At 35.2% G+C, this 57671-nt stretch carries 50 protein-coding genes, 1 tRNA gene and 1 riboswitch (2 of these 52 cut by a window edge); of the genes, 17 read left to right on the top strand and 34 right to left on the bottom strand.

The features are described 5' to 3' along the window. The 4 genes from GXW81_RS06535 to ruvX all read right to left on the bottom strand — a co-directional run. Window positions 1–193, bottom strand: the 5' end (the start) of a protein-coding gene (locus GXW81_RS06535) for an STM3941 family protein (protein WP_161531682.1). 338 nt of this gene lie to the left of the window's left edge; the window shows 193 of its 531 coding nt (coding positions 1–193); the start codon lies at window positions 191–193; the stop codon falls past the left edge of the window. 62 nt (window positions 194–255) lie between these two features. Further along, window positions 256–678 carry a DUF5606 domain-containing protein gene (locus GXW81_RS06530; RefSeq protein ID WP_161531681.1) on the bottom strand — a complete coding sequence of 141 codons (423 nt, stop codon included), beginning with the start codon at window positions 676–678 and terminating at the stop codon, window positions 256–258. A gap of 27 nt (window positions 679–705) precedes the next feature. Beyond that, window positions 706–1278, bottom strand: a complete 573-nt coding sequence (gene def / locus GXW81_RS06525; RefSeq protein WP_161531680.1) for a peptide deformylase — start codon at window positions 1276–1278, stop codon at window positions 706–708. Beyond that, the gene (gene ruvX / locus GXW81_RS06520; RefSeq protein ID WP_161531679.1) at window positions 1275–1688 is read right to left on the bottom strand and encodes a Holliday junction resolvase RuvX; all 414 of its coding nucleotides are present in this window, start codon (window positions 1686–1688) and stop codon (window positions 1275–1277) included. The genes def and ruvX overlap by 4 nt, the downstream gene beginning before the upstream one ends. A gap of 181 nt (window positions 1689–1869) precedes the next feature. On the opposite strand from ruvX, the gene mfd reads away from it, so the two are divergent. Then, entirely contained in the window at window positions 1870–5229 is a 3360-nt protein-coding gene (gene mfd, locus GXW81_RS06515; RefSeq protein WP_161531678.1) for a transcription-repair coupling factor, read from the top strand. A 56-nt stretch (window positions 5230–5285) separates the two neighbouring features. Here the strand turns inward: mfd and GXW81_RS06510 are convergent, their stop codons facing one another. The 3 genes from GXW81_RS06510 to GXW81_RS06500 all read right to left on the bottom strand — a co-directional run bounded on the left by GXW81_RS06510 (window position 5286) and on the right by GXW81_RS06500 (window position 7735). Next, window positions 5286–5945 (bottom strand): YceI family protein, encoded by a 660-nt coding sequence (locus GXW81_RS06510; protein ID WP_161531677.1) that lies wholly within the window; start codon window positions 5943–5945, stop codon window positions 5286–5288. 82 nt (window positions 5946–6027) lie between these two features. Continuing rightward, window positions 6028–7050: a cell wall metabolism sensor histidine kinase WalK gene (locus GXW81_RS06505; protein WP_161531676.1), complete on the bottom strand. Its 1023-nt coding sequence runs from the start codon at window positions 7048–7050 to the stop codon at window positions 6028–6030. Between the two features lie 7 nt (window positions 7051–7057). Further along, window positions 7058–7735, bottom strand: a complete 678-nt coding sequence (locus tag GXW81_RS06500; protein ID WP_064969447.1) for a response regulator transcription factor — start codon at window positions 7733–7735, stop codon at window positions 7058–7060. A 203-nt stretch (window positions 7736–7938) separates the two neighbouring features. Between GXW81_RS06500 and GXW81_RS06495 the strand changes: the two genes are divergently transcribed. Continuing rightward, window positions 7939–10551 carry a TonB-dependent receptor plug domain-containing protein gene (locus GXW81_RS06495; RefSeq protein ID WP_161531675.1) on the top strand — a complete coding sequence of 871 codons (2613 nt, stop codon included), beginning with the start codon at window positions 7939–7941 and terminating at the stop codon, window positions 10549–10551. A 25-nt stretch (window positions 10552–10576) separates the two neighbouring features. Next, window positions 10577–11794, top strand: coding sequence for a hypothetical protein (locus GXW81_RS06490; RefSeq protein ID WP_161531674.1), 1218 nt, complete (start codon window positions 10577–10579; stop codon window positions 11792–11794). A 78-nt stretch (window positions 11795–11872) separates the two neighbouring features. Here GXW81_RS06490 and GXW81_RS06485 read toward each other — a convergent pair whose 3' ends face one another. From GXW81_RS06485 to GXW81_RS06450, 8 genes are all read right to left on the bottom strand, one after another. Next, window positions 11873–12916: an FAD-binding oxidoreductase gene (locus GXW81_RS06485; protein ID WP_161531673.1), complete on the bottom strand. Its 1044-nt coding sequence runs from the start codon at window positions 12914–12916 to the stop codon at window positions 11873–11875. A gap of 87 nt (window positions 12917–13003) precedes the next feature. Then, window positions 13004–13918, bottom strand: coding sequence for a gliding motility protein GldN (gldN, locus tag GXW81_RS06480; RefSeq protein WP_161531672.1), 915 nt, complete (start codon window positions 13916–13918; stop codon window positions 13004–13006). 54 nt (window positions 13919–13972) lie between these two features. Then, on the bottom strand, window positions 13973–15532 hold the full coding sequence (gene gldM, locus GXW81_RS06475) for a gliding motility protein GldM (protein ID WP_161531671.1): 1560 nt from the start codon (window positions 15530–15532) through the stop codon (window positions 13973–13975). Between the two features lie 50 nt (window positions 15533–15582). Beyond that, window positions 15583–16269 (bottom strand): gliding motility protein GldL, encoded by a 687-nt coding sequence (gldL, locus tag GXW81_RS06470; protein ID WP_161531670.1) that lies wholly within the window; start codon window positions 16267–16269, stop codon window positions 15583–15585. 33 nt (window positions 16270–16302) lie between these two features. Further along, window positions 16303–17715, bottom strand: coding sequence for a gliding motility lipoprotein GldK (gene gldK, locus GXW81_RS06465; protein WP_161531669.1), 1413 nt, complete (start codon window positions 17713–17715; stop codon window positions 16303–16305). A 169-nt stretch (window positions 17716–17884) separates the two neighbouring features. Further along, window positions 17885–19738 (bottom strand): glutamine--fructose-6-phosphate transaminase (isomerizing), encoded by a 1854-nt coding sequence (gene glmS / locus GXW81_RS06460; protein ID WP_161531668.1) that lies wholly within the window; start codon window positions 19736–19738, stop codon window positions 17885–17887. 5 nt (window positions 19739–19743) lie between these two features. Next, window positions 19744–21249, bottom strand: a complete 1506-nt coding sequence (locus GXW81_RS06455; RefSeq protein ID WP_161531667.1) for a DUF4270 domain-containing protein — start codon at window positions 21247–21249, stop codon at window positions 19744–19746. Between the two features lie 26 nt (window positions 21250–21275). Then, entirely contained in the window at window positions 21276–22049 is a 774-nt protein-coding gene (locus tag GXW81_RS06450; RefSeq protein WP_161531666.1) for a glycogen/starch synthase, read from the bottom strand. A 114-nt stretch (window positions 22050–22163) separates the two neighbouring features. Between GXW81_RS06450 and panC the strand changes: the two genes are divergently transcribed. From panC to GXW81_RS06430, 4 genes are read left to right on the top strand one after another with little or no spacing between them, the layout of a single operon-like run. Further along, window positions 22164–23012, top strand: coding sequence for a pantoate--beta-alanine ligase (gene panC / locus GXW81_RS06445; protein ID WP_161531665.1), 849 nt, complete (start codon window positions 22164–22166; stop codon window positions 23010–23012). An 18-nt stretch (window positions 23013–23030) separates the two neighbouring features. Beyond that, entirely contained in the window at window positions 23031–23978 is a 948-nt protein-coding gene (locus tag GXW81_RS06440; RefSeq protein WP_161531664.1) for a type IX secretion system membrane protein PorP/SprF, read from the top strand. Between the two features lie 35 nt (window positions 23979–24013). Further along, complete coding sequence (hemW, locus tag GXW81_RS06435) at window positions 24014–25120, top strand: radical SAM family heme chaperone HemW (protein WP_260393566.1); 1107 nt, start codon at window positions 24014–24016, stop codon at window positions 25118–25120. Window positions 25121–25159: 39 nt separating this feature from the next. Then, window positions 25160–25666 (top strand): DUF4251 domain-containing protein, encoded by a 507-nt coding sequence (locus GXW81_RS06430; RefSeq protein WP_161531662.1) that lies wholly within the window; start codon window positions 25160–25162, stop codon window positions 25664–25666. A gap of 194 nt (window positions 25667–25860) precedes the next feature. On the opposite strand, the gene GXW81_RS06425 is transcribed toward GXW81_RS06430, so the two are convergent. The 3 genes from GXW81_RS06425 to trxB form a co-directional block, all read right to left on the bottom strand. Next, window positions 25861–25945: transfer RNA gene (locus GXW81_RS06425), tRNA-Ser, on the bottom strand. Between the two features lie 126 nt (window positions 25946–26071). After that, window positions 26072–26434: a fluoride efflux transporter CrcB gene (crcB, locus tag GXW81_RS06420; RefSeq protein ID WP_161531661.1), complete on the bottom strand. Its 363-nt coding sequence runs from the start codon at window positions 26432–26434 to the stop codon at window positions 26072–26074. A gap of 157 nt (window positions 26435–26591) precedes the next feature. Beyond that, the gene (trxB, locus tag GXW81_RS06415) at window positions 26592–27539 is read right to left on the bottom strand and encodes a thioredoxin-disulfide reductase (RefSeq protein ID WP_161531660.1); all 948 of its coding nucleotides are present in this window, start codon (window positions 27537–27539) and stop codon (window positions 26592–26594) included. A gap of 156 nt (window positions 27540–27695) precedes the next feature. Between trxB and GXW81_RS06410 the strand changes: the two genes are divergently transcribed. From GXW81_RS06410 to GXW81_RS06395, 4 genes are all read left to right on the top strand, one after another. Then, the gene (locus GXW81_RS06410) at window positions 27696–29198 is read left to right on the top strand and encodes a GH3 auxin-responsive promoter family protein (protein ID WP_161531659.1); all 1503 of its coding nucleotides are present in this window, start codon (window positions 27696–27698) and stop codon (window positions 29196–29198) included. Window positions 29199–29220: 22 nt separating this feature from the next. After that, a complete protein-coding gene (locus GXW81_RS06405; RefSeq protein WP_161531658.1) occupies window positions 29221–30453 on the top strand; it encodes an MFS transporter in 1233 nt (410 codons plus the stop codon). A gap of 646 nt (window positions 30454–31099) precedes the next feature. After that, the gene (locus GXW81_RS06400) at window positions 31100–32935 is read left to right on the top strand and encodes a hypothetical protein (RefSeq protein WP_161531657.1); all 1836 of its coding nucleotides are present in this window, start codon (window positions 31100–31102) and stop codon (window positions 32933–32935) included. Window positions 32936–32954: 19 nt separating this feature from the next. Further along, window positions 32955–33674, top strand: a complete 720-nt coding sequence (locus GXW81_RS06395) for a DNA-binding domain-containing protein (RefSeq protein WP_161531656.1) — start codon at window positions 32955–32957, stop codon at window positions 33672–33674. Between the two features lie 151 nt (window positions 33675–33825). Here GXW81_RS06395 and rlmH read toward each other — a convergent pair whose 3' ends face one another. Then, window positions 33826–34299, bottom strand: coding sequence for a 23S rRNA (pseudouridine(1915)-N(3))-methyltransferase RlmH (gene rlmH / locus GXW81_RS06390; RefSeq protein WP_079208392.1), 474 nt, complete (start codon window positions 34297–34299; stop codon window positions 33826–33828). Window positions 34300–34347: 48 nt separating this feature from the next. On the opposite strand from rlmH, the gene GXW81_RS06385 reads away from it, so the two are divergent. Next, a complete protein-coding gene (locus tag GXW81_RS06385; protein ID WP_161531655.1) occupies window positions 34348–35253 on the top strand; it encodes a YihY/virulence factor BrkB family protein in 906 nt (301 codons plus the stop codon). On the opposite strand, the gene GXW81_RS06380 is transcribed toward GXW81_RS06385, so the two are convergent. The 12 genes from GXW81_RS06380 to GXW81_RS06325 all read right to left on the bottom strand — a co-directional run bounded on the left by GXW81_RS06380 (window position 35254) and on the right by GXW81_RS06325 (window position 47428). Further along, window positions 35254–36300: a YncE family protein gene (locus GXW81_RS06380; RefSeq protein WP_161531654.1), complete on the bottom strand. Its 1047-nt coding sequence runs from the start codon at window positions 36298–36300 to the stop codon at window positions 35254–35256. A gap of 12 nt (window positions 36301–36312) precedes the next feature. Beyond that, window positions 36313–38139 carry a TonB-dependent siderophore receptor gene (locus GXW81_RS06375; protein ID WP_161531653.1) on the bottom strand — a complete coding sequence of 609 codons (1827 nt, stop codon included), beginning with the start codon at window positions 38137–38139 and terminating at the stop codon, window positions 36313–36315. 29 nt (window positions 38140–38168) lie between these two features. Further along, window positions 38169–38357, bottom strand: a riboswitch (cobalamin riboswitch). Window positions 38358–38407: 50 nt separating this feature from the next. Continuing rightward, window positions 38408–40264, bottom strand: a complete 1857-nt coding sequence (locus GXW81_RS06370; protein WP_161531652.1) for a monovalent cation:proton antiporter-2 (CPA2) family protein — start codon at window positions 40262–40264, stop codon at window positions 38408–38410. After that, window positions 40264–40794, bottom strand: a complete 531-nt coding sequence (locus tag GXW81_RS06365) for an NAD(P)H-dependent oxidoreductase (protein WP_161531651.1) — start codon at window positions 40792–40794, stop codon at window positions 40264–40266. The genes GXW81_RS06370 and GXW81_RS06365 overlap by 1 nt, the downstream gene beginning before the upstream one ends. A 62-nt stretch (window positions 40795–40856) precedes the next feature. Continuing rightward, a complete protein-coding gene (locus tag GXW81_RS06360) occupies window positions 40857–41432 on the bottom strand; it encodes a hypothetical protein (RefSeq protein WP_161531650.1) in 576 nt (191 codons plus the stop codon). A gap of 237 nt (window positions 41433–41669) precedes the next feature. Continuing rightward, complete coding sequence (locus tag GXW81_RS06355; RefSeq protein WP_161531649.1) at window positions 41670–42329, bottom strand: hypothetical protein; 660 nt, start codon at window positions 42327–42329, stop codon at window positions 41670–41672. Further along, window positions 42322–42816 (bottom strand): RNA polymerase sigma factor, encoded by a 495-nt coding sequence (locus tag GXW81_RS06350; RefSeq protein WP_004917778.1) that lies wholly within the window; start codon window positions 42814–42816, stop codon window positions 42322–42324. The genes GXW81_RS06355 and GXW81_RS06350 overlap by 8 nt, the downstream gene beginning before the upstream one ends. A 119-nt stretch (window positions 42817–42935) precedes the next feature. After that, a complete protein-coding gene (locus GXW81_RS06345; protein ID WP_161531648.1) occupies window positions 42936–44195 on the bottom strand; it encodes a nucleoside permease in 1260 nt (419 codons plus the stop codon). 12 nt (window positions 44196–44207) lie between these two features. Beyond that, entirely contained in the window at window positions 44208–44804 is a 597-nt protein-coding gene (locus tag GXW81_RS06340) for a bifunctional nuclease family protein (protein ID WP_161531647.1), read from the bottom strand. A gap of 73 nt (window positions 44805–44877) precedes the next feature. Then, complete coding sequence (locus GXW81_RS06335; protein WP_161531646.1) at window positions 44878–45822, bottom strand: electron transfer flavoprotein subunit alpha/FixB family protein; 945 nt, start codon at window positions 45820–45822, stop codon at window positions 44878–44880. 42 nt (window positions 45823–45864) lie between these two features. Then, the gene (locus tag GXW81_RS06330) at window positions 45865–46611 is read right to left on the bottom strand and encodes an electron transfer flavoprotein subunit beta/FixA family protein (RefSeq protein ID WP_109474893.1); all 747 of its coding nucleotides are present in this window, start codon (window positions 46609–46611) and stop codon (window positions 45865–45867) included. 97 nt (window positions 46612–46708) lie between these two features. After that, complete coding sequence (locus GXW81_RS06325) at window positions 46709–47428, bottom strand: SDR family oxidoreductase (protein WP_161531645.1); 720 nt, start codon at window positions 47426–47428, stop codon at window positions 46709–46711. Window positions 47429–47562: 134 nt separating this feature from the next. On the opposite strand from GXW81_RS06325, the gene GXW81_RS06320 reads away from it, so the two are divergent. The 5 genes from GXW81_RS06320 (at window position 47563) to GXW81_RS06300 (ending at window position 52708) form a co-directional block, all read left to right on the top strand. Then, entirely contained in the window at window positions 47563–48279 is a 717-nt protein-coding gene (locus GXW81_RS06320) for a DUF3822 family protein (RefSeq protein WP_161531644.1), read from the top strand. Between the two features lie 25 nt (window positions 48280–48304). Beyond that, the gene (locus GXW81_RS06315; RefSeq protein ID WP_161531643.1) at window positions 48305–48865 is read left to right on the top strand and encodes an RsmD family RNA methyltransferase; all 561 of its coding nucleotides are present in this window, start codon (window positions 48305–48307) and stop codon (window positions 48863–48865) included. Between the two features lie 147 nt (window positions 48866–49012). Continuing rightward, window positions 49013–49822, top strand: coding sequence for a 3-deoxy-8-phosphooctulonate synthase (kdsA, locus tag GXW81_RS06310; protein WP_161531642.1), 810 nt, complete (start codon window positions 49013–49015; stop codon window positions 49820–49822). Window positions 49823–49848: 26 nt separating this feature from the next. Beyond that, the gene (locus tag GXW81_RS06305; RefSeq protein ID WP_161531641.1) at window positions 49849–52026 is read left to right on the top strand and encodes a TonB-dependent siderophore receptor; all 2178 of its coding nucleotides are present in this window, start codon (window positions 49849–49851) and stop codon (window positions 52024–52026) included. A 28-nt stretch (window positions 52027–52054) separates the two neighbouring features. Then, window positions 52055–52708, top strand: coding sequence for a permease-like cell division protein FtsX (locus tag GXW81_RS06300; RefSeq protein WP_260393565.1), 654 nt, complete (start codon window positions 52055–52057; stop codon window positions 52706–52708). A gap of 153 nt (window positions 52709–52861) precedes the next feature. Here the strand turns inward: GXW81_RS06300 and uvrA are convergent, their stop codons facing one another. The 3 genes in view from uvrA to GXW81_RS06285 are tightly spaced (at most 47 nt apart) and all read right to left on the bottom strand, a layout consistent with a single transcriptional unit that may run on beyond the window. Continuing rightward, window positions 52862–55627 (bottom strand): excinuclease ABC subunit UvrA, encoded by a 2766-nt coding sequence (uvrA, locus tag GXW81_RS06295; RefSeq protein ID WP_161531640.1) that lies wholly within the window; start codon window positions 55625–55627, stop codon window positions 52862–52864. 47 nt (window positions 55628–55674) lie between these two features. Next, window positions 55675–57198 carry a phosphoethanolamine--lipid A transferase EptA gene (eptA, locus tag GXW81_RS06290; RefSeq protein WP_161531639.1) on the bottom strand — a complete coding sequence of 508 codons (1524 nt, stop codon included), beginning with the start codon at window positions 57196–57198 and terminating at the stop codon, window positions 55675–55677. Next, a protein-coding gene (locus GXW81_RS06285) for a phosphatase PAP2 family protein (RefSeq protein ID WP_185153015.1) crosses the window boundary here: on the bottom strand, window positions 57185–57671 show its 3' portion. It continues 341 nt past the right edge of the window; 487 of the gene's 828 nt are visible here — the last part of the coding sequence; its start codon lies off the right edge, out of view; its stop codon occupies window positions 57185–57187. The genes eptA and GXW81_RS06285 overlap by 14 nt, the downstream gene beginning before the upstream one ends.

The raw sequence follows: 57671 nt of genomic DNA, 5'->3' as shown, positions 1-57671 counted from the left end.
CATAAATACCTAAACCAAAAAATAAAAAAGACGCAACCCCAACAATCTTTAAAAATAGAGGATTAGATACTCTATAGCTAGTCATATTTTCCGCATTTAGAAAGATATCAATACCTAGTATTACAAAAATTAAAGACCCTATCAATAATAAAAATGCCTTCTTCCTATTTGAATAAAACTCCACTTTATTCATTTTAATAGATACTATTAAACAAAAAACTTTGCTAAGAGATTCAGCAAAGTTTTTGTGATTGTTTATTTTTCTTCTTCGTTAACTTCTTCTTTTATGAAGCTATCAGGCGTAATGTAACCTGCTTTTTGCAAAAGATTGTACCACTGAGCAAGTTTTCTAATGTCAGACACATACACTCGCTCTGTATCATAGGTTGGTAGAGATTTTAGCATAAATGCTCTAAGCTCTTCGTCTGAAGATTTGTGGTTGATAGTTTGCTCGTAATTTTCGTTTTTAGCGATGTTTTCAAACACTTCAAACAATGGCACTTCTCTATCAAAACTGAACATTGCAATGTTATCCAAAAGACTTACTTGGCTTGAGTTAGAAATACTTAGCTTCTTCTTAGTGGTAATATCTTCTACAATAAAACCATTTCTAAGTTGAGAAACTAATTTATAAAGCCCTGGTTTTCCTGAAATTGAAATAATTTTTTCTAAAAGCATATCTTCGTTTTTTATCTTTATTTTAATCTATTTAGGGAATCTCATTTTGTAGCTTACGCTTACCTCTCCTGTCGATATTTTGTTGAGTTTCCCTTTCACTAATTTCTTTTTGAGCACACTTAGTTTATCGGTAAACAAAATGCCCTCTATGTGGTCATACTCATGTTGTATAACTCTTGCTCTAATATCGGAGTAAGTTTCTGTGTGTTTTTTGAAATCCTCATCGTAATACTCTATTGTGATGGTGTCTTTCCTTTTAACATCTTCTCTTACTTCTGGTATAGAGAGGCAGCCTTCGTTAAACTTCCACTCCTCCCCTGTCTCCTCTAATATTTTGGCATTGATGAATACTTTTCTGAAATCTTTAAGCTCATTAGCTATATCTAGGTAGTCTTCGTCTTCTGCCAGTGGTCTCACATCTACAATAAAAAGTCTAATATCTAACCCTATTTGCGGTGCTGCAAGCCCTATCCCGTGAGCTCCTTCCATAGTTTCAAACATATTTTGGATAAGCTCCTTCAGATTAGGATAATCTGGGGTAATGTCTTGTCCTTTCTTCCTAAGTACAGGGTCGCCGTAGGCTCTTATTGGTAGTATCATCTCTTTTGGTCTAAAAAATTTTGTAAAATTATGGTGGCACTTACTTTATCTATAAGCCCTTTTTCTTGTCTTTGTTTTTTGTTTTTCCCGCTTTGACTGATGAAAAAAGAAGCCATCTTGGAGGTAAATCTTTCATCTAAACGGTGAACCTCTATCTCTGGAAATTGAACTTTAAACTTTTCTATAAACTCTAAGATAGAAGTTTCTACTTCAGAGACATTACCCTTTAAATCCACAGGGTAACCTACAACCACAGCTTCTACAACATTACTGCGGATATATTCGGATAAGAATGACAAAAGTTCCTCCGTTGGCACTGTGGCAAGCCCACTAGCAATGAGCTTCATATCATCTGTTGCCGCTATACCCGTACGTGCTTTACCGTAATCTATGGCTAATATCTGTCCCATAAAGAGGTGCAAATTTAATGATTTTTTAAACATAGACGGTATTTTAAACACATAAATCAAACTCTACTTCCCATTTCTAGGTAAATAAAATTTACTAACTTTGCGTTCGGCAACGCTTTAGAAAAACTCTGGAGCGTTATCTTTGTTTTTAGCACATCTTTATTATTATAGATTGAGTAATATGATTTTGTCCCCAATCCACGAAAGCCTTTTACCTTTCCTCCTAAAACATCAATTCGGAAGTTCTGTTTTGGAAGCTTTACCTCATCATCAGCACATTTCGGTGAAGGGAATGGCAGGTTCTAGCCCAAGTTTAATCTGTGCAGAACTATTCCTCACCCAAAACCAACCTATCCTCCTTATAGTAGATGATAAGGAAGATGCCCACTACACCACTACAGAACTAGAAGAACTACTCGGCGAAGATAAGGTACTCTATTTCCCTGCCACCCACCTAGAGCCTTACCAAACCGAAAAAACACAAAATGCCAATTTGGTATTAAGAACCGAAGTGCTTAATCAGCTCAATGCCAATCCAGAGCCAAAAGTCATTGTAGCCCATTATGCTGCCCTTTGTGAAAAGGTGCTTAAAAAGGAAGATTTTAAAGCCATTTCTCACCATATTAAGGTAGGCGACCAGCTAGATTTTGATTTTACAGGCGAACTACTAGAGCAGTTTAATTTTCACTTAACCGATTTTGTTTCTGAACCGGGAGAGTTTGCTGTAAGAGGCGGTATTGTAGATGTCTTCTCTTATGCCAATGATAAGCCTTATCGTATCACTTTTTTTGGCAACGAGGTAGAAAGCATCAAAACTTTTGATATTGAAACTCAACTATCCATAAGTAAGGTAGAAAGTCTGCAATTAGTTTCTAATATGAATTTTGCAGTGCAAGGCACCAAAGTTCCGTTCCTAGATTTACTGCCAAAAGACAGCTTTATTGTTACTAAAAATGCCTATCTAGGACTTAACTACATCAGAGATTTTTACACAAAAGCAGAGGAAAAATATACCCAACTCAACTCGGACATCAAACACCAAAAGCCTAACGAACTCTTTATATCAGACGAGGTATTTTTTAAAACCTATCAAAAGTTTAGAACGGTAGATTTTACCTCACAATCGTTACAGCTTTCTCAAGCTCCTTTTATTGAACTCAAGCAAAGCCCACAACCTAGCTTTAATAAGAATTTTGAGCTCCTCATAGAAGACCTAGAAGAGAAACAAAAACAAGGCTTTAATTTATGGATTTCGTTTGCCTCCGAAAAACAAAAAGAACGACTGAAAAGTATTTTCGAAGATTTGGGAAGCGCCATTTCTTTCCAGTTTTTCAAATCGGAGCTGCATCAAGGGTTTATAGACCACCAACACCAAATCCTTGTCTATACCGACCATCAAATTTTTGATAGATACCAACGCTACCGAGCTAAAAACACTTTTGCCAAGTCGGAACAACTCACACTTAAAGATTTAATGTCTTTAAAAGTAGGCGACTACATTGCCCATATTGACCACGGCATCGGGAAGTTTATGGGACTGGTAAAGGTAAACAATGGTGGTAAAACTCAAGAATGCTTTAAATTGACTTACAAAAACGGAGATTTACTCTATATAAGCATACACGCTCTGCATAAAATTTCTAAATATAATGGTGCTGAAGGTAAGGAAATCACGCTTTCTAAAATAGGTTCTCCTTCGTGGAAGAACCTCAAAAATAAAACGAAAGCCAAGGTTAAACAAATTGCATTTGACCTTATAAAACTTTACGCTAAAAGGAAAACCGCCAAAGGCTTCGCCTATACACCAGACACTTACCTCCAAAATGAATTAGAGGCTAGCTTTCTCTACGAAGATACTCCAGACCAAGAAAAGGCAACGCTAGATGTTAAACGAGATATGGAAGCCGATTCCTTTATGGATAGGCTCGTCTGTGGCGATGTGGGATTTGGTAAAACCGAAGTAGCTATAAGAGCAGCCTTTAAAGCTGCTACAGATGGTAAACAAGTTGCTGTTCTTGTACCGACAACCATTTTGGCGTTTCAGCACTACCGAAGTTTTGCAGAAAGGCTTAAAGATTTCCCTGTTAATATTTCGTACCTCAATCGTTTTCGTACAGCAAAACAAAAACGAGAAACCTTAGAGAAACTTGCCGAAGGTAAAATTGACATCATCATCGGTACCCACCAACTCACCTCCGAAAAAGTCAAGTTTAAAGATTTAGGACTTCTCATTATAGACGAAGAACATAAGTTTGGAGTTTCTGTAAAAGACAAACTTAAAACTTTAAAAGCAAATATAGATACTCTCACGCTTACCGCTACACCTATCCCTAGAACGCTACAATTTTCGCTAATGGCAGCTAGAGATTTATCTGTAATTAAAACCCCTCCACCCAATAGACAACCTGTAGAAACTCAACTCATAGGTTTTGATGAAGAAATTATAAGAGATGCCATTTCCTACGAATTACAAAGAGATGGACAGGTTTATTTCATCAATAACAGAATTGATAATTTAAAAGACATTGCGGGAATGATACAACGCCTCGTCCCCGATGCTAGAGTGATTACAGGACACGGACAAATGGACGGTAAGCAGTTAGAAGAAAACATATTAGACTTTATGGAAGGAAGGTACGATGTACTGGTTTCTACTACGATTGTAGAAAGCGGTGTAGATGTACCCAACGCCAATACTATCTTTATCAACGATGCCCAAAGGTTTGGTATGGCAGATGTTCACCAAATGCGTGGGCGAGTGGGACGAAGCAACCGAAAAGCCTTTTGTTACCTTATTACACCACCTTTTGATATGGTAACTTCTGATGCAAGAAAACGACTTGAAGCCATAGAACAATTTTCCGATTTAGGCAGTGGTTTCCAAATCGCAATGAAAGACCTTGAAATTCGTGGTGCTGGTGATTTGCTTGGTGCAGAGCAAAGCGGATTTATCAACGAAATGGGCTTTGAAACTTATCAAAAGATAATGCAAGAAGCCTTAGAAGAATTGCAAAATGATGCCGAGTTTGAAAGTCTTTTTGAAAACGAAGCAGACCGAAAAAAACTGTTCAAGTCTTCCAAAGATGTTAATATTGATACCGATTTGGAACTGATGCTTCCTGACTCTTATGTAAGTAGTACAGAGGAGCGACTAAGCCTCTACCAAAAACTTGCAGAAATAAATAACAAAGAGGAATTAAAACGCTTTGAGGCAGAACTAGAAGACCGTTTTGGGTCATTGCCAGAAGAAGCCATTAACCTACTAAAATCAGTAGAGTTAAAATGGCTAGCTGCAGCTATTGGTTTTGAAAAAATCGTGATGAAAAATGGTATTTTTATAGGTTATTTCCCTAGCAATCCGCAGGATAAATTTTACCAAACCGAAAAGTTTAAAAAGATTATCCAATATCTAAGTCAAAATCCTCAAAAAGCCAGTCTTAAAGAAAAACATTCGGCTGAGGGCAACCAGCTTATGATGAGAAAAGACCATATTAACGATGTAGATGAAGTGAATGAACTTCTGCAAGCTATACTCAACTAAGTGAAAAAGCCTCAGAATATTCTGAGGCATTTTTTTAACCTTTAAAAAAGTAATATTTATTTCAATTGAGAAGCATCTATACTTACATGTACAGTTACTTCGTTTTTAATAACTCCGTTTGCTACAGGCATTTGAAATTTAACTCCAAAATCTTCTCTCTTAATATCGGTAGGCTCAGTTTTAATGCTTACTTTACCTTCCTCTACCTTTACATTAGCTTTAAATTGTACTGGTTTTGTAATCCCTTTAATCGTAAGATTGCCATCTAAAAGAGTGTTATAATCTCCTTCGGTAGTTTCTGTAACCTTAGTAATTTCAAAAGATGATGTTGGGAATTTTTCTACCTCAAAAAAATCTTCATTTTTAAGATGACCATCTAATTTAGCTGATTTCTCCGCATCATCTGTAATATCTCTGTTTGCTAAAGTGTTCATATTCGCTACGAATTTCCCGCTCTCTAGCTTACCGTCTTTTACTGTTACTTCTCCGCTCTCAAATTTAATATCTCCAAAGTGGCTCGTATTATCAGACTTCACCACTTTATAACCTTTCCACTCTACCTTACTGGTTGCTGTATCTATGGCATATACTTGTCCTTCTTTAGTAGTGGTAACTTCATTAGACTCGCTAGTAAGAGGTTTATCTTTTCCGCAAGAATTTAGAGCTAACAGACCAATGCTCGTTGCAAATAATAGGCTTAAAATGTTTTTTTTCATTATGATTTGTATTTATTATGATTAAAGATATAGGGCTAATATAAGAATTTTTATATAAATACACAAACAGATGATTTCTGCATTAAGCCTTATCTAAGGTAAAAATAAAACTCGCTCCACTTAAATAGACACTTTTGGCTTCAATATTTTGCCCATGAGCTTCTAAAATATGCTTTACAATAGCTAAGCCTAAGCCAGAGCCTCCATCTCTTCTGTTTCGGCTACTTTCCACACGATAGAAACGCTCAAAAACACGAGGAAGTATCTCTGGTTTTATCCCCATACCGTTATCTTTAACCTCTACCACTACTTTATCTCTATGAACTGAAGTAATGACTTCTACCACTGCTTTTTCTCTATTAGCATAATGTATTGCATTAGAAACTAAATTGAGTAAAACTTGTGATATTTTCTGTTTATCTGCCAAAACCCATATAGTTCCATTACTTTTAAGGCTTAGCTGAGTGCCCTTCTTTTGAGCTTCTATATCTAAAAAGTCAAAGATTTCCTTTACCAAAACATTGAGGTCAAATTTTACAAATTCAAGAGTGATTTCGCCACTTTCAAAGCGGTTAATCATATCTAAATCTTTAACGATATTCATCAATCTATCTAAAGATTTATCTATACGATGCAGGTATTTATCTCTAATTTCTAAATCTTCCACACCACCGTCTATCAGAGTTCCCACATAGCTCTGTATGGAAAATAATGGAGTTTTGAGCTCATGCGATATGTTACCTATGTACTCTTTACGGTAGCGTTCCATCTCCTTCATCATATCAATCTCTGAACTTGCCTTTTCGCTAAGTCCAGAAATTCGTTCGCCTAGTTCTTTAAAATTGATATTCTCATCTTCAGTAGCAATTTCATCTGGTAGAATAGTAGAGATTTGCCTTATCTTTTCTTTACCATAAAATCTAAATAAAAAACTAACAATAGTGTAGTTAACAAAGAAAATAACTGATAGGACAAATAAAACAACAATAAAACCTACATTATTGAACCAATCTTTGGTCTTTACATATTCAAATGCAAAAACCACTAACCCCATAGCCACTGTAAGGCATAAAGATGCTATAATACTGAGCGAATTAGGCTTCATTTTTAACCTAGATAATTAATTTATAACCAATCCCTTTAAGTGTTTGGATACTTTTAGAGCCTAATTTTTCTCTTAATCTTCGGATATGAACATCTATTGTGCGTTCTCCTACCACTACATCATTACCCCATACTTTTTCTAAAATTTCCTCTCTTTTAAATACTTTTTCGGTATTAGATGCCAAAAGATTCAGCAAATCAAACTCTTTTTTAGGTAAAATAAAACTTTCGTCACCTTTGGTTACCTTAAAATTATCTCTATCAATAATTAGATGCCCTATTTTTAGAATTTTATTTTTTTCTTCCACTTGTTGCGTGAGGTTCATTAGAGCATTCACCTTGGAAATTAGCACTTTAGGTTTAATGAGCTTTACAATATAATCATTAGCACCTGCTTGATAACCTGCTAATTGCGAAAATTCTTCACCTCTTGCAGACAAAAAGACAATAAGACACCCTTCTAATGCAGCTATTTTTCTAATCTCTTGACAAGTCTCTATACCGTCTTTATCAGGCATCATAACATCAAGAAGAATAAGATGTGGAAGTATTTCTTTAGCCTTCTCTATACCTTCGTTTCCGTTATTGGCAGTGTGTACCTCATACCCTTCTTTCTTTAGGTTGTAGGAAATAATTTCCAAAATATCAGGCTCATCATCTATTAAGAGTATTCTTTTGCCTTTCATTTTTAGTTTTTATTAGTTAGGGGCTCAAATTTAATCATTTTTTAACTTAAAATTAACACGCTTCTGGTTCTTAATATAAAGTTAATATTTCCTATCATCCGTTAAACATTATTTAATACAAAGTTAAAATCTCCGAAACCTTAGTTTAAGCCATAAAATAATTTCTTTGCACCAGTAAAAATGAATATCTAATAAGTTTAAAAATGAAGTATCATAGGCTTAGTCTTGCAGTTTTGTTCTTATGTTCCTCTACAGGAATTATCTTAGGACAAGCATCAAAAAAAGACAGCATCAAAAACGAAAAGAAAATAGATGGCGTTCAGTTAAAAGCTACCGTTAACAAAAAAACTGAAACAGCAGTATTACAATCTATTAAAAAATCTAGCGTTCAGGTACAAGCCATGGGGGCTGAGGAAATCTCTAGGAAAGGTATTTCTAATGTGGAACAGAGTTTAACCAAAATCACAGGAGTAAACACAGTAGAGGGTAAAGGGCTTTTTGTAAGAGGACTTGAGGAGAGATATAGCACCTTACTTATAAATGGATTAAGTTCACCTTCTAACAACCCCTTCCAAAAAATTATTGCTTTAAAGCAGTTCCCAACCGATGTTGTAGGGAAATTGAATATTTATAAAACATTTAATAGCGACCTTTACGCCGACTTTGCTGGTGCTACTTTCGATATAGAAACGCTATCCTACGATAAGCCTTTTACAAAAGTAGAATTTAGTATAGGTTTTAATAGTCAGACCACTTTCAGAGATAGATTTAAAATCAATGAAAATGCAAATTCTATCAATGGTTATCTAGGTCTAAACTCTAGAAATAGACAGCTACCTAGCGAGGTTAAAGGTTTCCGACCGTCTAATTATATTTTCAATGGTCAAGAATCTGTTTCTTCTTTCAAAGACTCTTGGAATGTGGATAACATAAAGGCATTGCCTAATACAGGGCTTTCCTTTACGACAGCTCAGCGTTTTAAAGCTGGCTCTGGTAGAATTGGGTTACTTTTATCCTTAAATCAAGCTAATAAATATCAATATCAAGAAGGGCATAATAATCTATTCTTATTTTCGGGTTCTAATATTACCTATAACAATAAACTCTACCAAAAAGAGTATGAATATGAAACTGAATCTTCTGCACTATTAGGCTTAGGCTATAAAAACAAAGGTACAGATGTAATGTTGAATGCCATATTCCTCCAAAACTCTACCAATATCATACAGGATAATATAGGATATGTGGACCAAGGAAACTCTGGAGAAGGGCTATTTCGTGTGAACCAACAGGACATTTCTAGATTTACAGATATACAACTTATCGCCTCTCAAAAACTAGGCAAAAGACATCTCATAAAGGCTGGTGGTAGCTGGGTAAATAACCTTTATCAACAACCTGATAGAAAAATATTTTCTGGAAACCCAGAAACTCCCAACGATTACGATAGAATAAGGCTAAGCTACGGTGGTAATAACCTTATACGCCAATATCTAGATGTAAGTGGTAAAAATTATCTTTCCGCTTTTGCAGAATATAAATTAAGTCTAGGTAAAAAGAATGATAGAAAATCTTACCCTATAGAACTGAGTTTAGGATATAATGGCTTTATGGATAGAAGAAGTACCTCGTACAGATTTATTTACTCTGTTTTCAACAATAGTGCTTCACCAAATGGAAGAACGGTTATCATAAACCCAGATACACCTCAAGATACCTTTAACCAATCTGCACTTAATGGGTTCTTTAATTATAGAGAAGGTTCTAATGTGGTATACAGAAACAACATTTATCAGTTTGTAAACGCTGGATATGCCAGTATAGACTACAAACCAAACGACACTTGGGACATTATTTTAGGCGGTAGAATAGAGAATAATATGAATATCACTAGGTATAAAGAACTTTCTAATTCTATCAACGGACCTTTCTTAAACCTTACTAGAAATCAGTACTACTTCTTACCTTCCCTATCGGTAAAAAAGGAGCTTAACTCTAAAACGAATCTAAGATTTGCCTTCAGTAAAACCATTACAAGACCTATCTTAATAGAGTACATGCCAATTACCTACATCAATCCTAATAATGAGAATATCCTAGGTAACCCAAGACTTACCAATAGTGAAAACTATAACTTTGATTTCAAGTATGAGCTATTCCCTACAAAAGATGAAATATTCGCTTTTGGTGTCTTTGGAAAGAAAATCATCAATGCCATAGAGAAATCTTATACTGCCTCTGCAAACTCTAATGGGCAAACCATCACCTTTTTTAACGCTTCCGAAGCTAATCTAGCAGGGATAGAGCTAGAAGGTATTATCAATTTGAGAAGAATTTCAGAAAACCTTTCTCCTTTTTCTTTAGGTGTAAATACTACTTTAATGTACTCTGATGTTAAGCGTAGTAGCCTACAAAAAGAGCAAGAATCTGATAGACAAAAAGGTCTAAAAAGAGGCTTACAAGGTGCAGCACCATGGACAGTAAATGCAGATTTGAAATATGAACGAAAAAATGCTCAAAATTTAACTCAGACGGCATCTTTGGTATATAATGTTTCTGGCTCTAAAATTCATACATTAGGTTCAATTGGTATAGACCACATTTATGAAAGACCTTTCCATAAGCTAGATTTTGTTTATCAGAGAGAGCTCTCTAAACAATGGAAAGCTAAGTTCAGTGTCATCAACCTACTCAATAGTAAATACAAACTTGAGTATGGAAACAACAACGATGTAGAAGTAAAAGCTGAAAACTTTATACATACTGACTACAGAAGAGGTACTAACTTTAATTTTTCAATAGAATATACTTTTTAATTAAAACTAAATCAATCTAATAAAAATGAAAAAACATCTTTTATCATTATGCTCTTTAGCACTTGTATTATCTGTAACTTCGTGTACTATTGACATTCGTGAAGACAATGACACCCCTACAAGTACTGGAATAGAAAGCACTACAGGAAGCGTGATGGAAGGTTCTGGAAGCCTTAGCGGAACTATCACTAAAGACCTTCTAATCAAAAAAGGAAATTATACCATAGATGGTGTAGTAAAAGTAGCCAGTGGTGTTACACTTACCATAGAACCTGGAGCTGTATTTGTAGCTAACTCTTCTAACGATACCAGTTTAGTAATTCTTCAAGGAGCTAAAATCAATGCACAAGGGACTGCGGACAACCCTATCGTATTTACATCTAACACCAAAATCCCTGGAGATTGGGGCGGAATTTCAATCTACGGTAAAGCACCTATCATTGCTTTAAATGGAGCGAAAACAGCTATTTCTGAAGATGGTAACAACCTACAATACGGAGGCGATGATGCCAATGATAACTCAGGTGTAATGAAGTTTGTGAGAGTAGAATATGGAGGTAAAAAAATTGGAGATGGAAAATCAGAAAACAACTCTATGACTTTCTATTCTGTGGGAGCAGGTACTGTACTAGAGAATCTAGTAGCTTATAAAGGTACAGATGACGGATTTGAATTCTTCGGAGGTACAGTAAGTGCCACTAACCTTGTCTCTTACGGAAACTTTGATGACTCTTTTGACTGGCAAGATGGTTGGTCTGGACAAAACAACTCCAACTGGTTTGCATACCAAACACAAATAGGTAACTTTGGTATGGAGATAGAAGCCTCTTCTAACAAGAACAATACAGCTCCTAAAGTTAATAACATTACCCTAATAAGAGAAGCTGGTACTAAACCTGAAAAAGAAGGTTCTACAGAAATCTCTGCTATCCAGTTTAAAAAGCAAGGCTCTGGAATATTCAAAAATGTTTACATAGAGGGCTACCAAGACACTGATGGACAAAAGGCTTATGCGGTTCTTATCCAAGATAAAGATACCCAAAACGACCAAGTTGCTACCAATAATATCAAAGTAGCACCTATCAACTATCTAAACTCCTCTAACCTTACTGTATGGGGTTATGGCTACGCTAACGATATCCCTGCAAGTTTCACATCTGATTCTTCTGTTAAAAAAGTAAGTTTAGTTTCAGGAGCTTGGGCAAATGTAAACGGTGTAGACCTACTTAAGGCTTTAAAGTAACCTCTTTATAAGCACTAAAATTAAGTTTTTCATTAAAGAAGCTATCTCGGTACTTTGAGATAGCTTCTTTTTATTTTTTTAATTTGAAAATCGTAAATGGTTAACTTCTTCAGGTAATTCTATTTTAGCAAGAGTAAAATCATATAATACCTTAGAAAAATAACTTCCGTTAAGAATACCCCTTGCTCCTAATCCATTAAAAACATACAAATTAGAATACTGTTCATGAGCACCTAAAATAGGTCTTCTATCCTTAACCGTAGGTCTAAAACCGTAACAAATCTCTTTTATTTCAAAATCAAACGGATAAAACTCTTTAAGTCCATTTTCCAGTTGTTCTACTGCTTTAGTGTCTATTTCTTCATCAGTATTATCCCTATCATAAGTTCCTCCATAGTAGAAAGCATCAGCCTCCTCTAAAGGAAATAGAAAATGTTTTTTCTTTATGGTAACATCAGAATATAACTCTTTGGATAATCTTACTTTAAGGTGATGCCCTTTATTGGGATTGATCATAATATCCCTAAAAAAAGGATTATTCTTAACACCTATCCCCTCCGCAAAAACAATTTTTTTATAACTCCAATCTTTGTATTTATTATTTTCTACATCAAGTTGATTGTAATCAAACTTTTCTTTAATCAATTTATTTTGCTTCTCCAAGTATTGTAAATAACCACTAAAAAACAAAGGTACATTTAACCTTGAAGATTTTAATACTTTACCTGTTTCAAAAGGGTTTTCTACATTTTCTAATGCATAAAAATCATCACTCAAAAAAGGCTTTAATTCTTCCTTCTCTAGTCTTTTTTTCTTCCACAATTCTCTCTCAGATTCGTCATGAAATATCCTATGTATAGGAGCTTTTATTAAATAATTTGCACTTGTATAAGCTTCTATTTCCTTCATTGTATCTGTAAGAAAATCTATCTGCTCTTTAGCCTTCCAAAAAGTAGTAAACTTCTTAAGAACTACAGGGTTTACAATGCCAGCAGACACCTGAGAAGCCCCTTTTTCACCATCTGAAAATAAAACAAAAGAGTGATTATTTTTCAATAATTGATGAGCAAAAAATAATCCTGCATAGCCATCTCCTACGATAATATATTCTACATTTTTCATAAAATCTTTTTCGTTTTAAACACAAAACCTGAGCTTATGAACTCAGGTTTTATTATGATACAAAAACATACACAGAACACTGTAAATCTAGTAGTTCCACATATCGTTTTCCATTTCTAATATTTGATTTTTAATCCTTTCACTTTCTTCTAGCTGAGCTTCTGCATCGTTAGGTATATAATCTTTAATTACCCCATTTCCTAAACCATTTTCAGATTTATAAATAATAGAAGAAAATCTTCTTGCATTAAGAATATCATCAAAACTTATATCAGAAGACAAGTTCTTACTATTAAATACTCTAGCATTAGCTGTAATCTCTCTAGCATCTGGATAGAACACCCAAAAAAGGTCAATCAGTTCTTCTTTATCAGCAAATTGTTGCCCCATAGTTTGAGGGTCAGGTCCCATAGCAGCTATCCCTAAGAGACGGTATTTCATCTGCCCATCTCTTCTGTCAATATACCACATACCCTTTATTTTCAATAGCTTAACCTGTTCAGATTTTGTTTCGTAAACATCTGTACCAGCTTTTTTATCTTCATCAGAAACCTTCTCACCACTGTTGATTTTATCAATAAGCCAATCCGAAGTTACCACTCTACTCATTCTCTGCTGTATTTCTTCAGGTTTTAGCCTAGTAGTAAACATCTCATCATCATAAACTTCTTTTATTTTACCACTATTGATGCCATCTAATAGCAACTGATACAAAGACTTATTCTGAGATACCAAACCATCTGAATTATAATAGAACGGCTGATTTATTTTTTCGTTCATATCTATAACTTCCCATACAACCATACTCCTAAGAATATCCTTATCCTCTATATAGCCGTAGTCTAATGGTTTTACTTCTGTAGATATTATTTCGTCTCCTTTTTGAGCCTGATTATCCTCTCTTAACTTTCGAAATTCCTCAGGAGATTTCGCATTAAGAATATTCTGTGCCCAAGCAAAACCAGAAGCTAATATGAAAGCACTAAAAATGATTTTTTTCATTGGTACTATTATTTTATTTTTCCTCTATTACTAAGGAATCTCAACCTTATAAAATTACTGAACATTTATCACTACTGGAGAAATATTCTTAAGCATTTGCCCTCCTAAACCGCTAGCAGTTGCTTGTATATCATACACATAAACCACATCACCAGAACGCAAACCTGTAGTCTGTGCCGCAACTGAACTCAAGCTATTTCCACTAATAAAACTTGCTGCTTTACCTGGTATTTTAACTCTAAATCCTGTTACTGTAAAACTTACAGGGAACTCAAAATCTGGAATTGCAGCAGATATAGTTTGATTTTTAATAGAGCTAGCTGGCATAGAAACCACATTTTGACCTCTAATTTGCCCTTGTGGAGCAGGAACACTTTTCACTCTAAAAGGGAATGACGCCGTAGTAGCCTTACCATTAGGCAAAGTACCCGTAACCGTAATATTTACAGAATTACCAGCTCCTGGACGAATTACCCATTTACCCTTACCGCCGGATACAGAAGCTCCAGCAGCAGAAAGCCTTACAGAAGCATTATCAACTCCCAGCATAGAAGCTGAAACAGGGTTATCTACCCCTCTATAAAGCACATTCATCTTATCAGCAGAAACCACAGCTCCACTTTGTAGTGCCACTTCCTTAGCTCCTGCTATTACACGATAAGCATGAGAAAAAGGTAATCTTATTTGCTTCTGATTAGCATCTAAAAATGTAATTTCTCCATTGAATTTAAAATCTCCTACACTGCTTGTATTAAGACTTTTGAACCCTTGACCATTAGCTGTTCTATCCACACCAGATATAGACATACCAGGAACAGAACTCGCATAAGTCCCAACAATTACCTTAGCCTCAGCTTTATCTCCTTGTAAAACAACAGTTGGTGCAGCTACAATAGCTTCAAAAGCATTAAATTTAATATCAGCATCTACTTTTTCTTTAAGCATATTAGCCAAAGCATCTGACTGTAAATTTCTAGCTTCAGACTGTAAAACCTCTAGATTAGCTAATGCAGCTACTAACGGCTGATTATAAAATTTAGAAACTAACCAATCTTTTTTAACACTACTTGTACTAACGGCTGTGCTAAAAGAACTATTAGCTCTTTCTATAATAGCTTCGTTCTGAGGGGTTTTAGGGAAAATTTGCAATGTTAAACTCTTAATTTCTCCCATTAGAGTTTTCAATTTCTCAGCATTTTTACTTGGACTAGCCTCATTTGCTTTATCAAAAAAGTAAAGTGTAGAAGCATCTGTATTATTTAAAGCATTAAAATTAAACTCCTTAGAAGTCATATCCTGACCTGCAAACTTCTGCATCTCTGTCTTAGAAGCCTCTATAAATTTTACTAAAGCATCTATTTTATCCTTTAATAATTTATATTGCTCATAAGGTTGGGAGAAAGACTCTGGAGAGTTTTCTGCCTTTTGACGAAGAGTCTCCTCAAATATTTTATTCTTAGACTGAGTAAGTAATGTTGTCTGACTCAATGTATCTCTTGTATCATTATAAGAGCGTATAATCTCTTGATCTATCTGCATCGCAAGCATTGCAATGAAAACAAGGTACATCAAGTTAATCATCTTCTGACGCGGTGATAATTTTTCCTTTGCCATTTTAGTTTTTTAAGGTTAAAAAATAGATTAAAACTTTGAAAAAGAAAATTTTATCCTTTCATCGCGTTCAACATACCTCCATAAACTCTATTAAGATTATTAAGGTTAGCTGTAAGCCCATCTAACTCTTGATTAAACTTCTCTGATTGTGCTACTGATTTTTGTAAATCAGAGACATATTTTTGATGATATTCTGACTGAGCTTTACCATGTTCTAACTGTAATGCATAAAGAGCATTCATACTCTCTAAATGATTAGCAGCCAATGCAAGTTGATCATTATATTTCTGAGTAGACGAAGACACATCTACAGTTTGATTAATCTGATCTACAGATGCAGAAAACTTATCTATTCCTGTTCTAAGTCTCTCAAATAGCTGTACATCTAGATTAGCTTCTTTTAACATTTTATCTAACTTTTCAGAAAGAGAAACTTCTAGTTGTTTTATATCTTGAGTTTGTTCTACTATATTATTTTTTCTAGGCTTAGGTTGTTCATTAGCATCTAATAATTCTGGATACACATTTTCCCAAGCATATTTAGCTTCCTCTGCTGGAGGATTAAATGCATATAGCAAAAATATAAGAGCCTCGGTAATTAGACCTGCACCTAAAATCCAGTTAGGATTTACTAAACCTCCAAAAGTAGTATGAGTCATTTTAAAAAATGCACCTAAAATTACTACAGAAGCACCTACCGAGTAGATGAAATTTAATGTTTTATCATTTAGTCTCATGATGTGAAAATATATTGTTTTACTTTTAATTTATTATTTTGTTTTTCTCTTAAATTTAGCAGAACCTTCTGGTATATCCTGTACAGTTCTAAATCCTATGTAGCTTCTAGCAGAATCTTTTCTTTCCCAATCTCTATAACCTGTCATCAATAAATAGCCTACATCTTTCCAAGACCCTCCTCTTACTGATTTTTTAACATCCCTATAAACTTGATTAGACAAATACGGATTTAAAGTTGAAGAAAACTGATAAGTCGCATTGCTATACGGAGACTCTGTCCATTCAGATACATTTCCAGCCATATCGTAAAGACCAAAATCATTTTTAGGGAAAGATTTCACTGGAGCCGTATAGGTATAGTTTCCTTTCTTTTCGTCCTCTATATAATTACCTCTTTTAGGTTTAAAGTTTGCCATATAACAACCTCTATCATCCATTAAATAAGGTCCTCCCCAAGGATAAGTTGCATTTTCTCTACCTCCTCTAGCAGCATATTCCCACTCTGCTTCTGTAGGTAAACGGAATGCCATTGGAGATTCTTTTCTTTTCTTTGACTTTTTATTCTCATCTCTCTTAGCTTTTGTCTTGTAATCACAATAAGCTCTAGCTTGATCCCAAGTAACGCCTACTACAGGATAGTTTTTATAGGCTTTATGCCAAAAGTAACCATCATATAATGGAGTATTATAAGCATAATTAAAATCTTTAATCCAAACTGTTGTATCAGGATAAACTGCAATACTTTCTTTTTTAAGATAATCAGAACTCCTTTTACCATCTTTCACAGCAGACTCCATATCTTCCCACTTGTAAGCGTATTTCAGTTTTCTAGTATCAATAATTCTCTCACCATTTATTCTTTCCGCAGGAGGAAGATACATAGATTCTATAACTTCCGCATACTGAACATCTGGATAGTCTGAAGTTTTCCATTTTAAAGGAACTCCCCAGTCTAATCTTTTAGACTCATCATAACCATCTCTACCTCCTTTTGATTCCAAATATTCTTGGTATGGTGTAGCATTTCCTGCTTTTTTAGCGAGGTAAGCGTAATCTGATATTCCTGTACCATTACGTCCACCTGAAGTTACATCACCTGCTGCTTCTGCAAGTAAAGTTCTCGCTATAGAATCTCTTACATAGTCTATAAACAGTCTGTATTGAGCGTTAGTAACCTCTGTCTCATCCATAAAGAAAGAGGATACTGTAACTGTTTTTAGTGGAGCTTTTTCTGGCATATTAGTATAATCTACATCTGCCATACCCATAACAAAAGAGCCTCCAGGAATAGCTACCATACCATACGGTCTTTCTGCTACAAACGACTGCGATTTGTTTTTTGGTATAAGTTCTCCCTTAGTAGTAGGCTTACCAGAAGACTTACTTCCTCTAGAACACGAAACAACCAAAGATGCTGATAAGAGTACAAAAAATATTTTTCTCATCCGTAATGATGTTTATTTAATTTTAAATTTAAGTTAAAACCTATTTATAAAAACCCTTTATATAGTTTTTTAACGCGTAAAGATAATTATTTTTTTATTATACTATACAAACTTTAATAGGCTTAACGTATTTTCCTTCCATTTTATTTTACACAAAAGTAAAATTGTTTTATTCTACCGTAACTGACTTCGCCAAATTTCTAGGCTGATCTACATTAGCTCCTCTATAAACAGCAATATAATAAGCTAATAACTGTAATGGTACTGACGCTATAATTGGAGAGAAACATTCTGATGTTTCGGGAATTTCAATCACATAATCAGACATAGAAGCCACTTGTTCATCACCTTTAGTCACTACAGCTAGCACTTTACCTTTTCTAGCTTTAATTTCTTGTACATTACTCATCACTTTATCGTAGTGTTTATTTTTAGGTGCTATTATCACGATAGGCATATTCTCATCAATAAGTGCAATAGGACCATGCTTCATTTCTGCTGCAGGATATCCTTCTGCATGGATATAAGAAATTTCCTTTAACTTTAACGCTCCTTCTAAAGCTGCAGGGAAATTATATCCCCTACCGAGATACAAGAAGTTGGTTGATTCTACAAAATCATGTGCTATTTTTTTCACATAATCATGAGTAGAAGCCAATACTTCCTCTACTTTTTTAGGAATGGTATCTAACTCCGTAATCAGCTTCATAAACTCCTGATTGCTTAAGTTTCCGTTATGTTTACCTAATTTAAGTGCAATCAATGTTAAAATAGTTAATTGTGCGGTAAATGCCTTAGTAGAAGCTACCCCTATCTCTGGTCCAGCATGAGTATAAGACCCTGCGTCTGAAAAACGAGCAATAGAAGAATCTACTACATTACAAATACCATAAATAAATGCCCCTTTTTCTCTTGCCATTTTAATAGCTGCCATTGTATCAGCTGTTTCTCCTGACTGAGAAATCGCAATAACTACATCCTTATCCGTTATAATTGGGTTTCTATATCTAAACTCAGAAGCATATTCTACCTCTACAGGTACTCTTGCAAATTCTTCAATAAGGTATTCTCCTATCAATCCTGCATGCCAAGAAGTACCACAGGCAATGATAATGATACGATTAGCATTATTCAATTTCTCCAAATGATCCCAAATACCAGCCATCTTAATGATACCTTCATCTACCAAAAGACGACCTCTCATAGTATCGTGAATAGATTTAGGTTGTTCAAAAATTTCTTTAAGCATAAAATGCTCATAGCCACCCTTCTCTATCTGCTCTAGATTAAGCTTAAGCTCTTGAATGGCAGGAGTAATTTTAGAGTTATCTTCTATTTTTCTAATATCTACACCATTTTCTAAAGATATAGTTGCCATATGACCTTCCTCTAGATAGATAGCCTCTTTAGTAAATTCTACAAATGGAGAGGCATCTGACGCAATAAAATATTCTTTTTCACCTATCCCTATCGCAAGAGGAGAACCCAACCTTGCTACTACTAAAAGGCTAGGATAATCTTTATGCATTACCGTAATTGCATACGCTCCATAAACCTCGTTAAGAGCATAACGGACTGCTTCCGGAAAATCTAATTCTTTATTTTCATCCATAAAATACTGAATAAGATTAACCAAAACTTCAGTATCTGTCTCTGAATGAAAAATATAACCTTTAGACACTAACATAGTTTTAATGGTATCATAGTTTTCTATAATCCCATTATGTACTATAGCCACCTTACCATTATTAGAAACATGAGGGTGTGAGTTTTTATCGCTAGGCACACCATGAGTAGCCCACCTAGTATGCCCCATACCTATGTGTGATGTATTTTTAAGATTCTCTGATATACTTACTAAATCGGAAACTTTACCCTTTGTCTTTTTTACATCATAAGAACTAGATGAGTCTTCCAATACTATCCCAGCACTATCATACCCTCTATATTCTAATCTTTTAAGACCGTTAATAACTACTTCGTAAGCATCTCTATGCCCTGTATATCCTACTATTCCACACATATACCTTATTTTTTAGCGTAAATAATATTTAATTTCACTTTATTCTGATTGGTTGTTTTAGAACCAACTAATACTATTCTTTGAGGAGCATAAGCTCTAGTATTGTAGTTTTGTCCTAGCAACGTTCCCTGTGTACTTTTTAAATAATCTCCCACATTAATTTCTAAATCTTTATTTTCTGCCTCTTTTTCTATAATATTTTTGAGAGTTTGAGTAATGGTAATATCATAGTAAGCAGGGTTACTTGTTAAATCAGAAGTTTTAACGAGAGAGTAAGACGATGATAGAGACATTGCGGAAACATCAGCTAAAAAGTCATTAAGATTAGCATACTTCACTAAGAAATTTGATGGTTTAGCGTAAGATTTATTCCATACACTATCATCTGTATATAATCTTATTTTAGCAGAAAGAATGCCTATATTTTCGTTTTTATAAAGATTTTTAATTTTTTGTATTTCTGTTGCAGGTATTCTTAAAACAGCTCCAGCTCCTCCCATACCTTGTAGGTAGAGCCTTTCGTCTCCATTAGTTGCATCAATATTAGCAAGTGCTGTACTATAAGCCGAAGTTCTGTTATAATCTATTTGATTAAAATGAGTATTACTAGAGCCTAAATCAAACTGATACACCGCAGAAGTTTTTGTAGTAGTTCCATTAGATGTTGTATCATAGGTGTAATACATCTTAATGCTAGCGTCATTAGGAGTAAATCTAAAAATATAACCATCATTGTCTACTACAGAAAGTCTTATTCCTTTTATATAACGGATAAAACTAGCAGCATCTTTCAGTTCTGTAGCTCCTTGCTTACTTACTATTTTATCTTGAAAATACTGTGCATCAAGAGGAATTCTAACACCTACAGTTCTAGATAACAATTCTTTACTATCAGCATCGCTTGTAATACTAACCGATGATACTTTACCATTAAGTGGTACCGTTGCCAAATTAACTCCTAGTGCCACTTTTTGGTTAGAGTAATATTTCTTCTCTGTAGAATACAAGAAATCATCTACTTCATCTACTTTAAGCGTTAGTGATTTATTATTACCATACTTCTGTATAGGATAAGTTGTTACTACCTTTTTAGCCGCTACATTACCTGTAAAAATATAGTCTTCATCTGTTGATGTAGTTGCAGAATCCGAAGCGTAAATAGGTTTCAATTCTAAAACAACTGAATCTACCTTCGCATTAGTCCCAAAATCAGGATTATAGCTAGACAATCGTAACTGTGTTATATAAGAGGACTTTTGCATTCCAAAATTATCTTCTGCAAAAGCCCCTAAAGTAGCCTGAGAAATACGAGATGCATCAGACTGTATGGTATCATTATTATTGAGGTTATAAGCTATCACATCGTAGCTCTGCGTTTCACCTGTTGCTGCCCCACTTGCAAAAAACTGCTCTCCAAGATTATTTGCATCTGACTCGCAACTTTGTATCACCAAACTCCCTAATCCTGCTACAACAAACAGTTTAAGGATTTTTTTTGTTTCTATTATCATTGAATGTATTAAATAAAATCTATTTCTTAATATATCTCTCCTACAGACTCAGGAGTAACATACTCTTTCTTATCTGAACTTGCTTGAGAAAAACTTTCATCTAAATCTTGTTCCAAAAATTCATCTCCTTTCACTACCACATCTACAAGATTCATACCTTCTTCTAAAAAACTATAGAAGCTAGGATTATCAAACGCTTTAATTCCTTTTATATTGTCGAATTTAAACTTATTTACCACCGCTTTTTTGTCAAAAACTAAATTTTCTTCATTATATACAGACAAAACAAACTTGGTATCATCGAAATAAGAATCTTTTTTGTAGTAATGTTTTAGATATACAGGTATAAATGCTGACATCCAACCATTAAGATGAACCACATCTGGCACCCAATTAAGTTTCTTAATAGTTTCTATAACACCTCGTGCAAAAAACATGGCTCTTTCGTCATTATCTTCGAAAGGAAGCCCTTCTTCATCTTTGTAAGTAAATTTTCTTTTGAAATAATCTTCATTATCTATAAAGTAAACCTGTAACCTTTCTCCTGGTAAAGAAGCCACTTTAATAATCAAAGGTTGGTCTAAATCATTAATAATAATATTCATTCCTGAAAGCCTAATCACCTCGTGTAACTGAAACTTTCTTTCACTAATATATCCAAAACGAGGCATGAAGACACGCACATCATTTCCATCACCATACATTTTAAGAGCCATTCTGTTTACCGCATCAGACATTGCACTTTCTTCTTGGTAAGGAAACATCTCTGTAGTAACATATAAAATCTTTTTGTCTGGCATAATTCTTATTTTTTTATCTTCAACTTAAAAGACAGTTCTCTATGCAAAAATACAACTTTTTAAACTAATAACAGTGTATTAACAATTTTTTATAATTTTGGAGAAATTTTTCAAATGAAAATATTAGACAGTAGGAAAGAATTAGAAACTTATATTAAACATAATAAACTGAACGGCAATACCATAGGTTTTGCTCCTACTATGGGAGCTTTGCATAAGGGACACATTTCTCTCTACGAGGCAGCTAGACCTCACAACGATATTGTAGTTTCATCTATATTTGTTAATCCTACGCAGTTTAACAACCCTGACGACCTAGAGAAGTACCCAAGAACTCTAGAAGCTGATTTAGAAAAACTTAAAAAATCAAAATTGGTAGATGCTGTATATACACCAAGTATAGAAGATATTTACCCCGAAAAATCCGTAGCGAAAAACTACGATTTTGATGGGCTAGAAAATGAGATGGAAGGCAAAATGAGACCTGGTCATTTTGATGGTGTAGGCACAGTAGTAGAAGAGCTTTTCCGACAAGTACAACCAGACAACGCTTACTTCGGAGAGAAAGATTTCCAGCAACTTGCCATTATCAGAAAGTTAGTAGAAAAGAAAAACTTTCCAATCAATATACACGGAGTGCCTATTTACAGAGAAGAAAACGGCTTAGCTATGAGCTCTAGAAATATGCGATTATCCGAAGCTGAAAGAAAAGATGCCAAAATTATTCATGAAACCCTTTTAAAGGTAAATGATTGGTTTAGAGTTGTTAGTATTCCTGAAATAAAAGAGAGAGTACACTCCATTTTTGAAAAAGAAAAAAACTTTGATTTAGAATATTTTGTAATTGCTGATGAAAACACTTTAAAAGAAACCGATTTCTTCTATAAAGATTGTTCTTACAGAGCTTTTATTGTTGTTCATGTAAATCAAGTAAGGCTTATAGACAATATGCATCTAGCCTAATTACCAAACAATCAAGCTATGTATAAAAAGATTTTGTTTACCATTTCTATTTTTATCACTATTATTTCCTATGCACAGGAGACGCTTCCGTATTACCAACAATATTTATTAGACGGTAAATATCTTTTTAATCCCGCTCATTTTGGAGAAACAGACGACATTATAATCAATAGTCATTATCAAAAGCAATTCTCCAAGCTAGAACATTCTCCCAACACACAATCTATAGGTGCACACGCCAATGTTACTGATAGATTAGGTGTAGGTGCTTACTTCTTCAGAGACCAAAACGGACCTATCTCTGCCAACGGTATCAATGTAGGAGCCGCTTATTTTATCCCAATAGATGATAACGAAAGAAAAAATCAATTTTCCTTTGGCACAAGTATCAACCTCTATAACTCCAATATAGATTTAGCTCTTCTTAATCCAAAAGATTCTGGCGACCCTCTAATACAAAGCGGTACTAATAGTGTATTTTTAACCTATGCTAACCTTGGTTTACAAGCTACTTACAATGGCTTTTTTGGTAGTTTTTCAGTAGTGGATATTCCTCTAAGTAAAACCACCTACATTGTTAATGGAATAGAACCTTCTCCCACCAAATTTTTCATCAATACTGGCTACGATTGGGATTTTTCTGAGAATCTTTCGTTAGAACCCTCAGTTTTAATCAATTTGAATACCAACTCTTCTAGAATTATTGATGCTAATTTGTTGGCAAAAATTAAAGACGAAGACAATTATTTCGCAGGAGGCATCAGCTACAGAACAGCTAAATCAGCATTTGGAAACCAACAACTTAGTTTCTCTCCTATTATCAAACTTAAATTTAACCAATTTAGTTTCGGAGCGGCTTACAATATTAATCTTTCTCCTATTGCAGATTATGGTGGCAACAGCTTTATGATTAACTTAGGCTACGCTTTTGAAAACTTCATCAATACTAGAGGTTTCCGATATTAAACATTAAAAATCATCTATCTTTGATATACCTACACATTCCGTTTTGCAAGCAAAAATGCAGTTATTGTAACTTTCACTTTTCCACTTCGTTGAAATTGAAGGACGATATGCTTTTAGCCCTAAAAAAAGAATTACACCTAAGACATCACGAACTAGAAAACAAAAATCTACCGTCATTATATTTTGGTGGCGGCACACCTTCAATCCTTAGCGTAGATGAAATACAAAGGCTTATAGACGAGGTATTGAAATATTTTACGTTCAATTCTGACATAGAAATTACCTTAGAAGCAAACCCTGATGATTTAAACCAATCCTTTCTAAAGGCTCTTTCTAACACGCCTGTCAATAGGCTAAGTATTGGCACTCAAAGTTTTTTTGAAGAAGATTTAAAACTTATGAACAGAGCTCATAGTGCTTCCGAAGCTGAAAGTTCCATAAAAAGAGCTCAAGACACAGGTTTTGAAAACATTAGTATAGATTTAATCTATGGTTCGCCAACTTCCAACCATTCTCTTTGGAAAGAAAGTTTGCAAAAAAGTATAGAGCTTCAAGTGCCACACATCTCATCTTATGCCCTTACCGTAGAACCCAAAACCGCTCTACAAAAGTGGATTGAACAGAAAAAAATAAATGCTCCGAAAGAAGAAGAACAGCTTATAGCCTTTCAATATCTTTCAGAAACACTTAAAGCAAACGGATTTGAACATTACGAAATTTCTAATTTCTCCAAACCAAATTATCATTCTAGGCATAATACTGCTTACTGGAAAGGCTTACCTTATTTAGGCATAGGACCTTCAGCTCACTCCTACGACGGACAAAAACAACGCAGTTGGAATATCGCCAATAATAGTTTATATATCAAAAACTTAACAAACAATATACTTCCAAAAGAAACGGAAATTTTATCAGAAAAAGAACAATTTAACGAACTTATTATGATAGGTCTTCGCACCAAATTTGGCGTTGAGTACAATATTATTAACCAATTTTCAGAAAAGATACTAAAGCCATTCCAAAAAAGCCTAGAAACCAAACTAAGTTTAGGAGTATTGAAACTAGAAGAAAATCAGCTTTTTATACCAAAAGAACATTGGTTTATGGCAGATGGCATTATTTCTGATTTGTTTGTTGTCTGATTTATCTATTTTTGTTCATATTTTAAAAACCCAAACACAATGAAAAGAGTTATCATATTACTATTAACAGGGCTTTCGCTTATCTCTTGCCAAACTCAATACGGCATAAACGAAGACAAGGTACAAAGTTACATGGATAAAAATGAGTTTACCGTAATGGCAAAAAGGGCACTTCCTAATAATTACGATGTCATCAATATCGCACAATCATTCCCTACCGTTGGAAGCCGAATATTTGAGCTAGATTATGGCTATGCCGTTACTCTAAAAAAAGATAGTCTATCCGTTAATCTCCCTTACTTTGGCAGAATGTTTAATGCTAGTCTAGACCCCTCTAAAAATAGTTTCAATACAGCGACAAAAGATTTCAAACTCTCCAAAAATAAAACTAAAAAAGGATACTCTTATCATTTCAGTCTTTCTCATCCTGAGAATATGAGTGATATATATATTAACATTTTTAAAAACGGAAAAGCCTACATTTCCATTAATAGTAGGGACAGACAACCTATTTCCTACGATGGCTACCTTGTAGAGCAACCTTAGATTATAAGTTTTGATTACAATAAAAAACGATAAATCCTAAAACAAATAAACCAAAAAAACTTAGTATTTCTTTCTGAGAAAGAATTGAAGCTATCATAGAAGGAACAAAAGTTAAGAAAACTAAAATTTGTTCACTTTTGTTTATTTCATAAAAAAACCGATGAATTTTATTCATCGGTTTTACTTTATTCTTGCGGAGAGAGAGGGATTCGAACCCCCGGACCTGTTACAGTCAACGGTTTTCAAGACCGCCGCATTCGACCGCTCTGCCATCTCTCCTTAACAACCCTATTGTTGTTTTTAGTGGTGCAAATATATAACTATTTTTAATTACACACAAATTTTATATTCACTTTCAGCTCTAAAATAGTATAAATTACTATTTATCAATAATAAAAATTTAGGCTACCCTACTTTAAACCCTAAATAAACTGCCCAAAACCCTAATACTAAACTTGCCACCACATAGCTAAAAAGAGTTACATAATCCTGATTTTGCCACAACATAAGGTTTTCGTATGAAAACGTAGAAAATGTAGTAAAACCTCCGCACAATCCTACTATAAAGAAATATCTAACAATATCTGACTCTTGTTTCATAAGAGAGTTACTTAACAACCCAATCAAAAAACAACCCAATACATTAACCACTAAAGTCCCCATGGGAAAAGTCCCCAATTTGAAAAACTGAGCTGTATAACGAGAAACGAGGAAGCGAAATACACTTCCTAATCCTCCGCCTATGAATACGTATAGTATTGTTTTCATTTTATATATAACGAGTGCTGAAGCTAGCCCCGATGGAAGCGGATACCCCGCAGTGAAGCCGCGGAACGAAGTGGAGCGGCAAAACGAGGAGTATGAGCGAACAGCGGGAAATAGCTCCTAAAAAATAGAATCTATTTCCATTTCGCTTTTTTAATGATTATCCTTTTAACTCTCCTAAATATCTTTCGGCATCTATGGCTGCCATACAACCGCTTCCTGCAGCAGTAATCGCCTGACGGTAAACATGGTCTTGCACATCTCCTGCCGCAAATATCCCAGGAAGATTAGTTTTAGACGACTTACCTTCGGTAATAATGTAACCATTTTCGTCTAGGTTGATTTGACCTTTAAATACATCGGTATTAGGCTTGTGTCCTATGGCAATGAATATCCCGTGAACTTCAATTTCAGAGGTTTCTTGCGTTTGGTTATTGATGACCACTGCACGCTCTACTAGGTTATTTTCTCCTTTAATACCAATAAGTTCGTGGTTATATTTTACTTCAATATTTGGTGTTTTTTCTACCCTTTGTGCCATTACTTTGGAGGCTCTAAAGTGGTCTTTTCTTACCAACATCGTTACCTTGTTACAAATATTAGCTAGATAAGTAGCTTCTTCTGCCGCTGTATCTCCTGCTCCTACTACAATAACATCTTTCCCTTTATAAAAGAAGCCATCGCAGGTAGCACACGCAGAAACACCTCCACCAGAGTATTTCTTTTCATCGTCTAGCCCTAAATATTTAGCGGTAGCCCCTGTAGATATAATTACCGTTCTAGCTAAAATCTCTCTACTTCCTGTGGATAACTTATGAATACCACCTACCTCTTTAGAAAACTCCACGCTGGTAATCATTTCGTAATGGACTTTGGTTTCAAACCTTTCTGCTTGTTTTTGTAAGTCCATCATCATTTCTGGTCCTGTGATACCGTTAGGATAACCTGGGAAATTTTCCACCTCCGTAGTGGTAGTTAATTGTCCACCTGGCTCTAACCCTGTGAATAATTCAGGCTTTAAATCCGCTCTAGCGGCATAAATTGCAGCGGTATATCCTGCAGGTCCTGAACCTATAATTACACAATCTAAAATATTCTGTTCTTCCATTCTGATAAATTTATATTGATTTTAAAGTGGCTAATTTCGGAATTTTTTTAGGGTTCTGAAAGTTTTAGACATCTTTATTTTCGATTAGACTTATTGACTGATTAAATCTATCCAACGAGTTATTCTTAGTTAGTAACAAAATCTTATCTTTGCTCTATGTTAAAATGGATTAAAAAGAAAGCCGCTCTCGTTTGGGCGAAGAAACATACTCAACAAGCCACACTAGACCAATCTAAAGCGATTGAACACCAAGAGGCTTTATGGAGAGATTTAGTAAAAATAGCAGAAAAAACGCTGTTTGGTAGAAGCCATAATTTTGACGAAATCAAAACTTTAGAGGACTTTCAAAATCAAGTTCCTATTGCTGATTACGAAGACCTTAAACCCTACATAGAAAAGGTAAAAAGAGGACAAGCCAATATACTTTGGACAGATACACCCGAATATTTCGCTAAGACTTCTGGCACTACCTCTGGAGCTAAGTATATCCCTATTTCCAAGGAAGGAATGCCTTACCAAATCAAAGCGGCACAGTCGGCTCTGTTTCATTATATTGTGAAAAAGAATAATGCTGATTTTGTAAATGGTAAAATGATTTTCCTACAAGGCTCTCCTGAACTGGAAGAGGTTAATGGAATTAAAACAGGGCGACTTTCGGGCATTGTGGCTCATCATATCCCTAAATATCTGCAAAAAAATAGACTCCCGAGCTACGAAACCAACTGTATAGAAGATTGGGAAACCAAAGTCAATAAAATTGCTGATGAAACTGAAACCCAAAATATGACACTCATTTCTGGGATTCCACCTTGGCTCATTATGTACTTTGAAATTTTGGTAGAAAGACACCATAAGAAAATAAAACAACTATTTCCTAACTTACAACTTATCGTAACTGGTGGCGTAAACTATGAACCTTACCGAGAAAAAATGGAGGAACTCCTTGGAGGTTCTGTAGATATTGTGCAGACCTTCCCTGCCAGTGAAGGCTTTTTTGCGTTTCAGGACGATTATACTAAGGAAGGTTTAAGACTGCTTACCAACAATGGGATTTTCTACGAGTTTGTACCATTGGAACAATACGGCAAATCCAACGCTCCTCGCTTAACTTTAAAAGACATTGAACTCAACCAAGATTATGCTATGATTCTTACCACCAACTCTGGGTTGTGGGCATACTCTATTGGTGATGTGGTAAGGTTTATTTCTAAAAACCCTTACCGTATTTTAGTAAGTGGCAGAACTAAGCACTATACCTCTGCATTTGGCGAGCATGTCATCGCTTATGAAGTGGAAGAAGCTATGAAATCTACCGTGGCTCAGCACTATGCTCAAATTACGGAGTTTCATCTTGCACCACAAGTAACTCCTCCCAACAACGAGTTACCTTACCACGAATGGTTCATTGAGTTTGAAAAAGAACCCGAAGATTTAGAAGCCTTTAGATTGACCCTAGACCAAGAGTTAAGGGCAAGGAATACCTATTATGATGATTTAATAGAAGGCAAGGTATTACAACCGCTTAAAATATCTAAATTAAAAAGAAACGCATTCCACGAGTATGCTAAATCTGAAGGGAAACTCGGTGGGCAAAACAAAATCCCTAGACTAGCCAACGACAGAAAAATAGCCGACTTTTTAGTGAATCATATAATCTAAAGAAACCAACAGCATTCACCTTATGAACCTAGAACCTCTAAAAACTTTAAAAAACATCGAGTTTAGACATCTGCTATCTGGTAGGTTTTTTCTCATTTTGGCGTTTAGAATGTTAGCCACGCTTCTAGGTTGGTGGGTTTATCAGCTTACCAAAGACCCTCTTTCTATTGGGTTCATTGGGCTTTCGGAGGTTATTCCTGCCGTATCTACTGCCCTATACGCTGGCTATGTAATAGATATGAACGAAAAGAAACGAATGCTACTTATCTGCAATTATATTTATGTACTTCTCATTAGTGCATTAGTGGCTTTGGCGTTCTTAGAAAACTCTTATCATCTCACAGGACACCAGATTTCTTATTTCATCTATGCGGTGATATTTCTAACAGGGATTTGCCGTGCTTTTATAGGACCATTAGTCCCTTCTATGATACCTAAAATGGTAAAAAAGGAAAACTTAGCTAATGCTGTTACCCTAAATCAGGCAACATTCCTTACTTCTTCAGTATTTGGACACGCGTTGGGAGGTTTTTTAATTGCACTTATTACCATTAAATGGACACTCGTGGTTATTGTAAGTCTGATGACCTTAGCTTCTGTATTCTTTTGGCAATTAAAACCGCAACATTCCGAGTACAATAAAAAAGAAGTAAAGGTGCTAGAAAGTATGCGTGAAGGACTTACCTACATCTATAAAACCAAAGAAATATTGGGAGCTTTATGCTTGGATATGTTTGCGGTTTTGTTTGGTGGAGCGGTGGCTATGATACCCGTCTATGCTAGTGATATTCTTAAAGTAGGAGCCGAAGGCTTTGGACTACTTAATGCGGCATCTGATATTGGGTCTATGTGTATTATTATTTTGCTTTCATTTATTCCGTTGAGGAGAAATCAAGGTAAAATACTACTGGTGGCGGTGGCTGGTTTTGGTATGTGCATCATTGGTTTTGGGCTGTCTAAACTCTACTGGCTTTCGTTCTTTTTCTTGATGCTTAGTGGTATGTTAGACGGTATTTCTGTAGTGATAAGAGGTACGATAGTACAACTGAAAACCCCTGACAAAATAAGAGGTAGAGTTCTAAGTGTTAATTCTATCTTCATTATGTCTAGTAACGAGATGGGGCAATTTGAAAGTGGTCTAGCCGCTAAACTTTTAGGTGTAGTGCGTTCTGTAATATTTGGAGGGAGTATGACCCTCGCCATTGCCCTTATAGTAGGACTTACCAACAAAAAGCTAAGAAAAATGGAGTACTAACTCCCATTACCTCTCCCCTATCTAAAATAAACACTTATATTAAGTTTTGCATAAAATATTTCCCAAACACTTGCATACCTCCGCAAAAGGTAATAAGTTTGCTTCAGTTTTATGACACACGATACCAATTACATACAAACAAGTATAAAAAAGTACCCGAATTATTTGGCTATCTCAAATAATTTCGTAAACACACACACACACACACACACACACACACACACACACAAATAGTTTCGTGGGTATGCGTCGTATTATCTAGAAAATTACTTCAACTTTTATCGTTAATTATAAATATAATTCCACCAACTTTCGTTGGCGGATTTTTTCGTTTATACCATTCTAATTTTAGCTTTCATAAATATAGGCTAAAAGCACCATTGTTTTGTCTTAAAACATGGTCGTTTTTGTTAGGTGCTTTTAGCGTTCAGAGAGGGAGCCTTTGCTTTCTTTCTGCTTTAGCCTTTCCTCTCGTTTTGTGTGTGTTTAGAGGGGAAAGGCATTTTTTTAGGTTAGAGCTTAGAGATGAGATATTAGACTTAGTACAGCCTCATCAACCCTTAAGCCGAACCTCCAACCTCTAAAATCCAATATCTAACCTCTATAATATTAAACAATTAAATATCAACTTCTAAAATTAAACATTATGAAAAAAACAACCAAACTAAGTGTATGTGCCTTTCTAGGTCTAGGACTCGTGGTTTACGGGCAAAACAATGGTAGAGTTGGCATCAATACGCCTAACCCCAAAGCCACTTTAGAGGTAAGTAAAGACGGTACAGATACCGCTAAGGGAATTATCATTCCGCGTCTAACAGCCGAAGAAGTAAAAGCTATGACCGATGCGGGAAATATAGGTACAGAACAACATTCACTTTTAGTTTATGTTACAGAAGCCTTTACCAATACATTAGATAGAGTAGGAAAATATGAACTAATTAGCGGTAAAGGTTATTACTATTGGGACAACCAGCTAACTGGAGGGAAATGGAAAAAATTATTGGATACAGACAACTTCTATACAGCAGGAGCAGGGATAAAGCTTTCTGGGAATACTTTTTCTAGAACAGGTTTGGAGGAAATTACCGAAAATGGAAACACAGGATTTCGCCTAATAGGTGCAAATCCTGATCATTATGGAGATATAGGTAAGAAGGCTGTAGACCTTAGTTATTCATATAATTATAAAAGAAGTGACTATGGAGCAACAGGTAGCTATTCTTTCGCTTCGGGTATAAGTAGCATAGCTTCTGGATATATTTCAACATCTATGGGAGGATATTCAATTGCTTCGGGGCAGTATTCATTTGCACTTGGACGTTGGGCTTTAGCAAGTGCTAGTGGTGCCATTGCTTTAGGTGGAGATGCCATTGCCTCAGGTGGAAATACCATTGCTTTAGGTAATTTTATTACAGCACAAACCCCATATTCAACCGTTTTAGGGAATAACAATTTTAATACAGATCCATCAATGGGTGGAGATACTCCTACTTTTACTAAAAACCGGTATGAACTTTTTGTTCTAGGAAATGGAGATAATACAATTAAACAAGGAGGAGACCAAGCTATAGCAAGTAATGCTTTTATTGTCCTCCGTGATGGCTCTACAGGTATAGGCTTAGCAAGAGAAAAACCAACAGAAATGATAGACGCTAACGGAACCGCAAGACTACGAACCATAAATCTTCTTTCAGGACAACCCACGGACAAAATAGTGGTATCCGATGCTAATGGCGTTCTTAAAACCGTAGTACCTTCTTCTATCAATAATATTTATACCGCAGACGGTACATTAAGTAGCACACGCCAAGTCAATCTTAATGGGAAAGACCTTAGCTTTACAGGTACAGGCAATGTAGGAATAGGAACAAATGCCCCACAAACTAAGCTAGATATAACAGGAAGTATTAAAATAACCGACGGTACGCAACAAGAGGGTAGAGTTCTAACTTCTGATGCAAACGGTATTGCGAGTTGGCAGGCTTTATCAATGGGAAATAAAATGGCAAAGATTAATTTTAGTAATCGTAATTTCAATATTCCCACCGTAAGTCATTCCTCTAGTAGTACTCTCACTCCCGTAAAAGAAGTCGCTGAAACAGTAACCGTAGATTTTAATGAGTTTGGGGCAACTTATACTAATGAGTCTATACGATTATCTCCCGGCAAGTATATGTTTTTTGTTAACCATGATCTTTTCGGTGTTGAATATTGTCGTTTTTCGGTAAATGCTACAGATGCTTCAGGGACTAGATCCGTGTACTTAACCTACTATGGAGAATGGTTAAACACTTCTTTTCCTTTGGTATTATCTAAAGATACAGATATTACATTTCATATCATAGGATTTGCTGACGACACATGGGTAGACAATGGTAGCACTCGTAATATGCCCAACCCTAATCCTAGATTTTATCTAAAATCTAGCAGTTATACAGGAATCCCATTCTCTAATCAAGTTACTATATTAAAGCTGAATTAACCTTAATACTGATAAACTCATGAATACTTTAAAAGCGTGGTTGCGTCCCAACCTACTCACCAAAGATGACCCTAACGATTTTGTAGCCGTGCCACTCCTAGGTGGTAGCCTTGGCATTACAGAAATCATAGAAGCCCTCAAAAAAGAGGGTATGGAGATACAAACCGAAACCGCAGTAGATATTATCACTCGTTTTAACCGTAAAGCCTCAGAGCTAGTATTGAACGGTTACAATGTCAATACAGGGCTAGTTTATATGCGTCCTGCGATTAAGGGCGTATTTTATGATAAAACTTGGGATAAAGAGAAGCATTCCGTTTATGTGAATGTAAACCAAGGTCTAGACCTTAGAAAAGCGGTAGCAGACACCAAGGTAGAAATACTAGGCGAACAATCTAGTCCAATGAGTGTGTTCAGCATCACCGACAAAGCCACAGGTAAAGCAGACGGCACCCTTACCAAAGGTAAGAATGCGGAAATCAAAGGGACTTACATTAAAATAGATGGCAATGCCCCTAAAAACGGTATCGTATTTAAAAACTTAGACACTCAACAAGAAGTGAAACTCTTAGCCGAGCATATTGTGCTTAATGAGCCGTCAAGGGTGCTTATTCTCGTTCCTGCAGATTTGGAGGCAGGTAACTATGAGCTAAGTATTACCACGCAATATGCTAAAGGTGGGGTTACCACTAAAGAGCCTAGAGTGGGTGTACTTTCGGCACCAGTGGTTATTGGCTAAATAGGGAGCCATTCCCTAGCGTAATGAGGAGAGCCTCCCCACGGTCGTGGGGAGGCTCTCCCTATAGTAATGGGGAAGTGTTCCCTAAACTTCATTTAAGTTTTATTTTGATATGGTATCAGACCACCTCATCTTAGAAATCGGTAATACCTCAATCGTTATGATAAGGTTTGCCTTGTAAGATTTGGTCTGCACGGTAGATTTGTTCTACAAAGAATAGTCTTATCATCTGGTGGGTAAAGGTCATTTTAGAAAGAGCAAGTTTATCGTTAGCTCGTTGGTAAATCTCTTCCGAAAAGCCATACGCCCCGCCTATCAAGAAACACACCCGCTTAATAGACGCATTCATATAATGATGGATTTGCTCCGAAAAAGCTCTACTGGTGAACTGCTTGCCCTTCTCGTCCAACAAGATAATAGTATCCGTACTTTCTATATGGTTGAAAAATAGTTTGGCTTCCTCTTTTTTAATCACTTCTGGGGTGAGGTTCTTGGCGTTTTTAATATCTGGAAGCTCTACGATGTCAAAATTATAGTATTTGGGTAGCCTTTTATGGTAGTAACTAATGAGGTTTTGTATTTCCTTTTGGTCTGTTTTTCCGATACATATCAATTTGAACTGCATAAGCAAAAGATTTATTTTTAATATATTTGCGGTACAAATATAGATTTAATGGCGTTAAAGACCCCTAAATTCCTTTTAAAAATTCACCGTTTTTTAGATTCTATCCACCTTCCTGTTTTAGAAATTTCTTTGTGGAAGATGTTTGAAATCTACGGGCAAGGGGTATTTAAAAATAATGTGGTAAAACAAGCCGCTAGTATTTCGTGGAGCTTCTTTTTGAGTATTTTCCCATTCCTGCTGTTTTTACTATCTATTTTGCCTTATATGCCTCATTATGATAAACTCCAATTCTATATTTTTGAGGTGTTTATGGCTAATATACTCCCCACCCATATGCTGCACGATGTTACGGAGTACATACAGAACAGCATTATCCCCAATATGAAAAGCATTAGCAAACTTACCATACTTTTTGCTTTGGTATTTGCTACTAATGGCACATTTTCCCTCATCAATGGGTTTAATGAAAATACCGACTCCAAAAGGACTTTCATCAGAGAATACACCATTTCTATCTTGGTTACTCTAGCCTTTGTAACCTTGATATTTCTCTCTCTTTTTGGGATTTACTACTCCGAAGTGGTGCTTAAACTATTCACGCCTAAATACAATCTCAACTGGCTTATTGTTAATCTATCTAAAATAATTGGGTTTATCTCGTTCCCGTTGTTTTATTTTATTCTGTTAAGTCTTTTCTACTGGGTAGGGTGCGTTAAAGTGAAAAGGTGGCTGTCTGCCGTTCCTGGAGCAGTACTCACCACCTTATTATTTGTACTCATTACCTATGGATTTATCTTCTACGCTACAAATTTCGCCAGATACAATGTACTCTATGGCTCAATAGGAACTATTATTTTAGCGATGATTTGGGTTAATCTCAACATTATCCTTATTCTCCTAGGCAACGAGTTCAATCTCGCTATAGACCGAGTGAAAAGAAATAAACTCCCTTAACTACTCCACTACGCTGTTAGGATAAATTCCTGTAGAAATGGTTTTCTGTAAACCAGCTTCATTAAAGAATAAAGCCTTAGCATTTTTACCGTCTAACCCTACTGCAAAAACCTCATCTAGTTTAGATAATCTATAGAAAGAAGTTTCGGAAACTTGGGTACTCTTGGTAAGGTCAGAGCCTACTGCTGCCTTGTGTAGTTTACCATCTACTAAGAAGAAATAAGACTGATTAACCTTCACAATTTCCTGAATACTTTCCTTTTTGTCAGGAGTTTGAGCCCAGTCGTAAGTTTTTTCTACTCCAGAGGCAGTAAGCGTCCAAATGCTACCGTCCACCGTGCTAGTGTAAGCCCAGTTAGCACTAGCATCGTAAAAGCCATCTCCCTTACAAGTAATAAGCACTTTGTTATCCTCTACTAAATAACCATTAGGATTGTAACCAATAGTGTAATATTTCTCTACCGCGTTGCTAGACGGATTGATAACGGCTAGTTTGTTATTTTTGCCCCACCCCCCTTCTAGCAATGCATAAATCTTATTTTGGAACGAGAATATCTTCTCTACGCCATAATCTACCGATATTTTTGCGACTTCTTTTAAAGTAGCTGCATCTAGCACCAATATATAGTCATCTGTTTTATCAAGACCTTCGCCCCAGTTGGTAATGTAAAGTTTACCATTAACTACCGTCATATATCTAGGGTTTTTAAGCCCTGTGGTTACTTCGGCTTGTTTTTTCATGGTGTATCTGTTCACTTTTACCAATCTGTTGCTATTATTAACAACAATGTAAAGGTCGTCTCCATTTCGGTAAGAAGACTGTGGCGTATCTCCTAGAGCTTCGCTGTTTACCTTCTGATAAACCTTTTCTTCTGTGTTAGAAAAACCATAAGAAACATAATCTAAACTCCCATTGTTCTGACCGAAATAGCCTTCATTCAAAATAAAAAAGCCATTTTCGTAATCTCCTTTTGGAGTGTAGTCTTCGTTTCTGTTACACGCTGTAAGTAATACTACGGCCGATAAAAAAGCTAGTGATTTCTTCATAAAATATGGATATTAAAAATTAGTTTTTAAAGTAGTTAAAAAATACCTGCCTGGCATAGGATAGCCCTGCATTGTGTTATAAGACTGGTCTAGAATATTCTGAACTCTAATGTTAAGAGAATTACTGATGTTTTTTAGTTTAAAATCAAACCCTAAACCTACATTCCACAAGTGATAAGGTGCTAAAAAATCTCTCCCCATCTGGTCTGTGGCTCTCTCCGAAGTGAATAAATGTTCTAGTTCTAAGTGGTATTTTTTCCAATCTAAACTAAATGTATTAGAGTAGTTCCACCTAGGAATATAGATGAGTGATTTTTGAGTTCGCTGATTATAGGTCTCAGTGTAGGTCAGTAAATTATTAAAATTAAGCCCCACACCCTCCCAAACAAAACGATGAGAAGACCTTGCTTGTCCACCTTTGGTAATAACAAAATCTAAATTAGTAGGTGTCCAAAAACCAACATCGTTAGGATACCATAATATCCAATCTTTCACTTCGCCATAATGCACAGATACTCCTATAGATTGTGTATTTTTATACTTGTAGCCTACACTTAACTCTCCCATCTTCCCTGCTTCGGGCTTTAGTTGTGGGTTTCCACCTTGTTTCCAATACAAATCGTTAAAGGTAGGTAACCTGTAAGAAGTGGCATAAGACGCCTTGATACTTAAATGTTTCAGAGGCTCTAATTCCAACCCCACATCATAAGTAACGGGAATGCTAAACAAAGATGAGAACGACTTTCGCAAATTAGCAGAAACTACACTCCAATCGTTAAAATTATAACGGTAATTCACAAACGAATGCCACTCTTTAAGCGGACTAATCCTTAGATTATCGCCACCTCCTGTGGTATATTTGGACTGAAGCCCCAGCATTACCAATGATTTACTAAACGCTAACTTTGCAATATAATTCGCAAAATAGTTTTCGGCAAAACTAGCCGTTCCACCATCTTTAGCATTCATTCTAAACCTAAAAAACTCTTTGGTATAGGCAGATTGCAACTGCTGTTCAAAACCTCTATTATGATAAAACCAAGACACCTGCATACGAGTACTTTCGTCATCTTGAATTTGCTGTGCTATGGGTTGTGCTTCAGTAGCTCCTACATTTCTAGACGCCCACTGGTTCCAAATATTAAAGGAAATTTTATGACTCCCACTAAGTTTATAGACGCTATTAAGGTAAATATCTGCAATATCAAACCCTGAATTTCCTGTTTTACCTTTCTTACCAAATTTATCTCGGAACGGAAATTCGTTATCCGAACGAAGGTAATTCGCTCCAGCATTCCAGCTCCATCTAGAAGTATGGTTCTGTACCGAAAAGCTATTTCTACTAAGTCCAAAACTTCCTAAAGCGTTCTCTAATCTGTATTGCGTTTGCTCATTAAAATTAGGATTAAATTCTAAAGCGAACACTCCGCCCAACGCTCCACTCCCGAAACCACTACTCCCCGAGCCGCTACGATAGGTTAAACTACTGCTTACATTAGAGCTGATAATATTAGCATCTACTTGCCCATTTAAAGAGGAATTGATAGGAATGCCTTCCCATGTAAATAAATGTTGAGACGGTGAAAGCCCCTTTATAGAAACCGATGCTAAATTGCCATAGCCATAGTTCCTAATAACCGCTCCCGTCTGCTTTTGGAGTAGCCCTTCTATAAAAATTTCTGGATTGTTCTTTAAATCAACTTTAACGACCTCGTGTCCTACAGAAAATGAAGTAGGCGACACCAGATTGATGGCTACGGTATCTATAACCGTTTCCTTCTGTTGAGCTTGCACAAAAAAGACCGACGATAGACTCGTCAGCAAAACTAATCTTACCATATAAAATACTCTTCCTCCGAAAGTTTTTATTAAAATATCATTCGTTTGGCAGGTCTCCTGACTTTTGCATTTCTACGCCTTCCCGCATAACAATAATACAGTGGCAATAATGTAGAAACTTTATTAAAGCAATTTACAGTTGCGGGGACAGTTCAAGACTTTCACTTGATTCCCTTTTAATTAACCCAGTAGGCTAAACCAAAACTTCGGCAAAGATAGTTTTATTTTTTGATGTCTAGGCTCTAAATCACTGCAAAATATTCACTATTTAGCTTTTTTCTTCTTCCACCTCTTCCTCTTCGTCTAGCCAGTGTTCATCTTCAAACGAGATATTATCATCGGCTAATAAACGAGCTTCTCTTTCTAGAGATTCTTTAATGGTAAATGTCGTATCGCTATCTATATCTTGTTTCGCTAAACGAATGGTAGAATCATTATCTATGGCAATAAATCTATTCGCTAATCTTCTTGCAGCGTATTTTCTAAAGCCCGATGCATTTAAAATATCCACGCCCATATTAACTGCCGTTTCCAAGGTTTCTCTATAAATATTGTGAATACCATCGTTAATAAAATCGTAAGCATCTATACGGTTTCTAGCCCTAACAAATATTTGCAAATGAGGAAAATGATCCTTCGCCATTCTAATCATATACTTGTTGCTTTCAGGATCGTCTAAACACAGTACCAATATTTCGGCATTTTCAGCACCCGCCGCCCTCATAATTTCAACCCTTTTGGCATCGCCATAATACACTTTAAAACCTTTCTGTCTAAGGATATTCACACGGTTAGAATCGTTATCCAAGACCGTGGCTTTTATACCACTTACCTTTAACAAACGACCAACGGTACTCCCAAAATGCCCAAAACCTACGATAATTATTTTTTTCTGTTTGATAGGTTCTGAAATTAAATCTGATACAGGTTCTTCAAATTTAACATTGAAATTAGGAGCAATAACCCTTTCATTTAATAATAGTAAAAACGGCGTAATCATCATTGAAATAGCCACAACGGAAATCATTTGAGAGCTTATTTCTAAATCTAACAAGTTGAGTTTAACGGCAAAAGTGATAATCACAAAGGCAAACTCTCCCACTTGGGACATCCCAAAGGAATAGAGGAAGTTTTGGTCGTTGCTCATTTTAAACATCTTCCCTACCAAGAATAATACCCCGAACTTAACCAATGTTGCCAAAACAACCATTGAGAATATGAATAATGGGTCTTGCTGTATCACATTAAAGTTAATTGTAGAACCTACACTCACAAAGAAAACCGCCAAAAGCAAACCTTTAAATGGGTCTATTTGACTTTCTAACTCGTGTCTAAATTCGGTATTGGCGAGCATCACACCTGCCAAAAAGGCTCCCAAAGCGGGGCTTAATCCTGCGAGTAGCATCAACTCGGAAACTCCTACCACCAAGAATAATGACGATGCGGTAAGCAACTCATTCATTCCTGAACGAGATACATACCTCAAAAACGGCACAAAGAGATATTTACCCAAAAGAATAAGTACTCCTACGCCTAATATCACTGAAAAGGGTTGCAGCCATTCTGGTAAATAAGTAATCAGCACCGATTTTTCTCCGTCGTCTTCGGATTGTCCCGCCAACATCGGCAATAACGCCAAAATAGGAATTACCGCTATATCTTGAAACAATAAGGTGGAAAACGAAGCCTCTCCAGATACGGTATTAAATAGGTTTTTTTCCTTTAGCGTTTGTAAAACAATCGCTGTGGAAGACATAGCAAAAGCCGTAGAAACGACAATATTAGTCGTGGTTTCCCACCCAGCTAAATATAATATAGGAAACAGCAACCCAAAAGTAAATGCCATCTGAGAAAAGCCAAGCCCTAGGATACTTTTCCTCATAGCCCAGAATTTACGAGGTTCTAATTCCAGACCAATAATGAAGAGTAACATCACCACACCAAACTCAGTACTGTGCATCACATCTTCTACATTACCTGTTAATTTTAATACGAAAGGTCCTATAATAATACCTCCTAGAATATAGCCTATAACCGAACTAAACCCAAACTTCCTTACAATAGGTACCAAAAAAATAGCTGCTCCTAGATAGACTAATGTAATCTTAAATAAACTTTCTGACATTAACTCAAAAATTTAGAAATTTCCTGTTGGATTTCACTAACTTCTTCTATTGTTTTTTGCTTTGCAGCATACACACAAAGCGTTTTCTCTACCGATACACCTAGAGTTTCCAAACTCTTGGTAAGAGGTAATATAAAGTCTTCTATAGATTTCTCATACATTCCACCTCTGGCATAGGAATACTCTGAACCTCCTGCACTTACAATTATCATCGCTTTTTTCCCTGCGAGTGGATTTTCATTTTGTTTACTCAACCACTTCATATCCAAAACTTCACTCAACCATAAGTTAAGCAGTGGTGGAATACCCAACCATATCAACGGAAACTGAAAGATGAGTTTGTCGTAGTTTTTAATCCTTTTTCTTTCCCTAAATGCAGCGATATGAAAATTAGGATATTCTTCGTACAAATCTCTAAAAGTAATATTTTCTTTGCTTTGATAAAGTGAAATAAGATGTGCATTAAATACAGAATGCTCCAAAAACGGATGTGCAAATAACACTAAGGTTTTTTCTACTTTACTTTCCAATTTTATAGCGTTTGGCGTAAAGGTAATATTTTAAAACTTAAAAAGCAAATACGAGCTAAAGGCTATTTGTGTTTGTTTAACTGATTCCAAAAATCTAAGAACTCTGTTTTAACCCTCTCTGGCAAAGTTTTAAAATTATCATCAAAAACTGTATCAGAAAACTGACTTTCCACAGTTGTCCACATTTTGTAAGCTTTATTTTTATAAACAACTATACCCCATACACGCTCTAATAGGCTATCCATACCATTTTTATACTCATCTACAATGTAAATAAACTCTGCATAGCCATCTTTATCTATATCACTATACATCATTCTATTATTTACAAACGCCAAAGATTTATTTACAGGGTGTTCTAACTTTGTACTGAAAACTTTCTCAAAAACATTTTCTTGCTTTTTCTCAAATTTCTCTATATACAACAAATCATTTTCTGCTCCTGCCTTGTTTTTGGAAACTACAATATAGTTATTTGTAAGTCTGTCATTAAACCCTATGGCAAACAATTTTCTATCACCCGAAAAAGGCAAATCATTTTTGGTTAAGTGAGTAGAAAATCCGTCTACAACAGTAGTTACCTGCGACTTAATAATTACATTTGATAGCAATGCTAATACTAGAAGAATGTTTTTCATTTTCATATTTTTTATAGATTCGTTCTTTTTTTAAGCAATTCTAATGATTTTTTTTAACCTTTATTCCTAAAATAGCTTTGAAAAGTTTTTTAAGCAAATTAAACAAAACCTCAAAAAAACCAAAAATAATATCTCTAACAATCACTTCCAATATTCCGCTAATAAATCCCAAAATTACTCTTATTATAACTTCCATAATCATGAATACTTATCTCATTATCTCAAAAACTATTTGTTTTAAGACAATGCTTGGAGTTGTTTTAGTTTTTCATTTAGTCTTTTAATAATAATACCATAAATCAGCCTATAATAAAGCCATATAAACCCAACTCCTAAAAAGATAGACACAATATAACTTACCAAAAACACCAAGAACTTCGGCTCTGAAAATGAAACATTTTGCACATAAGCCAAGTAAATAATTTCTGCCAAATACCCCAACATAATCGCAAGAAACATCGCCAAATTAGCTAAGATAAAAGCATTTACTATTCTTCTAAATTTAATAATCTGAGTGATAAATTTCTTAAGGTTAGATTCTATACTTATCTTTTGATAACTGTAATAAAAAAGCAACACAAACAAAAGCGTAAGAATAAGACTTGCCCCTTTAATAAACAACTCTATATTATGATAGTTTTCAATTAAATGTGTGCCTATTTTAATATTCATTTTATCAAAAATATTCAGTAAGGCTGGCTCTCTCTTAACAGAGCAAAAACCATAAATATTAAAAGCCAATATTATAAGAAATTCAGCAACACCTATCCAAAAAATAGTTTTTACATAATTGCGAGATTTCCTATTCAGCATTTGTTCTATCTGCCGATTATCGTAAGTAGGTTTAGGTTGCTCTCTCCAAACCTCTTTCATTTTATCTATATCAAAATTAGGCATATTGTTCCATTAGTGTTTTTAAAGTTTTTTTAAGACGGTTCATCTTCACCCTTGCATTAACCTCTGTTATCCCCAAAGTTTCTGCGATTTCTTTGTAGGACAATTCATCCAAGTACATCATTACAATAGCTCGCTCTACCTCGGGTAGCTTTTTTATCACTTTGTAAAGAAGTTCTACTTGTTGCCTTTGCTCATGCTGATTATCCTCGGGAGTATTATAAAAACCTTCATTAAGTTCGTTTGTTTTAGGTGATTTTGAGGATTTTCTAAAAAGTGTAATGGCTGTATTCAAAGACACACGATACATCCAAGTAGATATTTTGGACTGACCATTAAAAGAATCAAAAGAACGCCATAATTGTAGCACAATTTCTTGAAACAAATCTTGCTCGTCTTCTAGCGTATTGGTGTACATTCTAGAAACTTTAATGATAAGCCCTTGATTGATTTTAATAAGTTCCGAAAAGTCTTTTTCTTTTTGAGACATTACTACTTTTATCGGCACGAATATAACAAATTACCCTCATATATCTCATATCCAAATCAATAAAAAAAACAGACCAATTTCTCAACTGGTCTGCCTTCTGTATTGATAAATATAAAACTCTAATGTTTTACTGTTACTACTTCTTCTAGCTTATGTTTATGCTTAAACATCACTGCAAAAAGAATCATAATTATCAAGGCATATATTGCAAATACCAACCATATCTCGTGCCACATTTTATTGCCCGAAGCATCTAAAAAGAACGCATCTATCATTCTACCACTCACTACACTACCCATAATAGCCCCAAAGCCATTCGTCATCATCATAAACAACCCTTGTGCTGAGGAACGAATTTTTTCGTCTGTTGTCGCCTCTACGAATAACGAACCCGACACATTAAAGAAGTCAAACGCCATACCATACACAATGCATGATAGAATGATAAGTACCAATCCAAAGCCTTCTGGAGAACCATAAGCAAAGAACCCAAAGCGAAGTACCCAAGCTCCCATACTCATCAACATCACTTTTTTGATGCCAAATTTCTTTAAGAAAAATGGTATCGCTAAAATGAATAGCGTTTCGGATATTTGAGAAATAGACATAATAATTGTAGAACGCTCTACCACTAAACTATTTTTGTATAATGGATTTTTACCAAAATCTGATAAAAAAGTATCTCCATAAGCATTCGTAAGTTGTAACGCGGCACCCAAAAACATAGAGAACAAGAAGAACAACGCCATCTTATAACTCTTAAATAGTTTAAACGCATTGAAACCCATCTTCTCTTGCCAAGAAGCCTCTTTAGGAATCAAATTCTGTGGTGGACACTTTGGAAGTGTAAAGGCATAAATACCCAATAACACTGCTACTATCGCCGCAATATAAAACTGATTTTCAGACGCTTTATTTCCTGTAAGATTAGTAACCCACATCGCTGCAATAAATCCAACTGTCCCCCAAACTCTAAGGCTAGGAAACACCTTAACTACATCATAATGATGCTCTTTAAGAATATGATAATTGATTGAATTAGACAACGCAATTGTAGGCATATAAAACACCATTGCCACCAACATCACCCAAAAGAAAGCCGTAGGGGCTGAAGCATGAGGTAAATAGAAAAGCGTCCCTGCATAAGCAATTTGTAATATTCCGTAAAGTTTCTCAGCGTTTATCCACCTGTCTGCTACTATTCCTATCAAAGTAGGCATAAAGATAGAGGCAATCCCCATTGTGGAGAATATAACCCCAAACTCTGCACCTCCCCATTGCTTAGTATCAAACCAAAAAGTAGCCATCGTAATAAGCCAAGCTCCCCACACGAAATACTGTAAAAAATTAAGTACAGTAAGTTTTAGTTTTATATTCATTTTTAGTCTATTTTAATCTATTGGTCTTTGTCGTCTCTTAATCTCTTCTTGCAACTGAAAAGCCAAGTCAAAATCTTCGTTTTTCACGGCTTCGTCTAGTTGCATTCTTAATTCTTCTAAGGACATTCTATTGTCTTGTTTTTCATTATGAAATTCTGTAACTATATCGTCCTCCTCATTTAGTTGTTGTATCTCTAAAAGAATTCCCGCCTCTTCCAAGACTTCTTTGGTAGTGTAAATAGACACCCCAAATCTCACCGCCATTGCTACTGCATCAGAAGTTCTCGCATCTAAGAACAAAGTTTCCCCTGTAGAATTATTTTTGAAATGGATATGAGAAAAGAAAACACCATCTATAATTTGATAAATTACAATATATTCTAAACTATAATTGGTATCTCTAATAAAACTAGCAAACAAATCGTGCGTAAGAGGACGGACAGGTTTCAAATCTTTCTCTAAAGCTAAAGATATAGATTGAGCCTCAAAACTACCTATCACTACTGGTAATTTTATAGAACTTTCCACCTCTTCTAAAAGCAAAGCATAAGCCCCCGATTGTGTTTGGCTGTAAGAGATACCTCTAATAACTAGCTTTTTATAATCCATAGAGCAAAGATATATAAAAAACACCATACCCTTGAATAAGTATGGTGTCTTTTCTTTAATTTTATGATAAAATTTAGGCTTCTTTTATTGCTTTTATTTTTTCGGTAAGAGCAGGTATCACTTGGAAAGCATCGCCTACCACACCGTAATCCGCAGATTTAAAGAATGGTGCTTCAGGGTCATTATTGATAACCACAATGGTTTTAGACGAGTTAACTCCTGCTAAGTGCTGAATAGCCCCAGAAATACCTATTGCAACATACAAATTAGGTGCTATCGCTTTACCTGTTTGTCCCACGTGTTCAGAGTGAGGTCTCCAACCAATATCAGAAACTGGTTTAGAACAAGCAGTAGCCGCTCCTAAAACTTGAGCCAACTCTTCTACCATTCCCCAATTTTCTGGACCTTTCATTCCTCTACCTGCTGAAACCACTACTTCAGCTTCTTTAAGGTCTAATTTTCCAGAAGACTGTTCATGGCTTACCACTTTTATATCTGTATTAGCCACACCTAAAATCTTTTCCTCTTCCGAACCTGAAACTGGATTTTCTTTTACTCCAAATGCGTTTTGGGAAACTGTTAATACTACATTACCATCAGCTTTAGCTACCATAAAAGCCTTTCCTGAAAAAGCTTTTCTTTTAACCTCTAAAGGTGCTACCGAAGTAGGTGCTTCTACCACATTAGTAATAAGAGAACTATTTTTAAGAACTGCCAACATTGGTGCCACAGAAGCTGCATCAGTAGTGTGAGGAAATACCACCACTCCATCTACCACTTCTGCTATAGCCTTAGCATAAGCTTTAGCACTGAAAGATTTTAATCCTTCATCTTTAATATGGATAACTTTCTCTGCTCCATATTTATATAATAATTCTGAACTATCTGTAGCATTGATGCTTACAGCCGTTACGCTAGTTCCTGCTTTATCTGCTACAGCTTTAGCGTAAGATACCGCTTCAAAAGCTGCTTTTTTATAAACACCGTTTATATTTTCTGTATATACGAATATTGCCATTATTTTTGTTTTTATATGTTAAATTATATTATAATAACTCCCCTATATTACCTTAGCTTCTTCGTGAAGAGCTTTTACAAGAGCATCTAAATCGTCTGGTGAGAATAGCTTAACAGAAGCTCTTGGCGGAACACTATCAAAAGACACTGCACTTACCTTTACTTCGTTTTGAGACGGCTCTTGCACATTAAGAGGCTTAGTTCTTGCAGACATAATACCTCTCATATTTGGAATAATAAGTTCTTTTTCGTCCACTAAACCTTTCTGACCAGCAACTACCAATGGGAGTGATACAGAAACAGTTTCTTTACCACCATCAATCTCTCTTACCGCAGTAACTTCAGAACCGTTTACCTCTAACCCAACACAAGCATTAACGAAAGGTTGGTCTAAAAATTGAGCTAACATTGCTGGCACGGCTCCACCGTTATAATCAATAGACTCTTTACCACAAAGTACCAAATCATAACCACCTTCTTTAGCTACATTTGCGATTTCTTTAGCTACCGAAAAACTATCCTGCGGCTCTGCATTGATACGGATAGCATCATCTGCACCTATAGCCAACGCTTTTCTAATAACCGCTTCTGTACCTGCATCTCCTACATTAACTACTGTTACTTTAGCTCCGTTTGATTGCTGTAATTTAATCGCTTTTGTAAGTGCAAATTCATCTAATGGATTGATAACCCACTGAATTCCGTTTTTATCAAAAGCTGATTTATCTGCTGTAAAGTTGATTTTAGATGTAGTATCTGGAACACTACTAATACAAACTAATATTTTCATATTTTCTCTATTTTTATGTTTTATAAATCGTTGCTAATATAACAAAAATATATTATGCATGCATAATACTATATATTAAAATTTATTTATTGCATAATTATTTATTTGGATTAGATGGTCTTACCTCTATTTTGCTAGGTAAAGTACGAGGATTCATTCTAAGTAAATCTACCACGATTTCCCCTAGATCTTCTGGTTGAATTTTCCAAGAATCCTTATCCGAGGGTTCGTTACCATTAAAATGAGAGGCTACAGAACCTGGCATAATGGTGGAAACTTTAATATTATACTTTCTTAAATCTAACATTGCTGCTTGGGTAAAGCCTACAAGACCAAATTTAGATGCATTATATCCTGACGCTTTTTCAAAAAAGTACGCTCCTGCCAAACTAGCAATACTAATGTAATACCCCTGTGTTTTCTTGAGAGACTCCACGGTTGCTTTCATCGTATGGAAAGCTCCCGTAAGATTAGTATCTATCATAGCATTCCATTCTTCCAAAGACATTTCGTCTACTGGTTTAAAGCAACCCAAACCTGCATTAGCTACCACTAAATCTATATTGCCTAGCTTAGTTTCCACATATTTAACCGCTTCTTGTTCTGCCTGAAAATCTTTCACATCAGATACTACGCCTACGATGTTGTCTTTATATTCCGATAGTTCAGAAACTGCTTTTTCCACAGCTTCCTTACTTCTCCCACTAATAGCGACTTTTAATCCATTTTTCAAGAGTTCTTTTGCAATTCCAAAACCGATACCTTTAGTACCTCCTGTGATATATGCTACTTTGTTTTTCAAATCCATTTTAGACATTTTTTTATTGTGCTTAAAGATAATTATTTTTATGAGTATGAAAACAATCAAAAAGAATACCCTTTTATTAAGCCCCTACCGCTTTATTCTAAGTAAAAAAATATTAGTAACTTTGCACGAGTTCATTATGGGTTATGCAAAAATTAGTTTTACTTTTTACTAAAGGAGGACTCCAATACCAAATTATTAGGGGTAAGGAAGTACAAGAAGAAAAAGTTTTTTTTATCACAGAAGATTCCCCTAGTGATTATTTAATCAATAAGTTAGAGGAAATTTTAAACCATCCTTCTATAGTAAGTATAGATGTAATTTCTGCCCTCAATCATTTTACATTGATGCCTTCTACTTTTTCTCAGCACGATATCGCTCACGAGCTTATCTCTTACAATGCTCTAGTAGATAAAGACAAAGAGGAAGTAATGCTTTCTGTAAATAAGAAATATGGCGTTCAGTTTTATTATACGATGCCTGACCTATTTTATAAAAAAATTAAAAGCAAAGGTATTTCTACGCATTTTAATTTCTCTGGAGAAAAGTTCCTAAATACACTTGAAGCTGGGAATAAAAAGGAAATACATATCAATCTATATCATCATCAGTGTGAGTTTTTTGCTTTAGATAATAGAAAGGTAATTCTTTATAACAACCTAGATGTAAATTCGGAAGTAGATTTTCTTTATTTTGTTATGTTTACCCTTAGTAAAATAGGATTTAATATTACAGACACTCAGTTCTATGTGTACGGAGAGACTACCGAAAACGAGACTTTTATATCAGAGCTTGGGAAGTTTGTCAAAAATTTAAAAGTGGTTTTTGACAACTTACCTCAAAAGAACTTCATTATGAGCTAAATACTCCTCAATAACAACTAAAACTATGTATAGAATTATCTCTGGAAAGTGGAAAGCTAAGCGAATATTAGCTCCCAAAAATTTTGAAGTTCGCCCTACAACAGATTTTGCCAAAGAGGCTTTATTCAGCATATTAGAACATAGGTTAGAGCTACCTTACATCTCTGCACTAGACCTTTTTGCAGGAATTGGCTCTATATCTTTAGAGTTGGCTTCTAGAGATTGCCAAGACATTACTTCGGTAGAGTTTAACCCTAAACACGCTGCATTTATACAATCTACAGCCCAAGAGTTAGATTTCGGCTTACAAATAAACGTCCAAAGAAGTGATGTTTTTGAATGGTTAAAAAAGAGTAGAAATCATACTAAGTCATTCAATTTGATATTTGCTGACCCGCCGTTTGATTTACCTGAAAAAAAATATTACGATTTAATCAATTCAGTTTTAGACAGTCCTATTCTTGCCGAAAACGGACTTTTCGTTCTAGAACATCAAAGCCGAATGGCATTGGAACATCAACATCTCAAAGAAACTAGAAAATACGGAAATGTGAGTTTCTCTTTTTTTGAAAAAGAAGCCGTTTAAAGCAAAATAAATTTACCTCAACTTAACTATCAAACTTCAAAATTGATTATTACAGTTGAGGTTTTTATTTTTGTATCGTTAGAAAAATCTGTATTTCGTCATTCAAAAAAATACTTTAACTTTATACCTTATTAAAATTCAAAAAAAATGATACAACATTTAGATAATATCAGTCATAAAAATTCTTCTAATTTCTTCCTAGTAGCAGGACCTTGTGCTATAGAAAACGAAGATATGGCAATGAAAATAGCAGAACATATTGTAAAACTTTCGGACAAATATAAAATCCCTTATATCTTTAAAGGAAGTTTTAAAAAAGCCAATAGGTCTAGGATAGATTCCTTTACAGGAATAGGAGACGAGAAAGCTCTTGAAATACTTAAAAAAGTAGGCGATAATTTCGGAATTCCTACAACAACAGATATTCACGAAAACGAACACGCTACTCTTGCCGCACAATATGTAGATGTATTACAGATACCTGCCTTCCTAGTAAGACAAACCGATTTACTCGTGTCTGCCGCCAAAACAGGAAAATGCATTACTCTAAAAAAAGGACAATTCCTCTCTCCCGAAGCAATGAAATTTGCAGTGCAAAAAATAAAAGACTGTCAAAACGATAAAGTTGCCATTATAGAGCGAGGCAACTCCTTTGGCTATACCGATTTGGTAGTGGATTTTAGAGGTATCCCAACGATGCAAAATTACGCTCCTGTAATATTAGATGTAACCCACTCTTTACAACAACCTAACCAAGAGTCTGGTGTAACTGGTGGAAAACCTCAACTCATAGAAACCATTGCTAAAGCAGGGATTGCCGTAGGTGCAGACGGACTATTTATAGAAACACACCCAGACCCTAAAAACGCAAAATCTGATGGTGCTAATATGCTCCCTCTAGAGCAACTAGACGCGTTGTTAGCTAAACTTACCAAAATAAGAGAGGCTATTATTTAGTATCAAAATCATTAAAAATATCGCTTTTGAAAAAGATATATCTTATCTTAGCAATATTGCCCTACCTAGCAGTAGCTCAGAAGACTAAAGAGATAGAAGAAGTGGTTTTCCAAAAGAGAACCAAGAAAAAAGTAACCGACCTTACCAACACCAGTATTTCGGCTAAAGAAGCACAACAAATTGCTTCTATTTCAGGTGGTATTGAAGGACTTATTAAAACTTTGCCTTCGGTAAACTCCAATACCGAACTTTCTTCCCAATATATGGTAAGAGGTGGAAATTATGACGAAAATTTAATCTACATCAATGATGTGGAACTTTATCGCCCTTTCCTCATTAGAAATGCCCAACAGGAAGGTATGAGCATCATCAACCCTGATATGGTTTCTACTGTTAATTTTTCTTCGGGTGGATTTGAAGCTAGATACGGCGATAAGATGTCGTCTGCTCTTAATGTTTATTATAGAGAACCCGAAAAAACAGAGGTCTCAGGAGAAGCCAGCCTTATTGGAGGTAGACTAACGCTAGGCGGTGCATCTAAAGATAAAAAATTAACCGCTTTGGTTTCAGGGCGTTATCGTAATACCAATCTGGTACTTAACACACTCAATGAAGATACGGATTTCAACCCTCAAAACTTTGATATTCAAACCTTCATCAATTATCATATCAATCCTAAATGGCAATTATCTTTCATTGGATATTATGCTAAAAATGACTACACGATGCTTCCCAAACAACGAAAAGTTAATTTTGGGACTTTGCAAACCCCAATGACGCTTACCGTGTTTTACAACGGAAGAGAAAACGACACTTATAAAAATATGATGGGGACGGCTTCGGTTCATTTTAAACCTAATAAAAAATGGAAGTTCTCGTTAGATAATTTCGCTTATCAGAACAGAGAGAAAGAATATTATACTATCTCTTCTGCCTACGAATTACAGGCTTATAATCCTGTTACTGGAGAGCCAACCGTTTCTTATGATGTAGGTGGACAGATAGACCACGCTAGAAATGATTTATTAGTAAGAACGTTAGGGTCTCAATTTAGAGCTAGATTTTCGCCCGATGTAAACACGGACTATGAGGTGGGAATTAAATACGAAAAAGAATTTCTGCAAGACTATACCAATGAGTGGCAACTTGCCGACTCTTTAGGTTACAGTACGCCTAGAGCCTCCGCGGTTATTGGACAGCTAGACCCATCGGACTTAAAATTGAAATTCAATATTAGAGGTCAAAACGATATACAGCCTAGCCGACTTTCAGCTTATGTTCAGGCTTCTAAAAAACTCTTTTGGCAAACACACAAAGTTTTCATCAATGGAGGTATTAGAACTCAACATTGGAGCTTTAATAACCAAACTATTGTTTCTCCTAGATTACAAATAGCCATTAAACCTGATTGGGATACAGATATGCTATTTAGACTAGCTGGAGGCATTTACTACCAAGCTCCTTTTTATAGAGAAATAAAGGATTTGGAAGGCAATTTTAATTCTAATATAAAAGCCCAACAGTCTTTGCAACTTATTTTAGGCAACGACTACGAGTTTCAATGGAAAGACCGCCCATTTAAGCTCACTACGGAAGCCTATTATAAAAAAATGAACCACCTTATCCCCTACTATGTGGATAATGTACGTATAAGATATTCTGGGCAAAACAATTCCGAAGGTTATGCCTATGGTATAGATACAAGGTTATTTGGCGAGTTTGTTCCCGGAGTAGATTCTTGGCTGTCTTTAAGCTATGCTAGAGTGTTTGAAAATATTGATAACAAAGGCTATATCCCAAGACCAACAGACCAAAGATTTAGGGCTGCTATGTTCTACCAAGACTATATGCCTAAATTCCCTAGTATGAGAGTTAATCTTACTTTAATCTACGCTAGTGGACTACCTAACGGAGCGTCTGTTTTTGCCGACCCTTATCAATATCAAAAAACACTACCTGCTTACAAAAGAGTAGATATAGGGTTATCCAAAGTTTTTATAGACCAAAAAGATTTTAAAGCTCATTCTCCTTTTTGGCAAAATTTTAAAGAATTGACTTTAGGCGTTCAGGTGTTTAATGCCTTCAACATCAATAATACCATTTCTAACCAATGGATTAACGATGCCAATACAGGTTATATTTACCCTGTCCCTGTAAGACTTACAGGACGCTTCTTTAATGTAAAACTAGAGTTCAAATTGTAATCACAATACAAATGTTAGCAGCAATATCATGAAACAACGTCTACAAACACTTATTGTATTATTTTTCGTAATTTCCTTAAATGCTCAGAATTCAAATTGGATTGAAATCAAGAAAAATTATTTTCAAAAAGTTATTATTGAGAATTCAAAGGAATTCTTGGCACAAAATGACAGTCTTGAAATATCAACATTCGAGGTTGAAGAAATGACAGGAAAAACCGAAAGTTTTGAATTTGGAAAATTTTTATTTGGTGAAAAAATAGTTTTTGAAGATTTAAAATCAAAATTAGAAATAAAAGATTTTAATCCTAACCTTAAAAAAAACTCTGAATATTTAATCAAAATTGATATTCCGAAAGCAAAAGCCCTTGAGTATAATATTTATTTAAAAGACTCAACAAAAATTGAAGAATTAAATAATCTCAAGGAATTTTTAAAAGAAAATTTTCAACCACAAAAAATAATTTATATTTCTAAAGAAGATGCTACAAAAGAAGCAAAAAAACAACTTGGAATAACTACAGATTTATTTGAAGAAAATATTTTTCCTGCAAGTATTAAAATCACTACAAAAAACCGTATTAATCTCAAAGAATTAAAAGAAAAATATCCAGAAATAATTGACGATATAACAAGTAATGAACCGCAAATTAAGTCAATGACTTTAAAAATAAAAACTTAAAAGATACTGCTGCTAATATAGTATTTGCAAAAGGCAGAATTTAGGGAATAATAGAATTTTTAGTGATATATTACTTTTCATTACCACAATTTTGTTTAATCTAGCAGTATTAAAAAAGGTATCTCATTATAAAACAAGATACCTTTTTTTATTTTAAAGTTTTTCGGCTACGAATTTAGCGGTCTTGGATTTTTCATCTTTTGCTAAATCTTCAGGCGTTCCCGCAAAAACCACTTCTCCGCCATATTTACCTGCGTTAGGACCTATATCTATTATCCAATCAGCCGACTTAATAATATCTGGCTGATGCTCTATAACCACTACAGAATGCCCCAACTCTATAAGTGCCTGTAATGAGGTTAACAACTTCTGTATATCGTGAAAATGAAGCCCTGTGGAAGGTTCATCAAAAATGAAAAGTGTTTTCTCCGTAGTTACACCCTTTACTAAAAACGAAGCCAACTTTACCCTTTGAGCTTCCCCACCCGAAAGCGTAGAAGAGCTTTGCCCTAGTTTAAGATAGCCTAGTCCTACCTCTTGCAATGGTCTTAGTTTCGTAACTATTTTATCTTGTTTATTATCACTAAAGAAATCAATCGCTTCATCTACCGTCATTTGTAGAATATCCGCAATATTTTTTTCATCAAATTTAACTTCCAATATTTCGGACTTAAACCTTGCTCCTTTGCAGTGTTCACATTCTAGTTCCACATCTGCCATAAACTGCATAGATATGGTAATAATACCCTCACCTTTACACTCATCACATCTCCCACCATCTACATTAAACGAAAAATGCTTAGGTTTTAAATTCATAGTTTTAGAATGACGCTGCTTAGCGAACAAATCCCTAATATCATCATAAGCCTTAAGATAAGTTACAGGGTTAGACCTAGACGATTTTCCGATAGGATTTTGGTCTATCAATTCTATATGCTTCACCAATTGAGGTGGAAATTCCACATAATCATAGTCGGCTTTTTTGCCTCCCATTCCTAACTGGATTTGAATATCATTAGCCAAAACCTCTTTCATCAATGTAGATTTACCAGAACCCGACACTCCTGTAACCACCACCAAATTCTCCAAAGGAATATCAACATCTATATTTTTAAGGTTATTTTGCCTAGCTCCTTTGATATTGATGAACGATTTAGCTTTCCTTCTCCTTTTTGGCACTGCTATTTCTAACCTTCCTGTAAGGTATTTAGAGGTTAAAGTATCGGCTTCTTTGAGGTCTTTAAAATCGCCTGCGAAGACCAACTCTCCCCCAAGGAAACCTGCTTCTGGACCTATATCTATAATATAATCTGCAGCACGCATAATATCCTCATCATGCTCCACAACAATAACCGTATTGCCTAAATCTCTTAAATTCTTTAGAACCTCTATTAAATTCTCGGTGTCCTGTGAATGTAGCCCAATGGAAGGCTCGTCCAAAATATAAATAGACCCTACCAAAGAACTCCCTAAGCTCGTCGCTAAGTTAATCCTTTGACTTTCCCCACCTGACAAAGTATTAGAGGTACGGTTTAGCGTTAAATATCCCAAGCCTACTTTTAACAAAAACTCTAGTCTAGTAGTAATTTCGTAGAGCAGCCTTTTAGCAATTTCTTGCTCGTGTTTGGTGAGTTTAAGGTTCTTAATTAAAGGCAGAAGTTCGTCCAATGGTAATTCCATTAACGATTGTATGTTATGCCCTCCCACTTTTACCCATTCGGTTTCTTTTCTTAATCTTAGACCTTCACAGTCGGGACATTTGGTTTTACCTCTGTAACGAGAAAGCATCACTCGGTATTGTATCTTATACAAATTCTCCTCCAACATACGGAAAAACTGGTCTATACACGGAAAGTTTTTAGCTCCTGTTCCTCTCCATAAGAGTTGTTTTTGCTCTTTAGTAAGTTCAAAATACGGTTTATGGATTGGAAAATCTGTAGCATTTTTTATAAAATGCATTTTCCACTCGCTCATCGTTTCTCCTTTCCAACAGGCCACGGCATCTTCGTAAACCGAAAGCCTTTTATTAGGAATTACCAAGTCTTCATCTATCCCAACCACTTTACCATAACCCTCACAAGTAGGACACGCTCCGTAAGGATTATTAAAACTGAAAAAATGAAGATTTGGTTCTAAAAACGAAATCCCATCAGCTTCAAAAAGGTTAGAAAAGTGTTTTATTTTTTGTGTTTCAATATTTTTTAAAGCACAAGAGCCGTGCCCCTCGTAGAACGCCGTTTGGATAGAATCTGCTAAGCGTTGCAGAAAATACTCATCGTCCTCGTAAACAAAGCGGTCAATAACCAAATTAAGCGACATCTCTTTTTCAGGAACAAAGCCAAAACTTTCTAAATCTTCTATTTCAGCAATATTTCCGTTAATTTCTAATCTAGTAAATCCTGAAACTTTTAGTGTATTTAATAGTGATTTAAAATCACCATCAGTAAAAGAAAGCGGTGCTGTAAGTAGAAACTCTTGATTAGGATTTTTCTCTATGTAAGTAATAACATCAGAAATGCTGTCCTTTTTCACCTCATCACCAGATACAGGTGAATAGGTACGCCCCACACGAGCGAATAACAATTTAAGATAATCATAAATTTCCGTGGAAGTTCCTACTGTAGACCTTGGATTAGAAGAAATTACTTTCTGTTGTATAGCAATAGATGGTGCTAAGCCTTTAATATCGTCTATTTTTGGCTTTTCCAGTCGTCCCAAAAACTGTCTAGCATAGGAGCTTAAACTCTCCACATAACGCCTCTGCCCTTCAGCATAAATAGTATCAAAGGCTAAAGACGATTTCCCACTACCAGACACCCCAGTTACTACCACTAGTTTGTTTTTAGGTATGAGAACATCTATATTTTTAAGATTGTTAAGATGTGCGTTTTTAACAAAAATATTATTTTTAATATCCATAAAATCCTTTGACTACATTAAAAAATTTAGTAAAAAAGAAAAACTGCCTATTTAAAAATATTCATTTCTTCTTTATAGATAGGGCTTTCTACTCCTAAAAAGTTAAGCACACTGTGAAATACATGGTTTTGAGAAAGCACCTCGTTTGGCTTTAGTTTTTTGTTGCTATTATCCGACAACCAAACAATAAATGGTATTTCATACTGCTCTTTAGGTGCAATGCTTAAAGGCACTCCGTGCATGTATAAGTTTTTCTCTCCCAAAGACTCGCCGTGGTCAGAAACGAACAGCATTGTGCTTTTATAATCTTTTAGTTCTTTTAAATTCTCGATAACATTATGTAGGATATAGTCTGTATAAACAATGGTATTATCGTAAGCATTTACCAATTCTGTTTGAGAACATTTACCCAACTCTACACTATTACAAACAGGTTTAAACACTTCAAACTTTGATGGATATTTTTTACTATAAGTAGGTCCGTGGCTGGTACTTGTATGTAAAACTACCAATACTTTATTCTTTTTACTTGCCAATATTTGCTCCTTTAATCCGTTTACAAGCACCTCATCATAATCACATTCGGGCTTGTTGCAGTCTTTCATTAGAGCTTCTTTGTTCTGATAATTCGCAATATGTAATGGCGGTTCGCCCCAGTTGGTAGTTCTCCAAATCACTTCTACATCGTTACGATATAAATAGTTAGGTAGTATTTCATACAAATCATCACTATTGGTATGCTCTAAAATACATTTAACCCCTGCCGTGGTATAAGTGGCACAAGAGTTGGCTTTGAAATGAAAAACATTACTCGTTTTTGATAGTAATGGATTGGTATTTTTATTATAGCCATAAAGCGAAAAATTCTGACTTCTCGCCGATTCTCCTATCACCAATACTACTACCGATTTTTCGTTATCCTTTATCTTAGCATTTGGTAATAAAATCTCCTTTTCATTCTTTTTGTACTTGTGAATGTGGTACAACGCCGTGTTTACACTATAAGACCAAGGCATTGCCAAGCCACCCAACTGTTTAGAGTTTTTATCTACCCAAAGCCAGTTACTTGCGTTTACAAAAGCCATCACTACCATAAACAATAAAGCCAGTGCCATCGTCTTAGCAAACTGCTTGAAAGTGCTTGGGATAATTTTAGTTCTGATAATATAAATACTCGGTAAAATACCTAATAGTACTAAATACAATACCAACTTAACCGAAAAGAAACTGCTAGACTCTTCATAATTGGTATTAAATACATTGCTTATCATACTTTCGTCTATAATCACACCATAAGTAGTGATAAAATAGACCGAAACTGCATTGATAAGGAAGAATAACACTAATAAAAATTTACCCACAAAGCGTGATAGATACAAAAATAAATAGAATGCAAAAAAATTAGCCACTACCATTACCACCACTAAACTTGCAATAAGCAGCACTCCATTAAAACTTGTATAATCTATATTATTAACCACATAAGTATAAAACGGAATATGAAATAATAACAGATGTAGCACACTCATTAAAAGTGCGAAATGAGTTACTTTTAAACTACTTTTTAACATAGAGAAATCCTATTTTAAATAATGATATTGCTAAACACACCAGCGGAAGGTAAAACACCACTAAACCTTCGGTAAAGATATTTTTTGAAATAATGATAATACAGACAGTAAACAGTACCATAAAAATGGGAGAATACTTCTTATCAGCTATCCAATTCCAGATTTTATATTTTTGGCTAAAGAGTATCCCCAAAACTCCTGAAATATAACCTATAATACCACCAACAATAGTGTCAAGAGGATAATGAGCTCCCACGCCTACCCTTGTAGATACTAGCATTAAACCCGTAATGATAATAAAGAAAAACCACAGCATCTTATAAATTAAATTCCTCGGCATAAAACTGAACATCAGCACTGTAAGTATCGTAAAAACAGTAATAGAGTGTCCCGACGGCAGACTGCTATGCCCCGTAAGTTTTTCGCCAACAATGATGAAGGTATCAACATCAAACATAGCAGCTGGTCTTGGC

This window comes from Riemerella anatipestifer (assembly GCF_009932355.1).
In the GTDB taxonomy this organism is placed as follows: Bacteria; Bacteroidota; Bacteroidia; order Flavobacteriales; family Weeksellaceae; genus Riemerella; species Riemerella anatipestifer_E.
Note: the sequence above shows the minus strand (reverse complement) of the source record. Positions and strands in the feature narration are given on the sequence as shown.

Coding starts and splice junctions, on each gene's coding strand:
- GXW81_RS06530 (WP_161531681.1), bottom strand. CDS start 678: ATGCTTTTAGAAAAAATTATTTCAATTTCAGGAAAACCAGGGCTTTAT.
- def (WP_161531680.1), bottom strand. CDS start 1,278: ATGATACTACCAATAAGAGCCTACGGCGACCCTGTACTTAGGAAGAAA.
- ruvX (WP_161531679.1), bottom strand. CDS start 1,688: ATGGGACAGATATTAGCCATAGATTACGGTAAAGCACGTACGGGTATA.
- mfd (WP_161531678.1), top strand. CDS start 1,870: ATGATTTTGTCCCCAATCCACGAAAGCCTTTTACCTTTCCTCCTAAAA.
- GXW81_RS06510 (WP_161531677.1), bottom strand. CDS start 5,945: ATGAAAAAAAACATTTTAAGCCTATTATTTGCAACGAGCATTGGTCTG.
- GXW81_RS06505 (WP_161531676.1), bottom strand. CDS start 7,050: ATGAAGCCTAATTCGCTCAGTATTATAGCATCTTTATGCCTTACAGTG.
- GXW81_RS06500 (WP_064969447.1), bottom strand. CDS start 7,735: ATGAAAGGCAAAAGAATACTCTTAATAGATGATGAGCCTGATATTTTG.
- GXW81_RS06495 (WP_161531675.1), top strand. CDS start 7,939: ATGAAGTATCATAGGCTTAGTCTTGCAGTTTTGTTCTTATGTTCCTCT.
- GXW81_RS06490 (WP_161531674.1), top strand. CDS start 10,577: ATGAAAAAACATCTTTTATCATTATGCTCTTTAGCACTTGTATTATCT.
- GXW81_RS06485 (WP_161531673.1), bottom strand. CDS start 12,916: ATGAAAAATGTAGAATATATTATCGTAGGAGATGGCTATGCAGGATTA.
- gldN (WP_161531672.1), bottom strand. CDS start 13,918: ATGAAAAAAATCATTTTTAGTGCTTTCATATTAGCTTCTGGTTTTGCT.
- gldM (WP_161531671.1), bottom strand. CDS start 15,532: ATGGCAAAGGAAAAATTATCACCGCGTCAGAAGATGATTAACTTGATG.
- gldL (WP_161531670.1), bottom strand. CDS start 16,269: ATGAGACTAAATGATAAAACATTAAATTTCATCTACTCGGTAGGTGCT.
- gldK (WP_161531669.1), bottom strand. CDS start 17,715: ATGAGAAAAATATTTTTTGTACTCTTATCAGCATCTTTGGTTGTTTCG.
- glmS (WP_161531668.1), bottom strand. CDS start 19,738: ATGTGTGGAATAGTAGGATATACAGGGCATAGAGATGCTTACGAAGTA.
- GXW81_RS06455 (WP_161531667.1), bottom strand. CDS start 21,249: ATGATAATAGAAACAAAAAAAATCCTTAAACTGTTTGTTGTAGCAGGA.
- GXW81_RS06450 (WP_161531666.1), bottom strand. CDS start 22,049: ATGCCAGACAAAAAGATTTTATATGTTACTACAGAGATGTTTCCTTAC.
- panC (WP_161531665.1), top strand. CDS start 22,164: ATGAAAATATTAGACAGTAGGAAAGAATTAGAAACTTATATTAAACAT.
- GXW81_RS06440 (WP_161531664.1), top strand. CDS start 23,031: ATGTATAAAAAGATTTTGTTTACCATTTCTATTTTTATCACTATTATT.
- GXW81_RS06430 (WP_161531662.1), top strand. CDS start 25,160: ATGAAAAGAGTTATCATATTACTATTAACAGGGCTTTCGCTTATCTCT.
- crcB (WP_161531661.1), bottom strand. CDS start 26,434: ATGAAAACAATACTATACGTATTCATAGGCGGAGGATTAGGAAGTGTA.
- trxB (WP_161531660.1), bottom strand. CDS start 27,539: ATGGAAGAACAGAATATTTTAGATTGTGTAATTATAGGTTCAGGACCT.
- GXW81_RS06410 (WP_161531659.1), top strand. CDS start 27,696: ATGTTAAAATGGATTAAAAAGAAAGCCGCTCTCGTTTGGGCGAAGAAA.
- GXW81_RS06405 (WP_161531658.1), top strand. CDS start 29,221: ATGAACCTAGAACCTCTAAAAACTTTAAAAAACATCGAGTTTAGACAT.
- GXW81_RS06400 (WP_161531657.1), top strand. CDS start 31,100: ATGAAAAAAACAACCAAACTAAGTGTATGTGCCTTTCTAGGTCTAGGA.
- GXW81_RS06395 (WP_161531656.1), top strand. CDS start 32,955: ATGAATACTTTAAAAGCGTGGTTGCGTCCCAACCTACTCACCAAAGAT.
- rlmH (WP_079208392.1), bottom strand. CDS start 34,299: ATGCAGTTCAAATTGATATGTATCGGAAAAACAGACCAAAAGGAAATA.
- GXW81_RS06385 (WP_161531655.1), top strand. CDS start 34,348: ATGGCGTTAAAGACCCCTAAATTCCTTTTAAAAATTCACCGTTTTTTA.
- GXW81_RS06380 (WP_161531654.1), bottom strand. CDS start 36,300: ATGAAGAAATCACTAGCTTTTTTATCGGCCGTAGTATTACTTACAGCG.
- GXW81_RS06375 (WP_161531653.1), bottom strand. CDS start 38,139: ATGGTAAGATTAGTTTTGCTGACGAGTCTATCGTCGGTCTTTTTTGTG.
- GXW81_RS06370 (WP_161531652.1), bottom strand. CDS start 40,264: ATGTCAGAAAGTTTATTTAAGATTACATTAGTCTATCTAGGAGCAGCT.
- GXW81_RS06360 (WP_161531650.1), bottom strand. CDS start 41,432: ATGAAAAACATTCTTCTAGTATTAGCATTGCTATCAAATGTAATTATT.
- GXW81_RS06355 (WP_161531649.1), bottom strand. CDS start 42,329: ATGCCTAATTTTGATATAGATAAAATGAAAGAGGTTTGGAGAGAGCAA.
- GXW81_RS06350 (WP_004917778.1), bottom strand. CDS start 42,816: ATGTCTCAAAAAGAAAAAGACTTTTCGGAACTTATTAAAATCAATCAA.
- GXW81_RS06345 (WP_161531648.1), bottom strand. CDS start 44,195: ATGAATATAAAACTAAAACTTACTGTACTTAATTTTTTACAGTATTTC.
- GXW81_RS06340 (WP_161531647.1), bottom strand. CDS start 44,804: ATGGATTATAAAAAGCTAGTTATTAGAGGTATCTCTTACAGCCAAACA.
- GXW81_RS06335 (WP_161531646.1), bottom strand. CDS start 45,822: ATGGCAATATTCGTATATACAGAAAATATAAACGGTGTTTATAAAAAA.
- GXW81_RS06330 (WP_109474893.1), bottom strand. CDS start 46,611: ATGAAAATATTAGTTTGTATTAGTAGTGTTCCAGATACTACATCTAAA.
- GXW81_RS06325 (WP_161531645.1), bottom strand. CDS start 47,428: ATGTCTAAAATGGATTTGAAAAACAAAGTAGCATATATCACAGGAGGT.
- GXW81_RS06320 (WP_161531644.1), top strand. CDS start 47,563: ATGCAAAAATTAGTTTTACTTTTTACTAAAGGAGGACTCCAATACCAA.
- GXW81_RS06315 (WP_161531643.1), top strand. CDS start 48,305: ATGTATAGAATTATCTCTGGAAAGTGGAAAGCTAAGCGAATATTAGCT.
- kdsA (WP_161531642.1), top strand. CDS start 49,013: ATGATACAACATTTAGATAATATCAGTCATAAAAATTCTTCTAATTTC.
- GXW81_RS06300 (WP_260393565.1), top strand. CDS start 52,055: ATGAAACAACGTCTACAAACACTTATTGTATTATTTTTCGTAATTTCC.
- uvrA (WP_161531640.1), bottom strand. CDS start 55,627: ATGGATATTAAAAATAATATTTTTGTTAAAAACGCACATCTTAACAAT.
- eptA (WP_161531639.1), bottom strand. CDS start 57,198: ATGTTAAAAAGTAGTTTAAAAGTAACTCATTTCGCACTTTTAATGAGT.